Source organism: Halorubrum sp. SD683 (assembly GCF_002135045.1).
GTDB lineage: Archaea > Halobacteriota > Halobacteria > Halobacteriales > Haloferacaceae > Halorubrum > Halorubrum ezzemoulense.
Map to the genome: position 1 here is coordinate 1 of NZ_NEWJ01000020.1, position 43658 is coordinate 43658.

The 43658-nt window shown below is 64.8% G+C and carries 42 protein-coding genes and 1 pseudogene; 24 read left to right on the forward strand and 19 right to left on the reverse strand.

Annotated elements, in window-relative coordinates; translation table 11 throughout:
• Positions 1 to 381: M48 family metalloprotease (locus B9G49_RS07335; protein ID WP_158093603.1), on the forward strand; the 381-nt coding region annotated here is incomplete at its 5' end.
• Positions 378 to 1691: a hypothetical protein gene (locus B9G49_RS07340; RefSeq protein ID WP_086215926.1), complete on the forward strand. Its 1314-nt coding sequence runs from the start codon at positions 378 to 380 to the stop codon at positions 1689 to 1691. The genes B9G49_RS07335 and B9G49_RS07340, both read left to right, overlap by 4 nt.
• A 27-nt stretch (positions 1692 to 1718) precedes the next feature.
• On the opposite strand, the gene B9G49_RS07345 is transcribed toward B9G49_RS07340, so the two are convergent.
• Both B9G49_RS07345 and B9G49_RS07350 read right to left on the reverse strand, forming a co-directional pair.
• On the reverse strand, positions 1719 to 1982 hold the full coding sequence (locus B9G49_RS07345) for a hypothetical protein (RefSeq protein WP_086215927.1): 264 nt from the start codon (positions 1980 to 1982) through the stop codon (positions 1719 to 1721).
• Between the two features lie 160 nt (positions 1983 to 2142).
• Entirely contained in the window at positions 2143 to 3486 is a 1344-nt protein-coding gene (locus B9G49_RS07350; protein WP_049929693.1) for an alkaline phosphatase family protein, read from the reverse strand.
• Between B9G49_RS07350 and B9G49_RS16520 the strand changes: the two genes are divergently transcribed.
• Both B9G49_RS16520 and B9G49_RS07355 read left to right on the forward strand, forming a co-directional pair.
• Positions 3485 to 3625, forward strand: a complete 141-nt coding sequence (locus B9G49_RS16520; RefSeq protein ID WP_158093604.1) for a hypothetical protein — start codon at positions 3485 to 3487, stop codon at positions 3623 to 3625. The two genes, B9G49_RS07350 and B9G49_RS16520, sit on opposite strands and share 2 nt — an antisense overlap.
• A complete protein-coding gene (locus B9G49_RS07355) occupies positions 3622 to 4593 on the forward strand; it encodes a phosphoadenosine phosphosulfate reductase family protein (protein ID WP_086215956.1) in 972 nt (323 codons plus the stop codon). Before B9G49_RS16520 ends, B9G49_RS07355 begins: the two co-directional genes overlap by 4 nt.
• A gap of 36 nt (positions 4594 to 4629) precedes the next feature.
• On the opposite strand, the gene B9G49_RS07360 is transcribed toward B9G49_RS07355, so the two are convergent.
• A complete protein-coding gene (locus B9G49_RS07360) occupies positions 4630 to 5883 on the reverse strand; it encodes a trans-acting enoyl reductase family protein (RefSeq protein WP_086215928.1) in 1254 nt (417 codons plus the stop codon).
• A 132-nt stretch (positions 5884 to 6015) separates the two neighbouring features.
• Between B9G49_RS07360 and B9G49_RS07365 the strand changes: the two genes are divergently transcribed.
• The 3 genes from B9G49_RS07365 to B9G49_RS07375 all read left to right on the forward strand — a co-directional run bounded on the left by B9G49_RS07365 (position 6016) and on the right by B9G49_RS07375 (position 7656).
• Complete coding sequence (locus B9G49_RS07365) at positions 6016 to 6279, forward strand: hypothetical protein (protein WP_049929695.1); 264 nt, start codon at positions 6016 to 6018, stop codon at positions 6277 to 6279.
• Positions 6272 to 6481, forward strand: coding sequence for a hypothetical protein (locus B9G49_RS07370; RefSeq protein WP_049911035.1), 210 nt, complete (start codon positions 6272 to 6274; stop codon positions 6479 to 6481). Before B9G49_RS07365 ends, B9G49_RS07370 begins: the two co-directional genes overlap by 8 nt.
• Positions 6482 to 6651: 170 nt before the next feature.
• A complete protein-coding gene (locus B9G49_RS07375) occupies positions 6652 to 7656 on the forward strand; it encodes an arsenic resistance protein (protein ID WP_086215929.1) in 1005 nt (334 codons plus the stop codon).
• Positions 7657 to 7716: 60 nt separating this feature from the next.
• Here the strand turns inward: B9G49_RS07375 and B9G49_RS07380 are convergent, their stop codons facing one another.
• The 4 genes from B9G49_RS07380 to B9G49_RS07395 form a co-directional block, all read right to left on the reverse strand.
• A complete protein-coding gene (locus B9G49_RS07380; RefSeq protein ID WP_086215930.1) occupies positions 7717 to 8628 on the reverse strand; it encodes an NAD-dependent epimerase/dehydratase family protein in 912 nt (303 codons plus the stop codon).
• A gap of 89 nt (positions 8629 to 8717) precedes the next feature.
• Positions 8718 to 9614 carry a DUF4097 family beta strand repeat-containing protein gene (locus tag B9G49_RS07385; RefSeq protein WP_086215931.1) on the reverse strand — a complete coding sequence of 299 codons (897 nt, stop codon included), beginning with the start codon at positions 9612 to 9614 and terminating at the stop codon, positions 8718 to 8720.
• Positions 9607 to 10290, reverse strand: coding sequence for a sensor domain-containing protein (locus B9G49_RS07390; protein WP_233125175.1), 684 nt, complete (start codon positions 10288 to 10290; stop codon positions 9607 to 9609). The genes B9G49_RS07385 and B9G49_RS07390 overlap by 8 nt, the downstream gene beginning before the upstream one ends.
• A 112-nt stretch (positions 10291 to 10402) precedes the next feature.
• Positions 10403 to 11161 carry a sensor domain-containing protein gene (locus B9G49_RS07395; RefSeq protein WP_086215932.1) on the reverse strand — a complete coding sequence of 253 codons (759 nt, stop codon included), beginning with the start codon at positions 11159 to 11161 and terminating at the stop codon, positions 10403 to 10405.
• A 161-nt stretch (positions 11162 to 11322) separates the two neighbouring features.
• On the opposite strand from B9G49_RS07395, the gene B9G49_RS07400 reads away from it, so the two are divergent.
• Genes B9G49_RS07400 through B9G49_RS07410 form a run of 3 tightly spaced genes read left to right on the forward strand, consistent with a single transcriptional unit; the run spans position 11323 to position 12328 of the window.
• A complete protein-coding gene (locus tag B9G49_RS07400; RefSeq protein WP_049929700.1) occupies positions 11323 to 11679 on the forward strand; it encodes a winged helix-turn-helix domain-containing protein in 357 nt (118 codons plus the stop codon).
• Entirely contained in the window at positions 11676 to 12059 is a 384-nt protein-coding gene (locus B9G49_RS07405; RefSeq protein WP_233125176.1) for a hypothetical protein, read from the forward strand. The genes B9G49_RS07400 and B9G49_RS07405 overlap by 4 nt, the downstream gene beginning before the upstream one ends.
• Positions 12056 to 12328, forward strand: coding sequence for a hypothetical protein (locus B9G49_RS07410; protein WP_049929701.1), 273 nt, complete (start codon positions 12056 to 12058; stop codon positions 12326 to 12328). The genes B9G49_RS07405 and B9G49_RS07410 overlap by 4 nt, the downstream gene beginning before the upstream one ends.
• Positions 12329 to 12386: 58 nt before the next feature.
• Here the strand turns inward: B9G49_RS07410 and B9G49_RS07415 are convergent, their stop codons facing one another.
• Positions 12387 to 13751, reverse strand: coding sequence for a hypothetical protein (locus B9G49_RS07415; protein WP_086215933.1), 1365 nt, complete (start codon positions 13749 to 13751; stop codon positions 12387 to 12389).
• A 98-nt stretch (positions 13752 to 13849) separates the two neighbouring features.
• Here B9G49_RS07415 and glmM point away from each other — a divergent pair, with 98 nt between their 5' ends.
• A complete protein-coding gene (gene glmM / locus B9G49_RS07420; protein WP_086215934.1) occupies positions 13850 to 15190 on the forward strand; it encodes a phosphoglucosamine mutase in 1341 nt (446 codons plus the stop codon).
• A 53-nt stretch (positions 15191 to 15243) separates the two neighbouring features.
• Entirely contained in the window at positions 15244 to 16452 is a 1209-nt protein-coding gene (glmU, locus tag B9G49_RS07425; RefSeq protein ID WP_049929704.1) for a bifunctional sugar-1-phosphate nucleotidylyltransferase/acetyltransferase, read from the forward strand.
• 78 nt (positions 16453 to 16530) lie between these two features.
• On the opposite strand, the gene B9G49_RS07430 is transcribed toward glmU, so the two are convergent.
• The gene (locus B9G49_RS07430) at positions 16531 to 17676 is read right to left on the reverse strand and encodes a hypothetical protein (RefSeq protein WP_086215958.1); all 1146 of its coding nucleotides are present in this window, start codon (positions 17674 to 17676) and stop codon (positions 16531 to 16533) included.
• Positions 17677 to 17852: 176 nt separating this feature from the next.
• Positions 17853 to 18233 (reverse strand): response regulator transcription factor, encoded by a 381-nt coding sequence (locus tag B9G49_RS07435; protein ID WP_086215935.1) that lies wholly within the window; start codon positions 18231 to 18233, stop codon positions 17853 to 17855.
• Between the two features lie 92 nt (positions 18234 to 18325).
• On the opposite strand from B9G49_RS07435, the gene B9G49_RS07440 reads away from it, so the two are divergent.
• The 8 genes from B9G49_RS07440 to B9G49_RS07475 all read left to right on the forward strand — a co-directional run bounded on the left by B9G49_RS07440 (position 18326) and on the right by B9G49_RS07475 (position 28016).
• Complete coding sequence (locus B9G49_RS07440) at positions 18326 to 19501, forward strand: sugar phosphate nucleotidyltransferase (RefSeq protein WP_086215936.1); 1176 nt, start codon at positions 18326 to 18328, stop codon at positions 19499 to 19501.
• A gap of 4 nt (positions 19502 to 19505) precedes the next feature.
• Entirely contained in the window at positions 19506 to 21182 is a 1677-nt protein-coding gene (gene glmS / locus B9G49_RS07445) for a glutamine--fructose-6-phosphate transaminase (isomerizing) (RefSeq protein WP_394334815.1), read from the forward strand.
• Positions 21183 to 21552: 370 nt separating this feature from the next.
• Positions 21553 to 22446 carry a TrmB family transcriptional regulator gene (locus B9G49_RS07450; RefSeq protein WP_086215937.1) on the forward strand — a complete coding sequence of 298 codons (894 nt, stop codon included), beginning with the start codon at positions 21553 to 21555 and terminating at the stop codon, positions 22444 to 22446.
• 122 nt (positions 22447 to 22568) lie between these two features.
• Positions 22569 to 23717, forward strand: coding sequence for an NAD-dependent epimerase/dehydratase family protein (locus B9G49_RS07455; protein WP_086215938.1), 1149 nt, complete (start codon positions 22569 to 22571; stop codon positions 23715 to 23717).
• Complete coding sequence (locus tag B9G49_RS07460) at positions 23710 to 24699, forward strand: NAD(P)-dependent oxidoreductase (protein WP_086215939.1); 990 nt, start codon at positions 23710 to 23712, stop codon at positions 24697 to 24699. Before B9G49_RS07455 ends, B9G49_RS07460 begins: the two co-directional genes overlap by 8 nt.
• Positions 24696 to 25703 (forward strand): NAD(P)-dependent oxidoreductase, encoded by a 1008-nt coding sequence (locus B9G49_RS07465; RefSeq protein ID WP_086215940.1) that lies wholly within the window; start codon positions 24696 to 24698, stop codon positions 25701 to 25703. Before B9G49_RS07460 ends, B9G49_RS07465 begins: the two co-directional genes overlap by 4 nt.
• Positions 25704 to 25956: 253 nt before the next feature.
• Positions 25957 to 26877, forward strand: a complete 921-nt coding sequence (gene aglG, locus B9G49_RS07470) for a glucosyl-dolichyl phosphate glucuronosyltransferase (RefSeq protein WP_086215941.1) — start codon at positions 25957 to 25959, stop codon at positions 26875 to 26877.
• A complete protein-coding gene (locus B9G49_RS07475; RefSeq protein WP_086215942.1) occupies positions 26874 to 28016 on the forward strand; it encodes a glycosyltransferase family 4 protein in 1143 nt (380 codons plus the stop codon). The genes aglG and B9G49_RS07475 overlap by 4 nt, the downstream gene beginning before the upstream one ends.
• Before the next feature lie 29 nt (positions 28017 to 28045).
• On the opposite strand, the gene B9G49_RS07480 is transcribed toward B9G49_RS07475, so the two are convergent.
• From B9G49_RS07480 to B9G49_RS07490, 3 genes are all read right to left on the reverse strand, one after another.
• Positions 28046 to 29593 carry an alkaline phosphatase family protein gene (locus B9G49_RS07480; protein ID WP_086215943.1) on the reverse strand — a complete coding sequence of 516 codons (1548 nt, stop codon included), beginning with the start codon at positions 29591 to 29593 and terminating at the stop codon, positions 28046 to 28048.
• 122 nt (positions 29594 to 29715) lie between these two features.
• Positions 29716 to 30819, reverse strand: coding sequence for a lysylphosphatidylglycerol synthase transmembrane domain-containing protein (locus B9G49_RS07485; RefSeq protein WP_158093605.1), 1104 nt, complete (start codon positions 30817 to 30819; stop codon positions 29716 to 29718).
• A complete protein-coding gene (locus tag B9G49_RS07490) occupies positions 30816 to 31661 on the reverse strand; it encodes a polysaccharide deacetylase family protein (RefSeq protein WP_086215945.1) in 846 nt (281 codons plus the stop codon). The genes B9G49_RS07485 and B9G49_RS07490 overlap by 4 nt, the downstream gene beginning before the upstream one ends.
• Positions 31662 to 31846: 185 nt before the next feature.
• On the opposite strand from B9G49_RS07490, the gene B9G49_RS07495 reads away from it, so the two are divergent.
• Positions 31847 to 32920, forward strand: a complete 1074-nt coding sequence (locus tag B9G49_RS07495; protein WP_086215946.1) for a DUF2304 family protein — start codon at positions 31847 to 31849, stop codon at positions 32918 to 32920.
• Between the two features lie 27 nt (positions 32921 to 32947).
• Here B9G49_RS07495 and B9G49_RS07500 read toward each other — a convergent pair whose 3' ends face one another.
• The 4 genes from B9G49_RS07500 to B9G49_RS16180 all read right to left on the reverse strand — a co-directional run bounded on the left by B9G49_RS07500 (position 32948) and on the right by B9G49_RS16180 (position 38778).
• Positions 32948 to 34186, reverse strand: a complete 1239-nt coding sequence (locus B9G49_RS07500) for a sulfatase (RefSeq protein WP_086215947.1) — start codon at positions 34184 to 34186, stop codon at positions 32948 to 32950.
• Positions 34187 to 34189: 3 nt separating this feature from the next.
• Positions 34190 to 35338 carry a sulfatase-like hydrolase/transferase gene (locus tag B9G49_RS07505; RefSeq protein WP_086215948.1) on the reverse strand — a complete coding sequence of 383 codons (1149 nt, stop codon included), beginning with the start codon at positions 35336 to 35338 and terminating at the stop codon, positions 34190 to 34192.
• Positions 35335 to 37266 carry a glycosyltransferase family 39 protein gene (locus B9G49_RS07510; protein WP_086215949.1) on the reverse strand — a complete coding sequence of 644 codons (1932 nt, stop codon included), beginning with the start codon at positions 37264 to 37266 and terminating at the stop codon, positions 35335 to 35337. The genes B9G49_RS07505 and B9G49_RS07510 overlap by 4 nt, the downstream gene beginning before the upstream one ends.
• A 72-nt stretch (positions 37267 to 37338) precedes the next feature.
• A complete protein-coding gene (locus B9G49_RS16180; RefSeq protein WP_143414687.1) occupies positions 37339 to 38778 on the reverse strand; it encodes a polysaccharide biosynthesis C-terminal domain-containing protein in 1440 nt (479 codons plus the stop codon).
• A 378-nt stretch (positions 38779 to 39156) separates the two neighbouring features.
• On the opposite strand from B9G49_RS16180, the gene B9G49_RS07520 reads away from it, so the two are divergent.
• From B9G49_RS07520 to B9G49_RS07530, 3 genes are read left to right on the forward strand one after another with little or no spacing between them, the layout of a single operon-like run.
• Positions 39157 to 40131: an alkaline phosphatase family protein gene (locus B9G49_RS07520; protein ID WP_086215951.1), complete on the forward strand. Its 975-nt coding sequence runs from the start codon at positions 39157 to 39159 to the stop codon at positions 40129 to 40131.
• On the forward strand, positions 40131 to 41642 hold the full coding sequence (locus B9G49_RS07525; protein WP_086215952.1) for a sulfatase: 1512 nt from the start codon (positions 40131 to 40133) through the stop codon (positions 41640 to 41642). Before B9G49_RS07520 ends, B9G49_RS07525 begins: the two co-directional genes overlap by 1 nt.
• A gap of 35 nt (positions 41643 to 41677) precedes the next feature.
• The gene (locus tag B9G49_RS07530) at positions 41678 to 42352 is read left to right on the forward strand and encodes a DUF2334 domain-containing protein (RefSeq protein WP_158093606.1); all 675 of its coding nucleotides are present in this window, start codon (positions 41678 to 41680) and stop codon (positions 42350 to 42352) included.
• Positions 42353 to 42379: 27 nt separating this feature from the next.
• On the opposite strand, the gene B9G49_RS16185 is transcribed toward B9G49_RS07530, so the two are convergent.
• Positions 42380 to 43243 (reverse strand): hypothetical protein, encoded by an 864-nt coding sequence (locus B9G49_RS16185; RefSeq protein ID WP_143414688.1) that lies wholly within the window; start codon positions 43241 to 43243, stop codon positions 42380 to 42382.
• A 314-nt stretch (positions 43244 to 43557) separates the two neighbouring features.
• A pseudogene (locus B9G49_RS16190) lies at positions 43558 to 43658 on the reverse strand (IS1595 family transposase); the annotation flags it as partial.

The following is a 43658-nucleotide window of genomic DNA, read 5'->3' on the forward strand; positions in this document are numbered from 1 at the left end:
GATCACGACGAGACCGACCAGCAGCCCGCGGCCGTCGCGACACTCAGCGTCTCCGCGATGTTCTGGTTCGGGAGCGTGCTGATCCACCGCGTGCTCTCGCGGTACCGCGAGTACGCGGCCGACCGCGGGGCGGCGGAGATCACCGGCTCCCCCGCCGCGCTGGCGAGCGCGCTCCGGACCGTCGACGAGGCGATGCCCGAGATGCCCGACGAGGACCTCCGCGAGCTGGACGGCGGCGCGGAGGCGCTGTACCTCGCACCCTTGGAGGCCCGCGCGTTCGGTGACAGGGAGCTGGTGAGCACGGACGTGTTCCCCGAGACGCACCCCCCGACCCGAGAGCGGGTCGCGCGGCTCCGCGAACTGGCGGGTGAACCGGCGTGACGGGCGACGGGGTTCCCTCGCCAACGCCGACCCGCCGCCGCCTGCTCGCGGGGGTGGGGACCGCGCTCGCGGCGGCGACCGCCGGCTGCGGCTACGTTCCCGGCGGCGGCGACCTCGCGTGGGAGGAGTCGATCCGAACCGGCGGCCTCGCGTTCGCCGACAAGCGGTTCCACCTCCCGGCGGGTGACCGACTGGTCACGGTCACGAACCAGTCCGGGCGCACGTACGACTTCGAGGACGAGGTCTGGCGCGAGGTCTCGAACGCGGCCGTCTCCGTCCTTACCTCCGACGGGACCGTCGAGACGGTCGACGAGACGGCCCGACAGGTCGCGGGCGCGCCCGCCGTCGCCGACGACGCCGTCTTCCTCCCGCTTGAGGGCGCGCGGCTGACGGCGATCGACCTGCCTGACGCCGGGTCGGTCGCGAGCGGGTCGTCGGCCGACCCAGTCCGGTGGCAGGTCGATATCGGGTCCCGCCTCGCGAGCGAGTCCGGCGGCGACGAAAAGTCGACCGACGGGAGAGACGAGACCGGGCCGTCCCTCCGAGCCGTCCGCGCGAGCGACGTGCTCGCCGTCGCGGTGGGGACGCGGGGGATCGCGGCGGTCGACGCCGAGACCGGCGATCCCCTGTTCGCGGTTCCGGACCTGTGGGCCGGCGCGGACGGTGCCGGGGGACCGGGGGACGCGGCGCAGCGCGTCGCGGTCGACGCCGAGACCGCGTGGGCGTTCGCGCCCGGAGCTGCCTCGTCCGCGGCAGGCGGGACGAGACCGGCGATCGTCGGCTTCAACCGGCGCGGCGATCGGCGCGGCGAGCGCACGGTCGACGCCGCGACCGAGTGGCTCGTCGCCCTCGACGGGACTGCGGTCGCGGCCGCTCCGGGTGAGTCGTTGGTCGGGTACGACGGTGGCCTCGACCGGCGGTTCGCGCTCGACGTCTCCGCCCCGGAGCGGCGCCCGTCGGGGGTCGCGGCGACCGAGGGGCGCCTCTACTGCGCGCGCGGGAGGACACTGACCGCAGTCGACATCGCCGCCGGCGAGATCGCGTTCGAGCGGTCGGACCTCCCGTCCGACCACCTCGCGGTCGACGCGACGGGAGCGTACGTCGCGGAGAACTCGGGCGGATTCAACGATCCCACCCGGGGGCGCATGGTCGCGCTCGGTTCCGGCGGGTCCATGCGGTGGGAGGCGCCGTTTCCCGACGAGATCGAACCGCGGGCCCTGTTCGCCATCGGCGGCCGACTGGTCGCCGTCGAGCGCGAGAACGCGTACGCGTTCCGCGCGGCCCCGGGCGAGCGCTGGTCGCCGCTGTGAGGACTGTGAGTTCGGGGCGTCGTCCGGCTACGCGGTGAGCGCGTCGAGCACATCCGGCACGTTGAACGTCGCGTTGGGCTGCCGTAGTCGGTCGATCGGAACCCACCGCGAGACGTGTTCGGTCCCTCGCTCCGGTTCAACGAGCGCGAACGAATCGCCGCAATACGGCCATTCCTCAGCGATTCGACCCTCGTAGACGCGCCACACCTCGTGGGCAGGCTCCCCGCCGCGCTCGAAGACGCGCTCGAAGGTACCGACCGCCGTCGGGTCGAGCGGCTCCACGCCGAGCATCTCGTCGAACTCGCGGACGACCCCCTCGCGGCTGTGTTCGTCGAACGGCGCCGAGCGCGACGAAGCGAACGCCGTCGGTCATCACACGCGATACGCCGTCCGCCCGGAGGGTGACCGTGTCGGATACGCCCGCCGCGGGACGGCGGCGTCGGCGAGGTCGCTACGACAGCAGGCTCTCGCCGTCGAACTCGGCGTCGGCGTCGACGTCGAGCAGGTCGAGCACCGTCGGCGTCACGTCGAAGAGGTTCGCGTCGGCCAGGTCGAGGTCTGGATCGGTCGCGTACAGCAGCGAGTTCTCGAACTTGTGCATCCCGTTGCGCGGTCCCTCGGTGAACACCGCCTCCTTGCCGGAGAAGCCCGACTTGAGGTCGAACCCGTCCGCGGGGATGACGACCAGGTCGGGGGCGATGTCGTCGTGGGCGCCGTCGAAGGCGTCCTCGCCTTTCACGATCCGCTTACACACCTGTCGGCCGTCGGGGCCGGTGAGCGATTCGAGGTCGTCGATGAGCTCCTCGCGCGTCGCCTCGTACTCGTCCTCGGGCACGACGCCGTTCGGCTCGCGGCCCTCCACGTTGAGGTAGAAGCGCCCGGGAATGAGCGAGTACGCGCGCGCCTCGTCGTCGATATCGGTCAGCGAATCGTGGTCGTCGTCCTCGTATGAGAGCCACCCCTCGTCGGCGAGGAACTGGTTACAGTTCACCTCCCACTCCAGCCGGGTGAAGCCGTGGTCGGAGGCGACGACCAGGGTGGTGTCGTCGTCGAGCGAGTCGCGGATCGCACCGATGTACTCGTCGAGCGTGCGGTAGAACTCGAGGAACTCCTCGGCGTACTCGCCGTCCGTCGCGTAGTCGCCGAAGAGGAAGTGGTTCACGCGGTCGGTGCTCATGAACACGCCGAAGAAGAGGTCCCAGTCGTCCTCGGCGAGGTAGTGGTCGAACGCCTCGTACCGGGCGTCGAGGGTCGCGTGCGCGTCTTCGATGAACTCCGTCTTGTCGTCGTCGTGGCCGAGCTTGGCGTTGACGTCGATCTTGTAGTCGAAGCCGTCGAGCGTCTCGCGGAGCGACTCGTCGCTCGTAGCCGACTCGAGGTCGGGCGAGAGGAAGCCGGAGGCCATCCGCTGGATCCGCGTCGAGGGCGGGAAGGTGACCGGGACGTTGAGGACGGTCGCGTCGCGCCCGGCGTCGGTGACGCGGTCCCACAGCCGGGTCGCCTGTACGTGGCGCCCGAGCGGGACGTACGTCTCGTAGGAGTCGACCTCGCGGTCTTGGAAGCCGTATACGCCCGTTTCGCCGGGGTTCACGCCGGTCGTGAGGCTCGGCCAGCAGGCGCTCGACTCCGGCGGCACGATGCTCTCCAACCGCCCGCCGGAGCCGGTCTCGGCGATGTCGGTCAGGTTCTCGAAGACTTCCGGGTGGTCCTCGACGAGGTCGAGCGGTACGCCGTCGATGCCGAGGAAGACGACGCGGTCGTCGTCCTCGCCGCGGAGCCGGTCGAACAGACCCATGACCGACGATTCCGGGGCGGTCGGCATATCCCTTGTGTTCCGCGAGGGCGCGGCGACGACGGCCCGGCAACGGACCGGCGGCCCCCGGTCGCGATTCAGAAGGCCTATTTCCTTTCGCGGCGACATCTCGGGCGTATGAGCGACGACTTCCCGGCGAGCGTCGACGTCGATTACGCCGACGGCGAGGGGGAGACCCCCGACGACTACCCGTCGATCCAGCACAAAATCGAGAAGGCGGTCGAGGTCACGCGCCGCGGGCTCGAACAGTACGACAACCCCGCCGTGATGTGGACGGGCGGGAAAGACTCCACGCTGACGCTGTACTTCATCAATCAGGTGGCCGAGGAGTACGGCTACGAGAAGCCGACTGCCGTGTTCATCGACCACTTCCAGCACTTCGACTCGATCACCGACTTCGTCGAGCACTGGGCGGACGAGTGGGAGATCGACCTCGTGTACGCCCGCAACGACGACGTGGGCGCGTACGTCGAGGAACACGGCCTCGAACCCGGCGACGACATCCCCGTCGACGCGCTCTCGGAGCACAACCAGCACCACATCCGGGAGATCCTCGAGTTCGAGGAGGACACGTTCCCGTTCCTGCTCGACACCTACGTCGGCAACCACCTGCTGAAGACGGTCGCGCTCAACGACGCCCTCGAGGAGTACCACATCGACGGCGTCATCTCCGGCGTCCGCTGGGACGAGCAGGAGGCCCGCGCCGACGAGACGTTCTTCTCGCCGCGCCACGACCCCGACCTGTTCCCGCCGCACGACCGCATCCAGCCTATCCTCCAGTTCGCCGAGGCCGACGTGTGGGACGCCTTCTGGAACTTCGTCGTCCCCGACACCGTCGAGGCGTTCCCCGACGAGGGGTACATCCCGCAGGCCGACGACGACCTGCCGGAGGGTGTCACGCAGGAGGACATCCCGATCTCGCCGAAGTACTTCGCCGGGTTCCGCTCGCTCGGCAGCGAGGTCTCGACCGAGAAGACGACCGAGGAGCCCGCCTGGCTACAGAACCTCGAAGGCACGACCGAGCGCGCCGGCCGCGCCCAGGACAAGGAGGACCTGATGGAGCGCCTGCGCGACCTCGGCTACATGTAATCGACGGGCGGGAGCGGTCCGCCCGACACGCTTCTTTTACGACTCGCCGACCGCTGCGGTGAACCCCACGTCGCGGAGTCGCTCCGCGAGCGGGAGCCCGATCCCCGACGCCGGCGTCAACACGCCACCGTCGAACGGGGAGTCGACGTCGTCGCGCGCCAGACAGACGGCCGACTCGCCGAGCATCCGCGCCGTCGCGCCGTAGCCGGGGTCTCGGTCGGCCCCGAACTCGGCCTCGACGGTGAACGGCCCGTCAGCGCCCGTCCCGCGGCCCAACACCCGGATCAGGAAGCTCCCCGCTTCCGCCTCCTCCCGCGTCGGCCCCTCGCCGGGGTCGGGGAAGACGTAGCGCCGCAGCGCGTCGCGCACCGGCCCGACCGACATGGCCGCGGAGAACAGCCCGAGTCCGCCGGCGGCGGCGCTCGCGGTCGCCGCGCCGACCGGTCCCGACCCGGTCGGCACGACCTCTCCGCACTTGAACTCGCGGCCCCACGGGTAGCCGAGCAGGGCGTTGCTCCGCCGGACCACGCGCTCGTTCACCGGCGCCATCGGCGACGGGGCGGTCCACTCGCCCCGGAGCGGATCGCGCCGCGGCCAGCGCTGCTCGCCGGGGTCGACGCCGCTCCGCTCGCCGCGGGGGGCCAGCGAGTACGGGTTCCGGAGCGCCTCGCGGGCGAGCGGGTCGGTCGCGGCCGCCTCGAACAGCTCGCCGAAGCTCGCGAGCGTGCCGCCGCTGACGCTCCCGCTCCCGCCGTCGAGGTAGATCCGGACTGACTCGCAGGGCGCGCCGTGGGTCTCCGCCGCGAACGACTGGACGAGCAGCGTCCCGATGTCCGCCGGCACGGAGTCGAACCCGCAGCTGTGGACGATCCGCGCCTCGTTCTCGACGGCGGCCTCGTGGAACCGGTCGACCGTCTCGCGCACCCAGTTCACCTCGCCCGTGAGGTCGCAGTAGTCCGTCCCGGCCTCGACGCAGGCCTCGACCAGCGGCGTTCCGTACGCCGTGTACGGGCCGACCGTCGTACAGACGACCTCGGTGTCGCGGGCGATGGCGCGCAGGCTCTCCGGGTCGGTCGCGTCGCCGACGACGACGGGCACGTCGTCCCACGCGTCGCTCCGCCGCGTGAGGTCGTCGACGAGCGCGTCGAGCCGCTCTCGACTCCGCCCGCCGACGGCGAGCGAGAGGGCTTCGGGGTCGTATCGCTCGGTCAGGTACTCGGCCGCGAAGCGCCCGGCGACGCCGGTCGCGCCCCACACCACCACGTCGTGTTTCCGATCCGCGTTCGTCATCCGTGAGCGCGTACGGGCCGGCCGCCTAAACCAGCGGGGGTACGCGTCGCCGGAACCGGGACGCCGCCGAACCCGACGCGGCAGGACGCTGTGACGCGCTACCTCTTTACACTGGCAGCCGCAACGGATCGCATGGCCGTTGGCACTCGGTTATCACTACAGCTCGCCGACTTCGGCACCCGATCGCTCGTCACCCACGCGCTCATGGCGGTGGGGTTCGTCGGCGCGGTCGTCACGGGGTTGTTCGTCGACGGACAGCTCGGCGTCGTCTCGATGGCGGCGTTCATCAACTTCACCGCCGGCTTGTGGATCTGCCAGTCGATCCACTCGCTCGGCAACGCCGCCACCGAGGACGAGTATCAGGGCGTGCTCAAGGAGATATTAAATCGTGTCTAGCGAGCCCGGCATCGACACGGGCCGTTTCGGGCGAACGCTCGTGCTCATCGGCTTCGTCACGACCGTCTTCCTGTTTCTCATCGCCGAGCGCCTCTCCGGCGACACGTTCCGGATCGGCGCTATCGCGATCGGGACGGTGGCGCTGATCACCGCGATCACCGGATTCCTGATCGCCGCTGGCAGCGCGGTCGAGGGGCACTAGCCCGGCCGCGACCCGCGACGCGCCCGTCTCGACAGGAGCAGCCCCCGCGCGCTCGCGTCGCCGCACGCGTCGACCCGCATCGCCGTGCGCGTCGGCCCGCGCCGGAAATTGTCGGATCACCCGCGTTCTGCCCGAAATATTATTGTGTAGCAACCACAATAATATACACGATGATACGGCGGTTCCTCACAGGGATCAAGTCGAACCTGATCTACGTCGTGGTCGGGTCGCTGGCGGCGGGGCTGATCGTCGGGCAGTTCACCGGGGCGTCGTTCAAGCGACTCCTCCAGTCCGCGGTGGTCCCCGTGCTGTTCCTGATGATCTACCCGATGATGATCAACATCGACCTCAGGGAGGTGGTGAACGTCCGCAGCCACGCGCGGGTCGTCGCGCTCAGTCTCCTCGTCAACTTCGGGGTCGCCCCGCTACTCGCGGTCGGGCTCGCGCGGCTGTTCTTCGACGGGAGCGTCGGCTACGCGTTCGGGCTCTACTTCATCGCGCTCATCCCGACCTCCGGAATGACCGCCGCTTGGACCGGGCTCGCCAACGGCGACTTGGAGTCCGCGCTCGTGGCGATGGCGGTGAACCTGCTGGTCGCCGTCGCGGTCCTGCCGACGTACCTCGCCGCGCTGATCCCGGCGAGCGTCGGCTTCGACGCCGCCGCGCTGTACGGGCAGCTCGCCCGCGTGGTCGTCCTCCCGATGATCGCCGGCACGCTCACGCGGCGGGTGCTGCTCGGTCGGCTGGGCGCGGACGGGTTCAGGCGACTGAAGCCGACGCTCGGCGGGCTCAGCTCCTTCGGCGTCATGCTGATCGTGTTCATCGCCATGGCGATGCGATCCGAGAGCATTCTCGCCGACCCCGTCGCATCGGGGGCCACGATCGTCCCCATCGTGGCGTTCTACGCGCTCCTGCTCGCCGTCGGGTCGGGGCTCGGACGCGCGGTCCGGGACGCCGCCAGCGGCGTCGCGCTCGTGTACGCAACGAGCATGCGCAACCTCTCGATCGCGGTGGCGGTCGTCGTCGCCGCGCCGGCGGTCCCCGAGACCGCCGTGCTGCCGATCACGTTGGCCTACGTCGTCCAACCGCCGCTGGGCGCGGTGTATATGCACTACCGCCGCGACGTCGCCGACGGCGACGCGTCGCTCTTCGACGCGGTCGCCTCGATCATCTGAGCCGTCGAGCGGCCGGTCGTCGCCGGAGGCCGCGGCCCTCCCTACCGGGCCGTCGTCGCGCTACTGGTACGGTTCGCAGACCCTCTCGACGCCCTCCTCGAAGCCGATCTCGGGCTCCCAGCCGGTGGCCTCGTGGAACGTCGAGTAGTCGGCCATCGTGTCGTGGACGTAGCCGTCGAACGGGCACTCGATGTACTCGGGGTCGACGTCCGTCCCGAGCGCGTCGTTGATCATCGCGACCATCTCGTTGAACGTGTACGCCTCCTGGGTGCCGACGTTGTACACGCCCGTCAGCTCGTGGTCGGCGGCGAGCTCGCAGGCGCGGGCCACGTCCGAGACGTGCGTGAAGTCTCGGGTCTGGCTCCCGTCGCCGAACAGCTCGGGCGCCTCGCCGGAGGCGATCGCGTCCGCGAACTGCGCGACCGTGTTCGCGTACTCGCCCTTGTGCTCCTCGTTGCCGCCGAAGCCCTGGTACACCGAGAAGAAGCGCAGGCCGGCCACGTTCATGTCGTGGTGGTTGGCGAAGTACTCGGCGTAGCGTTCGCGGGCGAGCTTCGAGGCCTCGTAGGCGGTGTGCGCCTCCACGTCCATGTCGACGGGCGAGGGCTCGGTGCGGCTCCCATAGATCGAGGAGGTGGAGGCGTAGACGACCGTCTCACAGCCCGCTTCGCGGGCACGCTCGACAGCGTTGACGAACCCCTCGACGTTGACGCGGCAGCCGCGCTGGGGGTCGTTCTCGTGCATGTTCCGCGAGGAGAGCGCGGCGAGGTGGAAGACGACGTCGACGTCGACTGGGTAGTCGTCGTCGACCACGGAGGCCTCGACGAACTCGACGGCGTCGTCGGGGTTCTCGGCGGCGCCGAGGTAGAGGTCGTCGACGGCGATCACGTCGTTATCGACCGCGAGGCGGTTCGCGAGGTTCGAGCCGATGAACCCGGCGCCGCCCGTGACGAGGACGCGTTTGCCTTGCATGATCGAGTGTCCTCGGAGGCGACAATTCAGCGCTTCGGTTTCGCGCGGGAGCGCAGGTCGCCGCTGTCGACAACGGCGACGCCGACGGCTCACGCCCGGATCGTGATGTCGCCGTCGCGGGTCCGGGCTGTCACCGCGGCGTCGCCGCCGTTGACGGCCGCTCGGAGCCGAGACTCCGTCCGCTCGCGGACGCTGACCGCGCCGCCGCCGTCCGTGACGACGAACTCCCCGTCGTCGGTTCTCGCGGTCAGGGTCGCGCTCAGATCGTCGCCGAGCCGGAGCAGGAGGTCGCCGTCGGTCGACGCGACGACCGCGTCAGACGCCGCGGCGGGCACGTCCGCGACGACGTCGCCGTCCCGCGTCCGCAGGGCGTCGACGCGGGCGGGATCCCGCGCGCGTATCTCGCCGTCCACGGTCGTCGCCGAGAGCGTTCCGTCGGTCCCGTCGACGAGAACGTCGCCGTCGCGGGACTCGGCGCGCACGTCGCCGCGGGCGTCGGTGACCGACACGTCGCCGTCCGTCGTCGCCAGCGTCGCGCCGTCGGGGACCGACTCCGCCCGCACGTCGCCGTCGGCGGTGCGGACCTCGTCGACCGCGACGCTCGGCGGCGCGCGGATCTCGAGGTCGACGCGGCCGCCGCCGAACCCGACGACCCGCGGCTCGTCCGTCGTCACTTCGAGGCGGTCGCCGACGGTCCGCACGGTCGCGCCGAGTTCGTCGAACGAGACGCGGCCGAGGGCGTGCTTCCGGGCGACGACCGCGATGTCGTCGCGGGACTCCGCGCGGAAGTCGATATCGCCGGTGGCCTCCGTCACGGCGAGCGTCGAGACCGTCGAGGGGTCGACGCTGCGCCGCTCCGTCTCCGTCCGGCGGTCGACGTCGACGACGCCGCTACAGCCGGCGAGGGTCGTTCCCAGTCCAACACCGACCGCGCCGAGCAGTCGCCGCCGCGTCGACGACCCGTCGGCTGCCGAACGGTCACGCATCGGCCGCCTCCGCGGACCGCGCCGCGCCGCCGAGCAGCGCGTCGGTGAGGAAGCCGCCGAACCGGGCGACGCCGTTGGTCACGTGGAGCGACACGAGGACGAGGAGGACGCCGAGGCCGCCCCCGGCGACCGCCTCGCCCAGCGTGTCGACCACGTACGGGCCGAACGTGTAGGTGACGCCGGGCGCGTCGTAGAGCGCCGGCGCGGCGAGCAGCGTCGCAGACACCGCGAACGCGGTGACGAGCGCGGTGAACGCGACGACGCCGTAAACGAACTTGAGCCCGACGAGCAGCAGCCCGGTCCACGCCGCCGGCGCGGTGAGGACCCGCTTCGTCGTGCCGATCGCCTCCTCGACCGACCCGAAGGCGAGTTCGATCCCTCCGTCGTCGCCGTCGACCTCGACGTCGAGGAGGTGGTCGGCGAGCCGGCGCTCGAACGAGCTGATACCGAGCGTCACGACCAGCGTCGCGAGGACGATCGGGACGCCGGCGAACGTGACGAGGAGCCCGAGTCCCGTCGAGAGGCCCGTCGTGACGACGGTGAAGTAGGCGATGCCCAGCGGGAACGCTAACAGGAGGTACGCTAGGTTGCGATACGTCTGCGCGTCGAACGGCACACCGACGAAGCGCGCGAGCGCCGCGACCGGTGAGCGTGGGGACCAGCGGTGATCGCTCATGCTGTACCTACCGCTTGCGACCGAGCTCACATATAAAGAATCGAACGCTGCTCAGCGGGCAACGCCACCAAAAATATAAGTACGATGTTTTTCGCAGCGGGCGAACGCCGGGTCAGTCGTCGCTCACCGGCGAGGTGCCAGCGCCGAGCGCGAACTCTGCCCACCGCGCGCAGAGCCAGCCGGCGGCGCTCACGACGTTCAGCCCGACGAGGGCCGCCAGCACGCCGAACAGAGACATGAGAAGCGCGCCCGGCAACGTCGACACCTCCCACGACGTGAGTCGGACGATGAACGAGACGCCGACCTCGAACTGCTCCCACGGGACGACGACCGACAGCTCCCGACGGATCGGCTCCGGGAGGATGAGCCCGACGGACGCGCCGGGCGCGTCGTAGTACAGCGGCGCCGCCAGCAGCGACGCGCCGACGCTGAGCACGACCGTGAGGAGCGTGAAGCCGGCGACGCCGATGATCAGCTTCGACAGGACGAACAGGAGGGCGCCCCACACGGCGAGGTCGGTCGCCGCGGCGACGGCCCGGTCGGCGATGCCCGACGCCTCCGTCACCTTCCACGACGGGTCGGCGATGTCGGCGCCGAGGAGCCGACGAGCGAGCACGCGTTCGCCGATCGACACCAGCACCACGCCGCCCAGCGTCGCCGCGAGGATCGGTACGCCGACGAGGAGTACGGAGAGGCTGACACCGAGCGACAGCCCGACCACGGTACAGACGAAGTACGCGATCCCGAGGGGAAACGACAGCGCCAGGTACGCCGCAGCGGCGTAGGTCCGAATCCGGAACGGCGCTGAGAGCACCGCTTCGGCGACCCGTCTGTTCGCGGGGGGATCCGAGAGCGCGTCCGAGAGGGCCATCGGCTGAGTGGAGCGTCGGCCAGCAGCCGTAAGAAATCTCGGTCTCGTCAGCGATCCGACGGTTCTTGTGACGCGGACCGACGCTGCGCGCCGAACTGCGGCGCGACCGAACTCAGTCCTCGGCGGGAAGACTAAGTTTCCCGATTACGAGGTTCGACCGAATGGGCACGGAGGCGTCGGTCGATCCGCGGGAAGTGTACTCGCTGCTCGACGACGAGTACGCCCGGCAGATCCTCATCGAGACCTACGAGGAGACGCGGTCGGCGAGCGCGCTCAGCGAGGCCTGCGACGCCTCCGAGGCGACCGTCTACCGCCGGCTCGAACGCCTCCGCGAGCAGGACCTCGTCGAGACGGTACAGGAGGTCGACCCGGACCGCGGTCCCCAGCAGGTGTACGCCGCTCGGCTCAACCGCGTCTCCGTCGACCTGACCGCGAGCGGGTTCGAAGTGAGCGTCGACTACGTCGAGGAGACGGCCGCCGACCGACTGACGCGGCTCTACGAGGAGCTTTCGGGATGATCGGAACGTGGCCCGTGGCGACGGCGCTTGCGGCGGTTACGGAGCAGAGCGTCTTGGTAATCGGGCGACAGAGTCTCCCGATTCAGGTCGACGTGGTCGGCGGCGGCGGTGGGCTCGCCGCGATCACGATCGCCGCGTTCTTCCTCTCGGTGCTGCTCGCGGTGTTCGTCACCTACCGCTTCGCGCGTGGATACCTGCGAACGCGCCGCCGGCCGCTGCTGTTCCTGACGCTCGGGCTACTGCTGTTGGCGCCCCTCCCGATGTTCCTCCGGCTGGCGTCCGGCAACGTCGCGTGGGTGACCGCCACCGAGCGGACCGTGGTCGTGACCGCGAGCAAGCTCTGCGGGCTCCTGCTGATCCTCGGGGTGGTCTACCGGTGACGCTCTCCGTCGTCGCGACCGCGGGCGGGGTCGCCACCGCCTGCCTCGGGGCGTACGTGTCGTACCTCGCCTACGACGGCTGGCGCCGGAACGAGAGCCGGACGATGCTGCTTCTGGCCGTCGGCGTCGCCTGTATCGCGGTCCTCCCGTACGTCGTCGCGTACGGCCTGACGCCGCTGTTGGGGCTCTCCGACGCGGCAACCGTGTTCGGCGTCACCGTGGCGCACCTAATTGGACTCGGCGCGCTGGCGCGGTCGGTGACCGACTGACGCGGTCGGGCGTGCCGGCGGCCCGTCGCCCCCTCGACGGCGGGAACGCCGCGGCCGATCAGTCGGGGTCGAGAATCGTGTCCCGTAGCGGCGGGAAGGCCTCTAACTTGGCGCGCCCGACCAGCGCGTAGAGGTACGCCTCCAACCGTTCGCGCCACATCGGCCGGTCGCGGCCGCCGCTGAACCCGACCTCCGCGACCTGGAGGTCCTCGACCGCGCGGCCGATCTGCGTGACGAGCAGGGGTTCAGGGGCGGAGCCGACGACCGACTCGTAGGTCGCCTGCGCCCGGCGCTTCGCGGCGAGGGTGTGGCCCGAGTCGAACGCGGTGTCGTCCGGCTCGACGACGAGCCGGTCGACTGCCGTCCCGTGGGCACGACGGCGCGCTACCCCGATCGAGAGCGCGACGGTCCGCAACGCGAGCAGGTCCGTGTCGATCGGCGTCCGCCACGGAACGGGCGCGGTCGATCCGAGACACCACCGCGCCAGCCGCGAGTGCGCGAACTCCCACGGCCCGTACTCGTCGACCTCCCTGACGTACCGGTCCCGCACATCGTCCCGGGACGAGTACTCGCGGAGGTCGGCGCGGAAGCGCTCGGCGGCCGCGCACAGCGCCTCCACGTGCGGGCCCGTGTCGCTCCCGAGGCGGTCGAAGAGGGTGTCGCGGTACCGCTCCGCGGTCATGGCGTCGACCTCGCCTCGGAGCAGCGCGGCCGTCACCTCACCTGCGACTTCCGGGTCGACCGCGTCGGCGGAGGCGTCGCTTTCGCCCCCGGAATCGGCGTTTTGCCCTGAGTCGGAATCGTCCGGGAGCGCGCGGGCCGCCAGCGCGCTCGCCGACTGCACCTCGCCCTCGATGCGGACGTACCACCCGAGGTCGCGCGCGGGATCCGTCGTCGGGTAGGGCTTCAGGTCGTCTGCGACCGCCCGCGCGCGGTCCGTCAGTACGGCGGCGCGGTCGCGGAGCGTCGCCCGGTCGACCGCGTCCTGCTCGGCGCGGGCGTACCCCAGCGCCTCGCCCGCGAACTGGAGGCCGTACCGCGCTCGGAACAGGGCCGTGTCGTGGTCGGCCTCGTCGAGCGCCTCGCGGGCGTCCTCGAGCCAGCCGCCCGCATCCGTCGTGATCGGCGCGGCGTCGTCCCCGACGGAGTCCATCTCGGCCCACCGGCGCCGGCTCTCCGCGACCGTTTCCGCGAGCGTCTCGACGGCCTCGCGGGCGTGCGCCTCGGTCACCGGCGGCCGCCAGAGGGCGTCGACCTCCGGCGGGGTCGGGTAATGCGTCGTCGCCGCGTCCGTGATCGAGTCCGACAGCGCGGTCGGTTCCGTCACGCCGACGACCGCGGTGCCGCCGGCGAGTACCGCGGCGCCGCCGCCGAGCGTCGCCAAAACCGTCCGTCTGCTAACCGAGGAGGGGCCGGGGACCATGCGCGAGGCTGCGGGGTTCGATCGCTAAAAGCCTTGGAGCGATTCCGTTCTGGCCGCCGTCCCGAACCGTCTTTGCGGTGGCCGGCGATCGCCTCGGTATGTTCGGCACCAGCGGCGTTCGCGGCCCGGTCGGCGACGAGGTCACGGCGGCCCTCGCGCTCGACGTGGGGCGCGCGCTCGCGACGGACGGCGCGGAGACGGTCGTGATCGGGCGCGACGCCCGGGACAGCGGCGCGATGCTCACGCGGGCGCTCGCCGCGGGACTCACCGAGTGCGGGAGCGACGTGATCGACGTCGGCGTCGAGGCGACCCCGACGGTTGCGCGGGCGGTCGCCCGGGAGGGCGCGGACGCCGGCGCCGTCGTCACGGCCTCGCACAACCCCGCGCCCGACAACGGTATCAAGCTCTGGACGGCGTCCGGGCGCGCCTTCGGCGAGGACCGGAACGATCGGATCGCCGAGATCGTCGGGACGGAGGCGTTCGACCTCGCAAGCCACGACGGGATCGGCACGGTCGAGGCGCGCGACGCGGTCGCGGGCGGCGACGCGCGACGACGCCACGAGCGCGCGCTGCGCGAGACCGTTCCGCTGCCGGACGACCTCTCTGTCGTCGTCGACCTCGGCAACGGCGTCGGGCGCGTCACCGCCGACGCGCTCCACGCCGCGGGCTGCGACGTCGAGACGCTCAACGGGCAGCGCGACGGTCGGTTCCCGGGGCGACCGAGCGAGCCGACCGCGGCGAACTGCGAGACCGTCTGCGAGGTGGTCGCCGCGACCGACGCCGACCTCGGGCTGGTCCACGACGGCGACGCCGATCGCCTGATGGCGGTCGACGAGCGCGGGCGGTTCGTCGCCGGCGACGCGCTACTCGCGCTGTTCGCCCGCCGCGAGGCCGGCGCGGGCGACCGCGTCGCGGTCCCGGTCGACACGAGCCTCCTCGTCGCGGACGCGCTGAGCGAAGTCGACGCCGCGGTCACGTACACGCCCGTCGGCGACGCGTACGTGGCCGCGGAGGCGGCGAAGCCCGGCGTCGCCTTCGGCGGCGAGCCGAGCGGCGCGTGGATCTGGCCGGACCGGACGCTGTGTCCCGACGGCCCGCTCGCGGCCTGTATCCTGACCGCGCTCGTCGGCGCGGAGGGATCGCTGGCGGCGCTCGTCGACGGCCTCCCCGAGTACCCGATCCGCCGCGACTCCGTGCGCACGGACCGGAAGTCCGAGACCGTCGAGCGCGTCGGCGAGGCCGCGGCCGCCGAGTACGACGACGTGTCGACCCTCGACGGCGTCCGTGTCGAGACGGGCGCGGGCTGGTTCCTCGTGCGCGCGAGCGGGACCGAGCCGCTGGTGCGGATCACGGCCGAGGCGCGCGACGAGGCCGACGCAGACGCGCTGTTCGAGACGGCGCGCGGGCTCATCGATCGAGCGGACGCGAGCCTCGACTGACGCCCCGGATCCGACCGCAGTCAATAAACCTCGGCCCGCCGTCGGCTCCGCACATGTACGGAGTCGTGCTCGCGGCCGGCCGCGGGACTCGGATGCGACCGCTGACGGACCGCCGCCCGAAACCGCTGCTGCCGGTCGGGGACCGCTCGCTGCTCGAACGGGTGTTCGACACGGCCCGCGACGTGGTCGACGAGTTCGTCGTCGTGACGGGGTACCGCGGCGACGCGATCCGCGATGCCGTTGGCGAGTCGTACCGCGGCCGCCCGGTCCACTACGTCGAGCAGGCCGAGGCGCTGGGGACGGCCCACGCCGTCGCGCAGGCCGAACCGGTCGTCGACGACGACTTCCTCGTGCTCAACGGCGACGTGGTCGTCGACGCGTCGCTCCCGGACGCGCTCGCCGAGGCCGGCGCCCCCGCTATCGCCGCCACCGAGGTCGAGGACCCACGGGCGTATGGCGTGCTCTCGGTCGGCGACGACGGAGCGCTCGCCGGGATCGTCGAGAAGCCCGACGACCCGCCGACGACCCTCGCGAACGTCGGCTGTTACGCGTTCGAACCGGAGGTGTTCGAGTACATCGAGGACACCCCGGAGAGCGAGCGCGGCGAGTACGAGATCACGACGACGATCGACCGATTGCTCGGTGACGGTCGGCGGATCGCGGTCGCGACCTACGACGGGACGTGGCTCGACGTGGGGCGCCCGTGGGAGCTGTTGGAAGCGAACGAGCTGGCGCTGGCGGCACTCGACGACGGAACGGCGATCGGCGGTACCGTCGAGGACGGCGTCGAGCTCCGCGGCCCGGTCGTCGTCGAAGACGGCGCGCGCGTCCGCTCGGGCGCGTACGTCGAGGGGCCGGCGCTGATCCGCGAGGGCGCGGACGTGGGGCCGAACGCCTACCTCCGCGGGGCCACCGTTGTTGGACCGGACGCCCACGTCGGCCACGCCGTCGAGGTGAAGAACTCGGTGCTAATGGCCGGCGCGTCGGTCGGCCACCTCTCGTACGTCGGCGACTCCGTGCTGGGCCGCGGCGTCAACTTCGGCGCGGGAACGAACGTCGCCAACCTCCGCCACGACGGCGAGAACGTGCGGCTGACGGTGAAAGGCGAGCGCGTCGACACCGGGCGCCGCAAGCTGGGCGCGATCGTCGGCGGCGGTGCGAAGACCGGCATCAACACCGCCCTGAACGCCGGCGTCAAACTGGGGGCCGGCGAGACCACCGGGCCGGGTGAGTCGCTGACGCGGGACCGGCTCTCCGAATAGGGGGCTCGGAGTCACGGCGCTCGTCGACGCGTGAACCGGGGTCGGCCGCTCGGGACGCCTGCGCGGCGACCGCTCGCGTTATTCTCCGTTCGCGTAGCGCGCGAACACGTCGCCCACGATCCGACCGGACTCCTTGAGCCGTTCCGTGTACGCCGGTCGGTCCCACGTCGGCGGCTCGAACCGGAGGGGGCGCAGGCTCCCGTCAGGGACGCCCGGAACCGCGTGCGTCAGGTTCGTCTCGGCGTCGAGTTCGGCCGCGGTCCCGTCTGCGTCGACCGGGACGTAGGAGGCCGCGGCGACGTCGATCGCCTCGAACGTCTCGTAGTCGTCGAGTCCCTCGCTCCAGAAGTCGCCCAGCCGACGGCGGCGACTCGGGTCGGCGACGTTGAGCAGCTGCCAGGGGAGCCTGACCTCGATCGCGTCGTTCGACGGCGAGACGTGGACGTCAGCGAGCGAGTCGTACCGGTCGGAGTCCGGGTTCCCGTTACCGTAGCGGAGCCGTCCGGTCTCCACCGACTCGAACGGAACGCGCTCGCCGGTCTTCGGAACCGTGTAGCCGCGATTGATCACCAGCCGCAGCGGCGAGAAGACGCCGGGGTCCGGCTCCCGGTAGCGGTCGAGGTCGAGCCCGGCCTCTGCGCCGTACTCGTACGCGAAGGCGTCGTAGCGGGGACGGACGGTCACTCGAGAGGCATCGGGACCGCCGAGGCGGACGACGAAGTCGGCCGGTGCCGCCGCGCCGAGACCGTGCGGGAGCGCTCGCTCGCCCCGGTCGGTGAGCCCGATCGCGAGGAGGTAGTTGGTCGCGTCCCAGTCGACCCCGCCGCCGAGGGCGTCCGCTTCGATCCTGACCGAGAGGTACGCCGCGTCGCTCGTGACGCGGAGCCCAGTCAGTTCGCGGCTCGCGTCCGCGCCGTCGCCGAGCCGGACGGGGTCGCGCTCGGGCGCGTCGCGGAGCAGGGCGAGCCAGACGAGCGCGTGGGTGCGGTCCCAGTAGCCGCCGTTCGCGATCTCGCGGCGGGCCCGCTCGTGGACGCCCAGTGCTCGCCCGAGTCCGGCCAGCGCGTCGGCGTCGCGACCGTCGAGCTCGCGGAGGTACACGTCGAGCAGCGACTCCAGTTCGTCCCGCTCCGCCGCCGAGAGGCCGGCGACCCACTCGTCCCACGCCGGGTCGTCGCGGCCGTAGAGCCGGTCGAGGAGCTCCGACCGCAGCGCGGCGCGCATCGGGACGCGACGCCGGCGTCGCCGGGCCGCGAGAAGCGAGTACCCGAGCGTGAGGACCGCGGCCGCGAACAGCAGCGAGCCGAGCACGACGACGGCGAGCGAGAGCGTCCCCGACTGAGGACCCACGAGCGGACCGTACACGGACGTCGCCGTAGTCGGGGCCGCGAGCGGCACGGTTACGCCTCGACCAGTCGGTCTATCCGGGCCAGCAGTTCGTTCGGGCTGAACGGCTTCGTGAGATACCCGTCGGCGCCGGAGTCGAGCCCCTTCAACACGTCGGCCTCTTGGCCGCGCGAGGTGAGCATCACGACGGGGACCTCGGGGTCGACCGCGAGCTCGCCGCGCCGGATCGTCCGTAGCAGCTGAGTACCCTTCATCCGCGGCATCATCACGTCGAGGACGACCACGTCGGGGGCGGCGTCGGCCTCGTCTAACGCCTGCCGGCACTCCTCGCCGTCGAGACACACCGTTAGGTCGTACCCCGCGTTCGACAGTTTGTACTGGAGGATCGACCGGATCGTCTCGTCGTCGTCCGCGATGACGGCCGATTTAGCCACGTTAGGAATACGTTCGGTTGGCCAGTTTACTTTTCGGCACCGACGCTCGGTCCCGCGAACGATTTAAATCGCGGCGGACGGACCGTTCCCGTATGGGAAGCGAATCCGTGACCGCGGTGATCCTCGCCGCGGGCGAGGGACGGCGCCTGACGCCGCTGACGAACCGGCGGCCGAAGCCGATGGTGCCGGTGGCGAACCGGCCCCTGCTCGAACACGTGGTCGAGGCGATCACGGCGACGGCGATCGACCGGATCGTCCTCGTCGTCGGCTACGAGCAGGAGCGCATCCGGAACCACTTCGGCGACGGCGACGACTGGGGGGTGACGATCGAGTACGTCGAGCAGTCGACCCAGCTGGGAACCGGCCACGCCGTGTTACAGGCCGAGCCGGTCGTCGACGGCCCGTTCGTCGTGCTCAACGGCGATCGGATCGTCGACCCCGCCGTCGTCTCGCAGGTCCGCGACCGGGCGATCGACGACGACCTCCCCGCGATGGCCGTCACGACCGCCGCGAACCCGCGCCAGTACGGCGTGGTGACGCTCGACGGCGACCGCGTGACTGACATCGACGAGAAGCCGGAGGGGGCCGTCGAGACGAATCAGATCAACGCCGGCGTCTACGCCTTCTCCCCGGCCGTCTTCGACGCGATCCGCGAGACGCACGTGGCCGGCGAGCTGGCGATCACGGCGACGCTCGACGACCTCGCCGCGACCGAAACGCTGTCCGCCGTCCGGTACGACGGCCGCTGGCTCGACGTGTCGAACCTATGGGACCTCCTGACCGTGAACGCGGCACTGATCGGCGATTCCGGGGCGTCGGACGCCGACGGTCCCACCTTCGGCGACTCGGTGACCGTCGCCGACGACGCAGCGCTCGCGGGCAACGTCCGCGTGGGCCCGAACGTGACGATCGGCGGCAGCACCGCGGTCGGCAGTAACGCGACCGTCGAGGCGGGCGCGGTCGTGGAGAACGCCGTGATCTTCCCCGACGCCGTGATCGGCGCCGGGGCGGTGGTCAGGGACGCGATCGTCGCCGGCAACGCCCGGATCGGTCCGAACGCGACGGTCGCCGGCGGCCCGGCGACGGTCGTCGTGGGCGACGCCGTCCACCGCGGCGTTGAGCTCGGCGGCGTGGTCGGCGACAACGCCACCGTCGGGAGCGGCGCGACGCTCGCCGACGGCGCGGTCGTCGGCGACGACGTCACCGCCGACGCGGGGGTCGTGATCGACGGGCGGATCGAGTCGGGCGCGGTCGTTCGGAGGGGATAACGATGTGTGGAATCACCGGCTACATCGGCGACGGTATCGCGCTGGACGACGGAGAGTCGGCCACGTCGGGCACACGCGCTGGAGCACGCACGGTCCGCCGACGGACGAGAACGCCCATCCGCACACCGACTGCGTCGGCGACGTCGCCGTCGTCCACAACGGGATCGTCGAGAACCACGAGGCGCTCAAGACGGAGCTGTCCGACCACGAGTTCACGAGCGACACCGACACCGAGGTCATCCCGCACCTGATCGAGGAGGAACTCGCGGCGGCGTCGGGCGCCGGCGGCCTCCTCGACGCGGTGCGAGCCGTCGAGAGCCGGCTGGAGGGGAGCTACGCGATCTGTGCGGTCCGCGATGGCGACGACCGGATCGTCGTGGCGCGCCGGGGCAGCCCCCTCGTGTTGGGCCACGACGAGGACGCCACCTTCGTCGCCAGCGACGTGACGGCGTTCCTCGAACACACCCGGGACGTGACCTACCTCGAGGACGGCGACGTGGCGTCGCTGTCGGCCGAGGGCGTCGAGGTCTACGCCGACGGCGAGCTGGTCGACCGCGAGACGGAGACGGTGACGTGGGAGGCCGACGCGGCCGAGAAGGGCGGCTACGAACACTACATGCGGAAGGAGATCCACGAGCAGCCGGAGTCGCTGCGCCAGACCATCGCGGGACGGCTCGACGTCGACGCCGGTGACGCCGACCTCGACGTCTCGTTCCCGCCGGGCTTCCTCGCCGACCTCGAGGAGATCCAGATCGTCGCGTGCGGCACCTCCAACTACGCGGGCCGCTACGCCGCGCAGCTGTTCGAGGACCTGTCCGGCGTGCGCGCGACCGTCGAGACCGCGAGCGAGTACGAGTTCGGCGCGGGCCGCAGCGCCGACCGCACGCTCGTCGTCGCCGTGACCCAGAGCGGCGAGACCGCCGACACGCTCGGTGCGATCCGCCGCGCGAACGCGGCCGGGGCGCGGACGTTCGCCGTGACGAACACGCTCGGCAGCACCGTCACACGCGAGGTGGACGACACCGCGTTCATCCGGGCCGGCCCCGAGATCGGCGTGGCCGCGACGAAGACGTTCGCCTCGCAGGTGGCGACGCTGACGATGCTCGCGGTGGCGATCGGCCGCGAGCGCGGCGCGCTGGCCGCCGCCGACGCGCGCCCCGTGCTGGAGGGGCTCCGCGACCTCCCCGGTGCGGTCCAGCAGGTCCTCGACAACGAGGACCGCGTGCGTGAGGCCGCGACCGAGTACGGCGACAGCGAGGCGTTCTTCTTCGTCGGCCGGAAGCTCGGCGTCCCGGTCGCGCTGGAGGGCGCGCTGAAGCTCAAGGAGATCTCCTACGACCACGCCGAGGGCTTCCCCGCCGGCGAGCTAAAACACGGCCCGCTCGCGCTCGTGACGCCCGACACGCCCGTGCTGGCCGTCTTGACCGACGGCGCGCGCGCCGACGAGACGATGAACAACGTGACCGAGGCGCAGACGCGCGGAGCGCCCGCGATCGGCTGCGTCTCCGCCGGCGACGAGTACAGTACGCTGGACGTGTCGCTTCCGGTCCCGGACGTTGGGATCGCAGAACCGCTCGTCGCGAACGTCTACCTCCAGCTGTTCGCGTACCACGTGGCGAACGATAAGGGCCGATCGATCGACAAGCCGCGGAACCTCGCGAAGAGCGTCACGGTCGAGTAGCGCAGTTTCGGCTCTTTTCGGCGGCGCTTGTTCCGCGGTGTTTGCTCCGTTCGACACCCGGCGTTTGTTCCGCATCCACACCCGGCGGTACCCGAGGCTCGAACCGGCGTCGAGCCGGTATCGGGCCGGTGAACCGCAGAAATCGGCGCCCAGAAAATTAGTCGCTACTCCTCGTCCGGTTCCTCGTCGCGGCCGTCGGAGAGGCGCTCCCAAATTTCCGTACAGCCCGCGCCGTCGGGGACGTCGGCGAGGTGCGCGTCGTCGGTGAGGTCGGAGTTACTCATGTTCTGAGTAACCGTATTAGCGCCCACGTAATAACCTTTCCGGCGACACCAGTACGTACTTACGGAGCGAACGAGGACGAACGCCTATGGCCGATTCCGGGGAAGACCTCTTCTCGTTGCTCGATCTGACGGAGTACGAAGCCGACGCGTTAGAGGAGCTGCTGCTCCTCGGCCGGACCACGGCGCCCGACCTCGCCGAGGCGACCGGGATCCCGAAGGCGCGGATCTACGGCGTCCTCGACGCGCTCTCGGAGGCCGGGTACGTGAAGGTGATCCCGGGCCGTCCGAAGCGGTACGAGCCCCACGAGCCGGCGGCGATCGCCGAGCGCGCGGTCGAGAACCGCCGGCACGCCTACGAGCGGTTCCGCGAGGACGTGGCGGCCGTCGAGGAAGCGTTCGTCGACGAGTACGCACCGGTCCGCGACCGCGGCGTCGACGAGCTCAGCCCGACCGAGGACCTGTTCCACGTCGTCGACGTGGGGGAGCCGAGCGAGCGCGAGACGCGGCGGCTGTTCAGCGAGGCGGAGGAGGCGGTGTACGTGCTCTCGAAGAGCTTCGGGTACGTCGACGCGGTCCGGCCGGCGATGCGGGACGCGGTCGACCGCGGTGTCGACATCGACGTGCTACTGTTGAACCCCGACTCGCTCTCGGCGGAGAACCGGGAGCGACAGGCCGAGATCCGCGATTCGCTCGCCGCGGAGTTCCCGTCGGTCGCGGTGCGCGTGAGCGACCGCGTACTTCCGTGGCGCGGAACCTTCGTCGACCCGAGCCTGTCGTACGAGTCCGGACAGGGGCTGCTCATGGTCGAACAGGAGGACGTGCCGAACCACCACCGGCAGGCCGCGGTGACCGAGAATCCGTCGTTCGTGGCGGGCATGTGGCAGTACTTCGACCTGCTGTGGCGCCACGAGAGCGTCCCCGCCGATCCGGACCCCGACGCCGAACGCGACCCGACCGCGGGCGGAGGCGCCGTCGAGTAGTGTGAGCGCCGACTGGGGCGGCGTCGACCGGCGCGGACGCGTCGCTCTCGCCCCGGTCGCTCTCGCGACAGCGAACCTAACCGCAAAGCATTTACTCGTAGTTACTCGACCACCGAGTAACGATGACTGTGCTACTCACCGGTGCCGACGGGTACCTCGGATGGCCGACCGCGCTGCGACTGGCCGACCGCGTCGACGAACGGATCGTCTGCGTCGACGACTTCTCGCGGCGCGACTGGGTCGCCGAGTCGGGTAGCGTGTCGGCGACGCGGGTCGAAGAGCCCGAAGAGCGGTTCGGGCGCGTCGAGAACCTCAGCCTGGTCGAGGGCGACCTCGCGGACCGCGACTTCGTCCTCCAGCTGCTGGACACCCACGAGCCCGACACCGTGCTCCACGCGGCCGCCCAGCCCAGCGCGCCCTACTCGTCGATCAACGGCGAGCGCGCGCTGTACACCCAGCGCAACAACGTCTCGATGACGCTGAACCTGCTCCACGGCCTCCACGAGACGGGGCTGTCGGACACCCACTTCATCGAGACGACGACGACCGGCATCTACGGCGCCCCGCACTTCCCGATTCCCGAGGGCGGACTGGAGGTCGATCGGAAGGGCGGCACGGACGAGGTCCCGTTCCCGGCGATGGGCGGCAGCTGGTACCACCAGACGAAGTCGTTCGACGCGGCGAACATGCGGCTCGCGGAGTCGCAGTTCGAGTTCCCGATGAGCGAGGTCCGGACCGCCATCGTCTACGGCACCGAGACCGAGGAGACCCGTGCCCACGAGAGCCCGACGCGGTTCGACTTCGACTACTACTTCGGCACCGTCGTGAATCGGTTCTGCGCGCAGGCGGTCGCCGGCTACCCGATCACGGTGTACGGCAAAGGCGAGCAGCGCAAGCCGATGGTGAGCCTCGAAGACGCCGTCGAGAGCCTCGTCCGACTCGTCGACGAGGGTCACTCCGGGGACGACGGAATCGACGTGTACAACCAGGTCACCCGGCCGATCGCGATCGTCGAGCTCGCGGAGACGATCGCCGAGGTCGGGGCGGAGTTCGACCTCGACGCGGAAGTGAAGCACTACGAGAACCCGCGCGAAGAGGACGAGGAACACAAGATGGAGATGGAGAACGAGCGGTTCCTCGACCTGGTCGGCGGCCAGCGGCAGGAGCTCGAAGCGGGTATCCGCGACGTGCTCGGGACGCTCGTCGAGGAGCGGGACCGGATCGCGGCCCACGAGGAGCGGTTCCTGCCGGGCGTGCTGACCGATGAGTGAGTCGGGCGAGACCGACGCCGCCCGCGGCGACGGCCGGCGCGTCCTCGTCACCGGCGGCTGCGGCTACATCGGGAGCGCGCTCGTCCCGCGCCTGCTCGACGATTCCCGCGTGAGCGATGTCGTCGTCCTCGACTCGCTGGCGGCGGGCTCGCCGGCGCATCTCGCCGGTTGCGTCGGCGACCGGCTCGACTTCCGCCGCGGCGACGTGCGGGAGTACGGCGCCGTCGAGAGTGCGACCCGCGGCGCCGACGCCGTGATCCACCTCGCGGCGATCACCGGCGCCGCGTCGACGCACGACCGGCGCGAGGAGACGTTCGCGGTCAACCGCGACGGCACCGAGAACGTGCTCACGGCCGCGGGGAAGTTCGACGTCGACAGCGTCGTGGTCGCCTCCTCGTGTAACAACTACGGGCGCGCAGCGAGCCGCGACATCGACGAGACGACCGAGCAGAACCCGCTCAACCCGTACGCCGAGTCGAAGGTCGCCTGCGAGCGCCTGCTCGACGAGGCGGTCGAGGCGTACGACTTCGACGCGACCGCGCTCCGCATGAGCACGAACTACGGGTGGTCGCCGGGGGTCCGCTTCAACCTCGTGGTGAACCACTTCGTCTTCCGCGGGCTCACCGACCGGCCGCTGACGGTGTACGGCGACGGCTCGAACTGGCGCCCGTTCATCCACGTGCGCGACGCGGCGAGAGCGTACCTCGACGCCGCCTTGGATCCGGACGCGTGGCCCAAGCGGGTGTACAACGTCGGATCGAACGAGGGGAACTACCGCATCAGCGAAATCGCGGAAATCGTCCGCGAGGAACTGGAGCGCGACCTAGACGTGACGTATCTCGAAGACGAACAGCCCGGCCCCTCCTATCACGTGAACTTCGACCGCCTGGCCGAGACGGGCTTTGAGACGGAGTGGACGCTGCGCGAGGGGATCCGCAACATCGTGAGCGAACTGACCGGTACGGAGGCGATTCAGGGATGACTGATACGACAGAGACCGAAGCGGACAGCAAGAGCAGCGGCAGGTCAACCGAGACGCCGACGATCGCGGTCACTGGCGCGGCCGGGTACATCGGCAGTCGTGTGATCGTCGAGTTCCAGGAGGCGTATCCCGACTGGGAGCTCATCGCGATCGACAACCAGTATCGCGGGCAGGTAGATTCGATCGGCGACGTCGACATCAAGCACGTGGACGTTCGGAACCGCGACCGGCTGGAGGACGCGCTCGCTGGCGCGGACGTGGTGTGTCACCTCGCGGCGATCAGCGGCGTCGACGACTGCGATGAGAACCCCGACCTGGCGTACGAGGTGAACGTCACGGGGACGAACAACGTGGCGTGGTTCTGCCGGAAGACGGGCGCCGCGTTGGCCTTCCCGTTCAGTATGGCCGTGTTAGGCGATCCCGAGGAGTTCCCGATCACTTCCGACCAGCCGCGGGATCCGTTGAATTGGTACGGGCGGACGAAGTTGCTCGGCGAGCGATCGATTGAGTCGTTCGCGGACGGCGCGTTCCCGGCGCATCTCTTCCTGAAGTCGAACCTCTACGGCGAACACGGAGTTGACGGAACAGAGGTTGGGAAGCCGACCGTGATCAACTTCTTCGTGAACCGGGCGCTCGCCGGTGAGACGTTGACGGTGTACGAGCCCGGGACGCAGGCGCGGAACTTCGTTCACGTGAAGGACGTAGCGCGGGCATACGTGCGGAGCGCGGAGCGGCTGTTGGGGCAGTTGGAGCGTGGGGAGACCGGGACGGAGACGTATGAAATTGCTAGTGACGAGGATATAAGCGTGATGGAGGTCGCGGACACCGTTCAACAGACGGCGCGTGAGGAACGCGAGCGAGATGTGGACGTGAAACTGGTTGAGAATCCGCGTAGCGATGAGACGATGGTAGAAGAGTTTGGAGTGGACGTTTCGGCTGCTCGCGAGGAGTTAGGGTGGGGGCCGAAAGAGAGCGTGGATCAATCAATCACACGGTTATTATAGGAGAGAACTCCACGATATTGGTCTGATCGTTGGAGTTCCACCACGCCTTCGAGCACCGCCCAGACATATCGTCTTCAAGCATGAGGATTTAGTGGCCACCGGTCTAGTTTTCAATCGAAGTCAATTGGCTACGTAAACAGGTGACCGGTGATAAGAAGGCCACAATCACGGGTATGACAGAGAAGGTACGGACATCTTGTTCTCGAACGGAAACCCAGAAACCATTTGTCGGTGCTCCGTTTGACTGCTGGTAGTGAGAGTATCGGTCGTCCTCTGTACGTACTCGCTGGAGATGTACGATCACTTCCAGGAGGCAGCCGAGAGCGTGCTTGACCAGACCTACGACGAAACGGAACTGGTCGTCGTCGTCGACGGCACCGACGAAGTGTACGACCGAGCAGTTGAGGATTACGGCGATCACGACAATGTGGTCGTTCACTGTAACGAGGAGAATGTCGGCCTACTGGAGAGCCGGAACACCGGCGCAGAGCTAGCGGACGGAGACGTGGTGGCGTTTATCGATGATGACGCCGTCGCGAACGAAGAGTGGGTCGAGGAGTTGGTTCGTGGATACGAAGAGCAGGATACACTCGCGGTTGGCGGGAAGATGGTCGGCAACTGGGTTGCCGGGAGGCCGTCATATCTTCCCGAGGAGTTTTACTGGCTGGTCGGCGTGACTCACCTCGGGTTCGCTGATGGTCCCGGGTGGGTCCGGAACACCTTCGGTTCGAATATCTCGTTCGATCGGGAAGCGTTTCTGGAACTTGGCGGATTCGACACGGATATCGGCGGACGAAAGGGGGACGCAAATCTACAGGGAGGGGAGACGGAACTCTGTGCGAGGTTGGCCATAGAACACGGAGAACCGGTGTGGTACAACCCTGATGCGACAGTGGCACACAAAGTGTTTGAGTACCGAACAGAACCCTTGTGGTTGCTGGATCGTGCGTTCTGGCAGGGCTACTCAAAACGAGCGATGGAGACGTTAGTCCCCGAGTCCGGTGGTGAGGAAGGAGAGTTTCTGCGAGATCTGATCGTGGACTTCGTTCCCGGTCGGGTGAAAGGCTTAGCTCGGGGGCCGTCGATTACAGCGGTGGTACAGTTACTGACGCTGCTGCTCCTTACTGGGTGTGTCGGCGGAGGATATCTGTACGGGTTCACAAAGTACCAATGACTGGGAATACTGACGTCTGTGTCGTTACCCACCCGCTCAGCGCTGCTGGGGAGAACGCAACACGAACGCTACTTAATATTATCAGCGGGATAACGAGCGTTTCACTGGTTACTGCGGATCTTCCTGAGGATTCGACGATTTGGGATCGTTATGATGTCGTGGAGATAACCAACGAGGGTGCCGGCCAGTCGAACGCCCTCACAGCGGCGCTACGCTTTATCAGGAATCAAATACGCATGTGCCAAGCCATCGCCAGCCGCGACGAAGACATCGTACTCTTCTTCGGCGCGACATCCTACCTCCTCCCTGTACTCTTCTGTCGGCTGCTCGGGAAGACCGTCGTTCTGGAACCACGCGGCGATGTTCCACTCACACTCCGACTGAATTGGGATCAAACGCTTCCGACGCCGGTCGCGCGTACTCTTGCCGGGTCTGTCTGGGCACTTCAACGCGCCTGCTACCACCTCTCGGATGCGATCATTACCTATACGCCTGCGATGGCCGACGAACTTGGAGTCGACGACTTCCAGTCAAAGCTCTTCCCGCACGGTGCCCGGTACGTGGACACAGAGACGTTCACAGCTCAAGAACCGTACGCGAACCGCGACCGCGTCGTTGGCTTCGTCGGACGGCTTGACGAAGAAAAAAACGTCCGAACGCTCGCACAAGCCGCCCGCCGCCTCCCAGACAATATCACCTTTCGATTCGTCGGCGATGGGCCCCTTCGTGAAGAACTCGAATCAACAACCGGAGACGATTCCAACATCGAATTCGCTGGCTGGGTGACTCACGAAGACATCCCGGCCGAACTGAACCGGATGCGGCTACTTGTCCTCCCCTCTCACCCGACAGAAGGCCTGCCGACTACGATCCTCGAGTCGTTGGCCTGTGGAACTCCGGTCCTATCCACGCCCGTCTCTGGCGTACCCGATGTCGTTCGCGACGGCGAGACTGGGTTCCACCTCCACGAAGAGACTCCAGATGGCGTCGCCGATGCAATCCAGGACGCGCTTACCCGCCCCGACCTTGAGACCGTGAGTGTAACCGGTCGACGCCTCATCGAAGACAGGTACAGCTACACCGCCGCAGTCGAACGCTACCGAGACATACTCGAACGTGTGGGTGGCGACAGAGTCTAAGCCCGGCCACGCTCCTTATCGATACTTGTTCACTCCATATAGCCGAGTTCAGTGAGTCGGTCGACGACTTCGTCGGACGCCCCACCGGCGTTGATCTTTTTGTGATCAATCGGCGCTTGAGTGCCGACTTCGGGGCTGTCGATGAAAATGTCGAGAACATCACCATCCATGTCTGTCGGCACGTCAACGCCGTGGTTTGCGAGAAGTGTCGGTGCGATGTCGCGTATATCAATGTCCGAGATCTCCTCACGGTTCCGGAAGTCCGGGCCGTTTGCGACAAAAATACCCTTAGGCGTATTCTCGGCCGCCCAGCGGTCGGGCTCGGTCATAACCGCATCGCCGCCCATGCCGTCGTTGACGTGGACGCCGGGGCGCTGGTCGACCACGACATCAGGCCCGATATCGACATACGGACCGTCGTAAACCTCCTCTGCGCGATAGACATCGGCAAAGAGTGAATTACCGCTGTTGTCAGTGACCCGTTTTAGATCAGCGATGAGTTGCTCACGAACTGACTCCACGTCGAAGTGGGAATTGAGATAAATCGGCCCTTGACCACTGGCGAGGGCCTTCGTTTTCTGAGGGTCGATCAGTTCCATCTTCCGCTCACGCTTGGCACCAGCGCTTTGCGGAACGATCTCCTGTAGGGCCTCAGGTACGTTTTTTGCGAGAAAATCCACGATCCCGAACCGCTTGGCAATATTGAGCGCATTTTCTCGAGTGAGACCAAACCTTTGTAGGTAGTCCTCAACACCGCTCGTGCGAACGAGGTACCCGTTCTCCGCGAGCCACTCATTGACGTAGAATTCAGTAGTCGTTGGCGCAGCGCCGTGATCAGACATGATAACAAGATTTACATTTTCTAACTTGTCGAGTTCTCCCAGCCACTCGTCGACCAGCTGCCACGCGCGCTTAGTCGGTTTGTCGTCCCAAAAGAAGTGATGTAAGACGTTCAGATAGAAGAGTGTGACATGCGTAAATTCGAGGTTCTCTTCGAGAAAGAGATCGCGGGCAACCTCCAGACGGAGTTCTAGCAGACGCAGGATCTCATCAACCTCGGCACCGAGTTCTTCGTTCGAGGATAGAAGGGGGTCGGGGTGGACCTGATACCCATAGCGGTCTGTAAGTTCGGATTCAAACTCCGACGGAAAAGTGTATCCAGAGTCGAGCGAGCGATATTCACCCTCAACAGCGTCTGGACCCCCGGAAACGACGTATCCGTCGATTTCGCGGGGCGGGTACATCGAAGGCATATTAATGACCCCGACACGCTGGCCATCCGCGTTAAGATAGTCCCACAACTCGGCCGTCTTGTAATCTCTGCCACTCATAATGTCAATACGCTCGTCGGCGAGGTTGATTCGTTCCCACCAGTAGACGCTGTGTTTTCCGGGGTTCTTGCCAGAAGAGTAGCACTTCCAGTTTGGATACGTTACGGGGGGGAGACAGCTCTGGCTCGTCGCGTACGTGCCGGTCTGACGGAGCTCAGCTAAGTTGGGCAGGAGCCCCTCATCGACCCAAGGTTTGGTCAGGAGCCAGCTTGCGCCGTCAAGGCCGACAACGAAGGTCCGAGTCATTGTCGGAAAACGCGCGATGGCGTCAGAAATACGTTTCGTTCACCTAACTGGCAGGTGGCAACTAATACCAGTCAAAGATCTGGTTCTGCGGTTAAATTATCATGAATATGAACTCGCCCACTTCACCCCTCATCACCACGGCGTGTGAGTACGTCAGACATATCGATGTTCGAAGCGGGGAGCCAACCTAGTAGCGCGGGGAGGTAGACGCCGAACGATCGATCGATGAGGATCACCACCGGCGCGATTTCAGGCGCGACGCCCAAACTCACGAACACGGCGGTCGCAGATGCCTCCGCAACGCCAACCCCGCCTGGCGTCAGCGGCAGGACGGTCACACTGTAGGCCATCACAAGTACGATTGGCAGCAGGATGGCGGGAGAAAACTCACCACCGAGTGCGGTGAGAACGAGCCAGACCCGCAGGGCGGGAAATATCATGAGCGTTCCCGCCCACCCCAAGACGTACGGGATGATGACAGACGTTCGAGTGGACAGCGCACGAAATATGCCTGCGGACTTAGTCGTAAACGAAGGAAGAGAACCAACGAGGCTGGTAAGTCGATTACCGATCCATGGGACCACACTAAACAACTTTCCCAGTCGACTAACCAACTGTCCGACAATATCCATACGTCGCCCAGCGAGCATGATAAGCCCACCCGCAACGAGGTAGATTCCAGTCGAGAAGAGGATAGCAACGATCCAACCGCCGGTGAGTTTTGCCATGAAAACGGCCAGCCCAAGCAGAGCTACGAATCCGTAGAGGGTGGCATAAAGACCCGTGTTGAGGCCAGCAATGCTGACCGCTTCGCTCCAGTTGGTGTCGGTATAGTACCGCAAAATCAGTGGTGCGACGGAGTGTCCTGACGCCTTCGACGGAATGACGTGGTTGATGAACTTTATTACAAGGTCGATCCGGGCCGTCGTCTCGAAGCTTGTCTGTTCACGGCCGTTCAGCAGCGCGTACCACATGGTAAAGCGTGAACCGAACTCTAGCGTCGTAATAATCAGTACGCCGACAATCACGGTCGGACCGAGCGTGTTCAGTTCAACGAGCGTCACTTCCCAGTCGATGTCCCGCGCCACGTACCAGAAGGCTCCGAGGGCGATCGTCCATTGGGCGACGTTGATAGCTGTTTTCCGCCAACCACGGCCGCCGTCAGACGACGTTGGGGAAGATTGGTTGTCGGCACTCGAGTTACGTTCGTCTTCGTTCTCGCTCACGCTGATCCACTCTCGCTTGGCGTAGTCTGATCGGCGAGATCCCGGATAGTAACGAAGTCGAACGGTTCAGCAAGGATTCGACGGACTGCCTGACGCATGTAGTCTCCGGTTCGGACGTACACCCGTTTCGGGATACCGTTGACGGCCGGCAAATCGACGAGTTCCCACGGATGGATGTACAGTACCGGCGAAATTCCGCGCCGCGCAAGCAGCCGCATGCCGAGTATCGTGTAATTGACTCCAAAAAAACGGAGCCAAGTACCCGTCAGTGGCAGTCGCACCCCGGGCATCACCGACACTGGGACCTCGGCGATACCCGCGGGGGCATCCGGATCAATCTCACGAGCCGGTGACGGCTCCTCAGTCTCGAACTCGCCACCGTACCAGCCGGGGATGGATCGACAAGGGACAACGCTGGAGTCGTATTCGTAGCCCTCTTCGGCGAGGGTTCGAAAGTGTTCAAGACCCATATCGAACGACGGTGCGCGGAAGCCGACGATCTCCTTACCCGTCACGGCTTCGAGGCGATCTTTTGATCTCTCAAGTTCTTCACAGCGTTCAGACGCAGAAAGTTCAGAGAGGTGCTGATGTGTGTGTGTGTGCGACCCGACCTCATGTCCAGCGTCAATAATACGACCGAGTACTGATGGACTACTGTCAGCGATCTCACCGACGGTGAAGAACGTGCCAGTCCCCTCCACGCTCTCGAACGCATCAAGCAAGGTCGTGACGCCGTCAAGGCCCACCTCCGATAAATCGGTTTCCCCTGGCGCGCGGCGGTAGGCTGGCAGATGAGAGAAGTACTCGAAGTCGACGGAGAGTGCGGCCTGTTGTGTGGACATCGACGGAATGGCTTATCCGCTCCTAGATTTCCGCTCCACTTGGGTGATTCGCCTTCGTTACCGTGTAGAGGCAGGACACCCAATCGGCTCCGCAAGCCGCTGGCACGCCACGGTCGCTGGCGCGGGACTCTTGATCTAGTACCGGCAGATACAAATTGATCAAGTCTGTTCAACGAGGTGAACAGATGTGGCCAATCCCGCCTTCGCCTCTCCTTACCACTTTACCAGGCCTAAGCAATCAGGCGCTGACGCTGCTGTTTCTTGTTTTGTCCGTTGTGACGGCACTATGGGGATTCGAGCGGTACCGCACCACCTTCTCCCGAGTGGAGTTCGGGCTCGCGGTCGGAGTCGCACTCGGTCTGCTGACCATTGCCTTTGCGCCCGGCCTCTACAGCATGATAGCTGGCTTGCTCAATCTCGAGAGCCGATTTCTCCTGATCCAGATCTTCGCTAACATTTCTTTTTTGATTCTTATTTTTTATCTCGTCTCTCAACTCAACAGCACAAGACGTGTGGTCAGGGATCTAACTCGAAACCTGACCGTTGAACAAGCCAGTACTGATATCAATCACGACAAATCGACCCTGTACGTCGTCATCCCGGCGTACAACGAGGCAGAGACAATCGGCAATGTTCTGGCTGAACTGCCCGAACGCATACAAGGCTACCACGTCCGGCCAGTAGTCGTCTCCGACGGCTCAGACGACGTAACCCGCCGAACTGCTGACGAGTACGACGCTATCGTCGTTGAACACCCGATTAACCAAGGACAGGGAGGCGCACTCCGGACCGGGTTCGACATCTCACGCCAGCACGCTGCCGACATTGTTGTCACCATGGACGCCGACGGCCAGCATCCGGTAGGCCAGCTCGACGAACTTATCCGACCGATTGTCGGCGGCGAAGCCGACTACGTGCTCGGATCTCGGTACCGCGGCGAAGACAATTCCGGCAACTCCATCACTCGACGGGGCGGTATCCGGACATTTACTTGGCTGATAAACCGACTGGCGAAAACTGATATCACCGACTGTACGAACGGATTCCGCGCCATCCGCGGCTCTCGGCTTGACGAGTTAACACTCACAGAAGAGCGCTTTTCAGCACCGGAACTCATCATTGAATCGCGGAAGAACGGCCTACGTATCGTCGAAGTACCAGTCACGATTCACGAGCGCGAGGCTGGCGAGACAAAGAAGCCGAAACTCGGCTATGCGGTCGGACTGGCGCGCACTATCCTCATAACTTGGATCAGGTAACCGGCCGAAAGGTGTCGAACTGTCCGTTTATTTGTATCCCAAATCGCGGAGAAGGCCGTCGATTTCCAGCGATTCTCCGTCACGGATATCTTCCTCGGGCATCCGGTGTTTGAGTTGGGTTGCGATCCGGTCATTCTCGATGGGGTTCAGTTCCAGCGGGTCGGTCTCTAGATCGTACAGTTCTGTGTCCCAGTCGCGGCCGACGTACTCGACGTACTTGTGATCGGCCGCTCGGACCGCACGCTGCCAGTTCGCTTCTCGGATTAACGATTTACCACAGGCACGGATATACGCGTCCCGGTCGCTGACGGAGCCGGGAGGGAGCAACGACTCGCCGTCTATCGGCCGGTCGTTGCTCGGATCGACCCCGACATACTCAAGCAGAGTCGGAAGGATATCGACCTGGCGTACCTGTCTTTCGACAGTCGCTGAGTCAATGTCGGGACCGAAGAGGACAAACGGGACGTTTGAGGCGAAGTCGAAGACGTTCTCGCCGTGTCCATCCTCCATGAAGTGGTCGGGGACCGACGGATCGCTGTCGAACCGGCGCTTTAGCCGACGCTCGATTGCTCGCGTGTCGATACCGAGACCATAACGGAGGCCAGTGCGGAGCACTTTCAGGACTCGGTGGAGGTAGCTGTCGCGATACGCAAAGGCTTCGCCGTGGTCGCCGTGGAGGGCAATTGCCGTGTTCGATGGGAGGTGGTCGCACAACTGCTCCAACGATCGGTCGAGTGCGGAGAGAGTTCGGGCATACGGATATCTTCCGTATTCAGGGTCGTCGTAAGTGTCGGGGACGCGGACCGGGTCGTGGATCTCCCAGAGGTGTAAATAGCAAAAGAACGGTTCTTCCAGACCTTCGAGCGTCGCTACCGCCTCGTCGAACCAGTCGCCAACGAGTTCTTCGTTGCGATCACGATAGGCGTACTCGTCGAAACCCCGATCGAGCCCCGTATCGGCAACGATCGGGCCGGTGACCATTGCCGTCGTCTCGTACCCTGCCGCTGAGAGGTGTTCAGCGAGCGTCGGGACCGACTCATTGAGACGAGCTTCTTCGAGCGAATAGACACCGTTATGTTCGGAATAGGTCCCTGTCATGAAGCTCGTGACGCAGGGGGTGGTCGTTGTTGCCGTTGCGTACATTTCGCGGTAGTCGATCCCACTGGCGACGAGATTGTCAATGAACGGCGTATCAGCGTGGTCGGTGCCGACGAAGTCGCTTCGTAGACAGTCGACACAGACGAACAGAAGGTTATTACCGGCCATATATTATCCAGCGTCGGAGTAGCCGAGATCGCGGAGTTGCGCTTCCACTTCCTCAGAGACATCCGTTCGTTCGACCATTACTTCGCCCTCGCTGTCGGTGATCGAGACATCGGCATCGCGAGCGACGAGCTTCCGTTCGAAGTCCTGCCACGCGACCGTTGCCGACTCGTGCCACGGAGCAACGGTGATCGTCTGCTCCGTCCGAGTCCCACTAAGGTCGTTTCCCTGCCATTTGGCCGGTACCTGAGCATCGACGGCACTAGCGAGCGTCGGGCCAATATCCAGCAAACTACACCTGTCACCGACCGTTTTGATGCCGTCAAAGACGACCGGGACGCGGATGATCGGATCCACTACTCGCCGGCGGTACCCTTGGTGATAGTAGTATCCGTCTTCGCCAAACTCGTCACCGTGGTCGGCTGCGAAAGCGACGATCGGGTCCTTGGCGTCAATACCATCGACTAGGCGTTCGATCCGGTCGTCGACGCGGCCGAGCGCGTTCCGGTAGGCGTCGATGATGGTCTGTCGTTCCTGTCCAGAGACCTCCGAGGAACCGAACCAGTGGCGGGAACCGCTCGCCTCGGCTTTCCGGTCGATCGACTTCGGGATCGCGTCGTCTCCTCTGCCGTAGGGCCGATGGCTGTCCATCTGATGGACCCAGAGGAATCTGGGTCCCTTGGTGTCATTGAAACGCTCGATCGCCTCGTCGACGACATCGTCGTCGGGGGGCAGGTCAGCCATGTTCGCCTCCATCGGGTATACGCGTCGGTAGATCTGCCGAATGATATCGAACGAACCGAGGTACTCTCGCAGATTGCTCCGACGGTTCTTCGCGGCGTTGCCCGACCCGCTCATATAGTTGTCGTAGTGGTCGAACCCCGAGTCGAAACCAAAAGCGGGATCGGCCTGTGCGGTCGGGACGAGCCCAATGGTCTCATAGCCTGCGTCGTTGAACACTTCGGCCAGCGCGGGGCCGATCACCTTCGACTGGATCGAGGCACGAAGTCGGGAAGACTGTAGGGCGGCGAGACTCGGACGTGTATAGTGACCGGCGGTTACGCCTGTCATAACGTCGTGTGACTCGAGATACGGCATCGCATCCGTATGGTCGCGACGGACTGAATCTGCCGTTAGCAGGACGACGTCTCTCATTCGGCGTTCACCACTGCCTTCTCTGAGGATGTATACAACCCCTTCGGAACTTTCGTACCATGTGTGGACGGGTGATGGAGTGTCTTGCGTTTTGCTGTGGTCGATTCGATGAGTACACTATTTTCGGTACTGTTAGCTGTGGCCTTCCAGTCTTCATGGACAAGTATCGCGACGTAGTCCTCCTGACCGCCGATCTCTGGGCGGAAGATCGCCCGGATGAAGTCGTCTCGGAGGGTCGCCGTCCGCTCCCAGCGACCGAACTCCGCGACGACCGTGTAATTATATTCGCCGCCGAGCAGTCCCGCGATATACTCGCGACGCTCCGGGTACTGGCGGTAATCGGTACTCGCCGGATCGATGTAGGTGAGTTCGTTCGAGGTGATCTGGATGTACGCGGGACTGCGCTCGGGCATGGATCGCATCCAGTCGGTATACCGAGACTCGTTTAACACGAGAGAACTATTCAAAGTGGCCTGTTCTTCAGGGTAGTCGTAGTGGATCGTCTTCCGGTCGTGAGGTACCGCAACGTCGGCGATAGAGTTCTCGTAGACTTCGACGCGTTCCTCCTGCTCGGTGTTGGACTCGATCCAAGCGGTTGCTTGGTCACGAGGTTCGGTGACGTATCCCATCTCCCCGAGGCCGGCAGTGAGAACTGTCGATACGACTACTAGTGTGATTATCGCGCGGACGGCCGTTTGCGTCCCCCAAGATTTTGACTCCCACCAGCGGTCCGCAACCGCTCCGAGCAGGACAAGTAACGGCGGGAACGTCGGGACGATGTGACGGAGCCGGACAAACTCCCAGCGCGAGTAGACGAGCAGGAAGACGCACATAGAGACGAACAGCAACAGGTAGAGCGCATTGACGCGTCTCCACCGGGATGCGACGCGTCGGGCTGAGACGGCTGTTCCGACGACTACAGTAACAAAAAGCGGTAGTCCTAGTCCCCGGACATACTGGCGCAACAGCCAGTAGGAGATTGGCGCATCGAGGCCGCCTGTTTTAGTGGTTTTCGAGGCGATCGACCCGCCGACACGTGTGAGCAGTTCCGCCGGTCCACCGAGTAAGACGCTTGGGATGCCTACCCAAATTGTCAAAGTACCAACAACTAGACCGCCGAGGACAACCACCGGTCTGGCCAACTCGTCGGTCGGGTCGTCGCTACGGGCCGCACGGACGAATAGGGCAGCCCCAAGGACGATAGCCGCTACACCACCGGATAGTTTGAACGCAATGGCGAGCCCACCAGTAAATGAACCCCACAGAAACGTCGCGGTGTCACCGGTCTCAATGTAACGATCAGCGAGGAGGATCGTCGCCAACAGTAGAAACAGCATGGGTGCGTCCTCACCGACGAGGTGTGTTTGCGAAAAGAAGCCGGGCGAGAGTGCGAGCAGCACGGCGGCGAATTTGCCGGCGAAGCGTCCTTTCAGCCGAACGCCGAGCCGGTAAGTGAGGTACACGCATCCGACACCCAGTGCGACGCTGACGAGTCGACCGAGCAAGAGCGATGCTTTCCAGAACCACGCCGGTGCCGCATGCCACAGATCCCAGCGTGACTGGATCGTTCCAAGGGTCGCAAATTCACCGAGCTGTCCGCTCACAACGACTAGCAGGAACACTGGTGCGAGGATAATCGCGTAGAGGTAGAACGTCGCTCCTAGCGCTCGTCCGTCAGTCACGCCCCGACGAATCGACTCGAGTCCCGGATCGGCGACGAACTCACCGGCAGCTTTCATCGGCTGGAGCAACCGAGAGTACTCGTCTGGTCCGGCAAAATTCGGGACGCGGAACCAGACTCCAAACCCGCAGGTTGCGAGTGCGAGAAGCAGGACGTACCGCAATGAGGGATCAGCCTTGAGATCCGCACGCACGGGAGTAAAGACGCGCTTGGCTGCGTCTCTGAGGGTGGAAATGACGGATATCATATGTTCAATTGCGGCCTCCAACTCGAAAAGGTTACCAATCTCTTACAACCGTGGCACCTGTCCACAGGTTGATCAACCCGGGAGGAACCCGATTGCCTTTCGTCGGATCCGGGATGAGAGGCCAATCAGTACGACCACATAGACTGCGGCTCCGAAGGCAACGAGAGCGAGAGTCCACGCGAGCGTCTGTGGGAGGAATCGCCGGAGGCCAAGAACGGCGCCGAGCATGACAGTTGCCGCGAGGGTCTGACTCCCAAGCTCACCGAACGGTATGTCTGGCGATCCGATGATATCTTGAAGGGCGTACGCACCGAGGACGAGACTAGTAAACGATGCGAGCGCAGTCGCGAAGGCGGCGCCGTACCAGCCGAATAACGTGATCAGCCCGAAATTCAGCACAACGTTCGCCGCAACGTATGCGAGATTCACACGGAAGGCGACATCGGGACGGTCGATCGCGTTGATTGTGTTGAGGAACTGTTCCCCGTAAGCGGCCAGTAGACGCGAGCTGATGAGGATCACGAGAATCGCTCCGCCGCGAGCATACTCTGGTCCAAAGATTGTAAGAATAGTGTCGCCGACGACGAGGGCCCCAAACATACCTGGAATAGCGAAAATGCCCGTGAACGTGAGTCCTTCGTTGAGGAAATGATGGACGCGTTCGTAGTCTTCGTCAACGCCGAGTTCGGAGAACTCAGGGAACAACGTCTGTTTGATCGCGATACTGACTAGCGCAAGTACAGAAGCAACTGTCCAAGCAACCTTGTAGATACCAATCTCGGACTTCGAAACCGCCGCCAAGCCAATAACTGAGAGACTTAACCCACGCATTACGAGTACGTCTGTCCAAGCGAATGCGCGGGTCTTGAGCGTGCCCAGCCACGAGTAGCGGGCGTATTTTAGCAATCCAGTGAAGTGGCGGCGCTTAGGGCGATTTGGCCGGCCGTCAAGCAGAGTAAGACCCACGGCAGTCGCCAAGAACATCGCTGTTGCGTGGCCAAGAACGAGACCACCGACGCCGACACCAAGAAAGAAGAGAGTCCCAATATGGATACCCGACCGGAAGATTTGCTCAAGAGTCTTCAACCCACCAGAAGTGCCTACCTGCTTGTATCCTCGTAGTGATGAGAGTGCGAGATCAAACAGTGCTCGTGCCGCGACCAGCGCTGCGAAGTAGCGGGCAACTTCGAGGCCGACGAGAATGTTCACCTGCTCACCGAAGGCGAGGATCAGAGCGGTGAGAACAATGTGAACCGCGAGGTTGAGCGCATGGCCAGCCGTCAGAAACGATCCGCGGTTGTCCCCTTCGCTGACGCGTTTCTTGACGGCCTCACCTAGCGCACTCGCCGGAATGTTCAGCCAGAAGAGGAACGCGACCGCGATCGAATACTCCCCGTACGGACCGGGACCGAGTTCGGCGTTAATATACCAAGTTGCGATTCCGCCCGCAAGCGTTGTTCCGACTTGGGAGAAAAAATAAACAATGGTCGTTTTTCCTGGCCGTGAGCTCACGAGGAACCCCCTCCGATCGAACACGGGTCTCCTGTCTGTGACACACCGAGGTCGATCTGAGATGAGCGGTCGGCCGACGGTCGGCCTTCGTTCGACACGAATGAGAATCCTTTGGGATCATATGAATCCCTTGTGATCTGATGCCTTCCGCCCGGTAGCAGATAATTCTATTACTCATGGTTTATACGAAGGGATACACTAGAACGATTGTGCCGCTTCCGGATGTCCGTAACTGATGGACCGGATCATGATCGTGTAGCACGTTCATCTGCGGGCGCGACTGTATTGTATCGCGGTTAGCGTGATCGCAGCGACTGTGACTCGACAATTACGGTCGGATCCAAACGGATTTATTCACGGGAATAGAATCACTGAACAATGACTGTCGTGGTGCTAGGGATCGACGCGTTGGATCCGGACCTCGTCGATCCGGACACACACCCTAACCTGACACTTGCTGCTCATCGATCTATCGAGACTATCAAAAGTTCCATGGGTGAGCCAAGTACCCACGAGCTCTGGCCGACGATAATAACTGGATTACGACCTAAGGAGCATGGCCTTACGCTTGAAAACGACGGCGTTGCTTGGGGGAATCCCCTTCTCAGACTCGGTAGCACTGTCGCTGACTTCTTTTTACCAGATACCCTTCAGACCCGCATTGGTGCTTGGTTGTTGACTAACACGGAGGCGGAGGCTTTCCGTACTTCTGCCACGTACTACGAGAATAAGGGGATAGAAACACTGTTCCACGATCGCGAGGCGACGGCGATCGGCGTCCCCAACTATGTTGTTGATCCTGAAAGTGACGACCGCGAACATAATCTCCGGCGATCGCTAGGCGATCTCTTCAAACGAGACCCCGACGCGACTGGCGGACACACTTCGACAGACCCCTACAAGTTCTACGAACAGTGCTTAGAGATGTCGATGGTCCGTATCGCCCGCGCTCGTCGGGCACTCCGTGGCGGACACTACGAACTTGTTTTCGCCTATACGAGCGGGCTTGATCTCGTTGGGCACGTCACCTACGACAGGCCTGCCCTACAGCGAGCAGCGTATGACGAACTTGATGAATTCGTCGGTGAACTGCGCGACGATCTCACCGATGAAGACGAACTCCTGCTGGTCAGTGACCACGGCCTACAAGACGGTGTCCACACCGACGAAGCAATGGTTGCTGGAACTGAAGAGTCAATGATAGAGGCGATCGATAGTGTCGTGAATGTCCGATCGGCGGTCGAAGCGGAACTCGGCAGCACCGATCACAGTAGTGATCAAGAGGAGAAGTCGTTTTCAGAGACCAACTCCGCAGAGGTCAAAGGACAACTCGAAGATCTGGGGTATCTGTGATGCAACCGAACATTCTATTCCTCGTTACTGACGCACTACGCATAGACCACTGCTCGACGTACGGTTACGAGCGCGAGACGACGCCGGCAATGACAAGACTAGCCGAGGAAGGTGTCCGCTATAATAACGCCTTCGCACCGTCAATCTGGACACCGACGGTCCACGGCGCTATCTTCACCGGCAAGTATCCATCACACACGGGTATTTACGCTAATTCTCTGAGAATTCCTGACGAGTTGGAAACGCTATCCGAGGCGCTCAAGGGTCAAGGTTACCGGACCTTCGCCGCGAGCGCGGGCGCACACATACGGAAGAGCCGCGGGTATGCTCGTGGTGTCGACGAGTACGTCGAGACACGTCGCATCAACCCGGATCTCGGCTTCGCACAGAAGGTCTTGAGTGACCGTTCATTCGCTAAGCAGGTCGGGCTCTCTCTCACACGTGGACCTGACGACAAGACTTGGTATAAGTACGATCGACTCAAGCGATTCATCGACGACGCCGCTGATGATGGCGAACCCTTCTTCGGGTTTATCAATGCTAAGACGGCTCATCAACCGTTTAACCCGCCGCGACCGTACAAGCAAATGTTCACCGAGGGACTGGAGCGACCGCGTTGGGAGTTCCTTGAGCGGACCATAGAGGCGCTAGGCGGAAAAGCACAAGATCATCCAGGCTACGACATTGAGAAACTCAGAGGGGTATCACATAGTGGTGGCGACGGCGTCTTCGTCGGCGATGTGGAGATGACCGACGAGGAATGGGCTGTTATCAAGGCGTGGTACGACGGCGCAGTCCGATATGTCGATGACCGAATCAGCGATTTAATGGACTTCTTGGAATCGAGAGGCGTCTACGAGGACACGATGGTCGTCGTCACCGCAGATCACGGCGATAATTTCGGCGACCATGGTGGGCTCACGAGTCACATCTTTTCGCTCTACGACTCTCTCCTTCACGTTCCACTTGTGATTAAGCCTCCGCGCTCAGACAACGGATCAGAGGTCCAACCCGCAGAGACCGCGCCAAACGGACAAGAGATCAACAACCAAGTGTCGCTCGTTGATCTCTATCCAACTTTCCTCGAGACTGCTGGGGGGCCAGTACCCAATTATCGTCTGACGGAGAGCCTACTGGGCTTTGAGGACCGCAGCTATCACGATTACACGTTTGCGGAGTATGCGGGCTTCGATGGTCCCATCAAGCGACTTCGGCGCAAATATCCCGACTTCGACGCGGAGCAATTCGCTCGTCCGCTACAGTCGGTCCGTAGTGACGAACACAAGCTCATCGTCACCGGATCACCAGAAGAAGAGTGTGAGCGTGAACTCTACGCTTGGCGCGACGATCCGGATGAGGAACGAGACCTCCTTGGTGAGCAACCTGAAGTAGCCGACGAATTGCTAGCCGTCCTGCGGGAAACACTTGATCCGCTGGATAACCCTGGGGAATTCGAGGTGCCTGAAGACGGAGGGCTTGAGGAACAACTTAAAGATCTCGGCTACTTGTGATGTGGTCGGGTATAACGCGGTTCTCTCTGGTCTGTTTGCGCTTCGACGACTACCACCAAGATGTCGACAACGATACGTGGGTTGAAGTACTCTCGCGGTACGATGACCGCGGTCTCCGTGGTGTTATTGCTGTCTGTCCAAAATTCGAAGGGAATCGTTTGAGTGCAGACGTGGTTGAGTTTCTCCACGAACTCCGCCGGAATGGTTGGGAAATTGCTCAGCACGGATACGAACACGAGGATGTTGGCAAAGGCCGCGGCGGCCTACTCTATGATGAACGTAGCGAGTTCGGGGGATTGGACTATGACGAACAAAAGCGACGGATCGGAGCAGGTCGAGATATCCTTGAGTCGCATGACATCGAACCCACGACATTCATACCGCCTTGGCACGAGTACGACCGGACAACTATCCGTGCGCTCGCTGCTAATGACTTCGACTGTATTAATGAGGGCCGTTGGCCGTTCCCACGTACAGTAGAAGGGATCACTCTCGTCCCGACGCACGTCCCAGCTATCACACCATCCATGCTCGGTGCGGGCGTGGTAACATTAGTGTCACATCCGCAACTAGAGGACCACCCGATGAGGAACGCGAAAGCTGTCGCGGGCTACGAAGATAGGCTACGGACACCGTCAGAAATAGTCGACTGGTGGCGCAACCGATCGACACTAAGCCGGCTTATCGATTCGGCAGGAATGAGTTACTAACGGTGTTTTTGTTGTGTTATGAAACAGTTATTCTACATAGCCGAGTGCCTCAAGTTTTTCTTGAGCGTTTTCAGCGGCACTGTCAACCATAGGAGTGGCCTGCTCGAACGTTATCCACGGTACCTCAACGAGCGGACGAACGTGGACGCGGTTCGGGTGGCCGTAGAGCTTCCAGTCACGCCAGCGGCCGAACGTCTCACCGTGGTCGGCGGTGACGACGACAGTTAGGTCATCGTTAAGCCACTGGCCTATCGTTGGAAGGATCACCTCCCATGTTGATTTGACAGAGGCATGATAACCGGCAACGGCTCGCTCCATGTCGACTTGACCTGACGCCATGGCGACCTGTGGAGAAAGTTTGTTTTCATCTTCGCGGCTAGGGTTGCGTCGCCAGATGTCCAAGTCGGGAAAGGCGGGAATCCACGTGTCGCCGACCTCGGCAACATATGGCGCATGAGGTGGTAGAAGATGAGCGACGACGGGTCGGTGGCCCTCGTCGAGAAAATCATTGGCAGCCTCGAGAACTGGGTTAGGGAGGACGTTTCCGAGTCTGTCATTCCAATGGTCTTTCCAAACATGTTTTATTTCAGCAGCTCCGACATTCCAGTTGGCGTAGTTGGCGTTTCCCGTGGCGACATGGGTTCCTTCGAGGACACCCGTTCGCTCGCACTCCTCGAGCCAGTGACCTGTTGCACTACCGGGTGACCGACAGCGTTCAACAGGCCAACTAGTCACCCGCTGGAGGGCATCATATCGACACGCATCGAGGATGACAAGTACGTCCCAGTCGGTCTTGGCGAGACGGTCGTGCTGATCGGGTCGCTTTGTCACTGTGGAGATACGCTGGAGAGCCCACTTACGTACTCGGTAAGCCAACGGTTCCTCCGTCATATCTCTGTGTCATTCTTCGCGGTCGATAAACCGTCCGGTGTGCGTTCGGCCAATCCCAGAACGATGGCTGAGGGAGTATCATGCCCGTCCAGTGTGGTTCGGATAGTAGCTGTCAAGAAACTCTATCTTGTCTGCGACCAGTGTACATTGTTTTATTTATAATACTAAATAGACGCTCCGAGCTATCCCAGTCGATTAGCCCGATTCTTCGGGTAATTCGAACACTGCCAACGTCTCTATAGGGATACAGCACCGCGAGCACGCGACGCGCTAACAACTTATTAGAACCGCTCTTGTGTAGCACATTGTTGATTTCAGAGAGCGGCTTTGACGGCGTCTTTGAGCGCTTCTCGTCCGGGTTTGCGGTAGAGTTCTCGTCTGAGTTGGAACGCTCGGAGATACTGTGTGAGACGAT

Coding starts and splice junctions, on each gene's coding strand:
- B9G49_RS16520 (WP_158093604.1), top strand. CDS start 3,485: ATGACCGACGATTCCGGGGCGGTCGGCATATCCCTTGTGTTCCGCGAG.
- B9G49_RS07345 (WP_086215927.1), bottom strand. CDS start 1,982: ATGCTCGGCGTGGAGCCGCTCGACCCGACGGCGGTCGGTACCTTCGAG.
- glmU (WP_049929704.1), top strand. CDS start 15,244: ATGTACGGAGTCGTGCTCGCGGCCGGCCGCGGGACTCGGATGCGACCG.
- B9G49_RS07475 (WP_086215942.1), top strand. CDS start 26,874: ATGACTGGGAATACTGACGTCTGTGTCGTTACCCACCCGCTCAGCGCT.
- B9G49_RS07350 (WP_049929693.1), bottom strand. CDS start 3,486: ATGGGTCTGTTCGACCGGCTCCGCGGCGAGGACGACGACCGCGTCGTC.
- B9G49_RS07415 (WP_086215933.1), bottom strand. CDS start 13,751: ATGGTCCCCGGCCCCTCCTCGGTTAGCAGACGGACGGTTTTGGCGACG.
- B9G49_RS07395 (WP_086215932.1), bottom strand. CDS start 11,161: ATGGCCCTCTCGGACGCGCTCTCGGATCCCCCCGCGAACAGACGGGTC.
- B9G49_RS07525 (WP_086215952.1), top strand. CDS start 40,131: ATGCAACCGAACATTCTATTCCTCGTTACTGACGCACTACGCATAGAC.
- B9G49_RS07465 (WP_086215940.1), top strand. CDS start 24,696: ATGACTGATACGACAGAGACCGAAGCGGACAGCAAGAGCAGCGGCAGG.
- B9G49_RS07510 (WP_086215949.1), bottom strand. CDS start 37,266: ATGATATCCGTCATTTCCACCCTCAGAGACGCAGCCAAGCGCGTCTTT.
- B9G49_RS07360 (WP_086215928.1), bottom strand. CDS start 5,883: ATGACGAACGCGGATCGGAAACACGACGTGGTGGTGTGGGGCGCGACC.
- B9G49_RS07495 (WP_086215946.1), top strand. CDS start 31,847: ATGTGGCCAATCCCGCCTTCGCCTCTCCTTACCACTTTACCAGGCCTA.
- B9G49_RS07405 (WP_233125176.1), top strand. CDS start 11,676: ATGATCGGAACGTGGCCCGTGGCGACGGCGCTTGCGGCGGTTACGGAG.
- B9G49_RS07390 (WP_233125175.1), bottom strand. CDS start 10,290: ATGAGCGATCACCGCTGGTCCCCACGCTCACCGGTCGCGGCGCTCGCG.
- B9G49_RS07455 (WP_086215938.1), top strand. CDS start 22,569: ATGACTGTGCTACTCACCGGTGCCGACGGGTACCTCGGATGGCCGACC.
- B9G49_RS07460 (WP_086215939.1), top strand. CDS start 23,710: ATGAGTGAGTCGGGCGAGACCGACGCCGCCCGCGGCGACGGCCGGCGC.
- B9G49_RS07385 (WP_086215931.1), bottom strand. CDS start 9,614: ATGCGTGACCGTTCGGCAGCCGACGGGTCGTCGACGCGGCGGCGACTG.
- B9G49_RS07505 (WP_086215948.1), bottom strand. CDS start 35,338: ATGAGAGACGTCGTCCTGCTAACGGCAGATTCAGTCCGTCGCGACCAT.
- B9G49_RS07400 (WP_049929700.1), top strand. CDS start 11,323: ATGGGCACGGAGGCGTCGGTCGATCCGCGGGAAGTGTACTCGCTGCTC.
- B9G49_RS07355 (WP_086215956.1), top strand. CDS start 3,622: ATGAGCGACGACTTCCCGGCGAGCGTCGACGTCGATTACGCCGACGGC.
- B9G49_RS16185 (WP_143414688.1), bottom strand. CDS start 43,243: ATGACGGAGGAACCGTTGGCTTACCGAGTACGTAAGTGGGCTCTCCAG.
- B9G49_RS07480 (WP_086215943.1), bottom strand. CDS start 29,593: ATGACTCGGACCTTCGTTGTCGGCCTTGACGGCGCAAGCTGGCTCCTG.
- B9G49_RS07520 (WP_086215951.1), top strand. CDS start 39,157: ATGACTGTCGTGGTGCTAGGGATCGACGCGTTGGATCCGGACCTCGTC.
- glmM (WP_086215934.1), top strand. CDS start 13,850: ATGTTCGGCACCAGCGGCGTTCGCGGCCCGGTCGGCGACGAGGTCACG.
- B9G49_RS07450 (WP_086215937.1), top strand. CDS start 21,553: ATGGCCGATTCCGGGGAAGACCTCTTCTCGTTGCTCGATCTGACGGAG.
- B9G49_RS07500 (WP_086215947.1), bottom strand. CDS start 34,186: ATGGCCGGTAATAACCTTCTGTTCGTCTGTGTCGACTGTCTACGAAGC.
- B9G49_RS07430 (WP_086215958.1), bottom strand. CDS start 17,676: ATGCGCGCCGCGCTGCGGTCGGAGCTCCTCGACCGGCTCTACGGCCGC.
- B9G49_RS07365 (WP_049929695.1), top strand. CDS start 6,016: ATGGCCGTTGGCACTCGGTTATCACTACAGCTCGCCGACTTCGGCACC.
- B9G49_RS07440 (WP_086215936.1), top strand. CDS start 18,326: ATGGGAAGCGAATCCGTGACCGCGGTGATCCTCGCCGCGGGCGAGGGA.
- B9G49_RS07375 (WP_086215929.1), top strand. CDS start 6,652: ATGATACGGCGGTTCCTCACAGGGATCAAGTCGAACCTGATCTACGTC.
- B9G49_RS07380 (WP_086215930.1), bottom strand. CDS start 8,628: ATGCAAGGCAAACGCGTCCTCGTCACGGGCGGCGCCGGGTTCATCGGC.
- B9G49_RS07490 (WP_086215945.1), bottom strand. CDS start 31,661: ATGTCCACACAACAGGCCGCACTCTCCGTCGACTTCGAGTACTTCTCT.